Annotated in this window: 51 protein-coding genes (2 of these 51 running past the window's edge); 25 read left to right on the forward strand and 26 right to left on the reverse strand. The window is 63.6% G+C overall.

Going from position 1 to position 57,671, the window contains the following annotated elements:
- Nucleotides 1-431, forward strand: the 3' portion of a protein-coding gene (locus HPY44_06190) for a hypothetical protein (GenBank protein NSW55584.1). The gene continues 397 nt to the left of window position 1, outside the view; only the last 431 of its 828 coding nucleotides appear in the window; the start codon falls outside the window, past its left edge; it ends in the stop codon at nt 429-431.
- 14 nt (nt 432-445) lie between these two features.
- Complete coding sequence (locus tag HPY44_06195; GenBank protein ID NSW55585.1) at nt 446-799, forward strand: cupin domain-containing protein; 354 nt, start codon at nt 446-448, stop codon at nt 797-799.
- 166 nt (nt 800-965) lie between these two features.
- Here HPY44_06195 and HPY44_06200 read toward each other — a convergent pair whose 3' ends face one another.
- The 4 genes from HPY44_06200 to HPY44_06215 form a co-directional block, all read right to left on the reverse strand.
- Nucleotides 966-2,105 (reverse strand): aspartate-semialdehyde dehydrogenase, encoded by a 1,140-nt coding sequence (locus HPY44_06200; GenBank protein NSW55586.1) that lies wholly within the window; start codon nt 2,103-2,105, stop codon nt 966-968.
- 67 nt (nt 2,106-2,172) lie between these two features.
- Nucleotides 2,173-2,925 (reverse strand): 4-hydroxy-tetrahydrodipicolinate reductase, encoded by a 753-nt coding sequence (locus tag HPY44_06205; protein NSW55587.1) that lies wholly within the window; start codon nt 2,923-2,925, stop codon nt 2,173-2,175.
- Between the two features lie 177 nt (nt 2,926-3,102).
- Entirely contained in the window at nt 3,103-4,542 is a 1,440-nt protein-coding gene (locus tag HPY44_06210; GenBank protein NSW55588.1) for an aspartate aminotransferase family protein, read from the reverse strand.
- A gap of 54 nt (nt 4,543-4,596) precedes the next feature.
- On the reverse strand, nt 4,597-6,339 hold the full coding sequence (locus HPY44_06215) for an acetyl-CoA carboxylase carboxyltransferase subunit alpha (GenBank protein NSW55589.1): 1,743 nt from the start codon (nt 6,337-6,339) through the stop codon (nt 4,597-4,599).
- A 474-nt stretch (nt 6,340-6,813) separates the two neighbouring features.
- Here HPY44_06215 and pheA point away from each other — a divergent pair, with 474 nt between their 5' ends.
- A complete protein-coding gene (gene pheA, locus HPY44_06220) occupies nt 6,814-7,872 on the forward strand; it encodes a prephenate dehydratase (protein ID NSW55590.1) in 1,059 nt (352 codons plus the stop codon).
- Nucleotides 7,873-7,965: 93 nt separating this feature from the next.
- Here the strand turns inward: pheA and HPY44_06225 are convergent, their stop codons facing one another.
- The 3 genes from HPY44_06225 to HPY44_06235 are packed head-to-tail and all read right to left on the reverse strand — an operon-like array spanning nt 7,966 to nt 11,520.
- Entirely contained in the window at nt 7,966-8,928 is a 963-nt protein-coding gene (locus tag HPY44_06225; protein ID NSW55591.1) for a hypothetical protein, read from the reverse strand.
- The gene (locus HPY44_06230; protein NSW55592.1) at nt 8,929-10,209 is read right to left on the reverse strand and encodes an HlyC/CorC family transporter; all 1,281 of its coding nucleotides are present in this window, start codon (nt 10,207-10,209) and stop codon (nt 8,929-8,931) included.
- Nucleotides 10,210-10,239: 30 nt separating this feature from the next.
- Nucleotides 10,240-11,520 carry an HlyC/CorC family transporter gene (locus HPY44_06235; protein NSW55593.1) on the reverse strand — a complete coding sequence of 427 codons (1,281 nt, stop codon included), beginning with the start codon at nt 11,518-11,520 and terminating at the stop codon, nt 10,240-10,242.
- Nucleotides 11,521-11,741: 221 nt separating this feature from the next.
- Here HPY44_06235 and HPY44_06240 point away from each other — a divergent pair, with 221 nt between their 5' ends.
- The 8 genes from HPY44_06240 to HPY44_06275 all read left to right on the forward strand — a co-directional run bounded on the left by HPY44_06240 (nt 11,742) and on the right by HPY44_06275 (nt 20,723).
- Nucleotides 11,742-11,894: a type II secretion system protein gene (locus HPY44_06240; protein ID NSW55594.1), complete on the forward strand. Its 153-nt coding sequence runs from the start codon at nt 11,742-11,744 to the stop codon at nt 11,892-11,894.
- Nucleotides 11,895-12,046: 152 nt separating this feature from the next.
- A complete protein-coding gene (locus tag HPY44_06245; GenBank protein ID NSW55595.1) occupies nt 12,047-13,555 on the forward strand; it encodes an IS1182 family transposase in 1,509 nt (502 codons plus the stop codon).
- A gap of 148 nt (nt 13,556-13,703) precedes the next feature.
- On the forward strand, nt 13,704-14,318 hold the full coding sequence (locus HPY44_06250) for a DUF1559 domain-containing protein (protein NSW55596.1): 615 nt from the start codon (nt 13,704-13,706) through the stop codon (nt 14,316-14,318).
- Nucleotides 14,319-14,559: 241 nt separating this feature from the next.
- Nucleotides 14,560-15,423, forward strand: a complete 864-nt coding sequence (locus HPY44_06255) for a hypothetical protein (protein NSW55597.1) — start codon at nt 14,560-14,562, stop codon at nt 15,421-15,423.
- Nucleotides 15,424-15,442: 19 nt separating this feature from the next.
- Nucleotides 15,443-15,985: a bifunctional nuclease family protein gene (locus HPY44_06260; protein ID NSW55598.1), complete on the forward strand. Its 543-nt coding sequence runs from the start codon at nt 15,443-15,445 to the stop codon at nt 15,983-15,985.
- Nucleotides 15,982-18,939 (forward strand): UPF0182 family protein, encoded by a 2,958-nt coding sequence (locus HPY44_06265; protein ID NSW55599.1) that lies wholly within the window; start codon nt 15,982-15,984, stop codon nt 18,937-18,939. The genes HPY44_06260 and HPY44_06265 overlap by 4 nt, the downstream gene beginning before the upstream one ends.
- The gene (locus tag HPY44_06270; GenBank protein NSW55600.1) at nt 18,936-19,634 is read left to right on the forward strand and encodes an HAD-IA family hydrolase; all 699 of its coding nucleotides are present in this window, start codon (nt 18,936-18,938) and stop codon (nt 19,632-19,634) included. Before HPY44_06265 ends, HPY44_06270 begins: the two co-directional genes overlap by 4 nt.
- 105 nt (nt 19,635-19,739) lie before the next feature.
- Entirely contained in the window at nt 19,740-20,723 is a 984-nt protein-coding gene (locus HPY44_06275; protein ID NSW55601.1) for a hydrogenase expression protein, read from the forward strand.
- Between the two features lie 437 nt (nt 20,724-21,160).
- Here HPY44_06275 and HPY44_06280 read toward each other — a convergent pair whose 3' ends face one another.
- Together HPY44_06280 and HPY44_06285 are read right to left on the reverse strand one after the other, a co-directional pair.
- Entirely contained in the window at nt 21,161-21,811 is a 651-nt protein-coding gene (locus HPY44_06280) for a DUF1559 domain-containing protein (GenBank protein NSW55602.1), read from the reverse strand.
- A gap of 17 nt (nt 21,812-21,828) precedes the next feature.
- Nucleotides 21,829-22,767, reverse strand: coding sequence for a bifunctional enoyl-CoA hydratase/phosphate acetyltransferase (locus tag HPY44_06285; protein NSW55603.1), 939 nt, complete (start codon nt 22,765-22,767; stop codon nt 21,829-21,831).
- Nucleotides 22,768-24,010: 1,243 nt separating this feature from the next.
- Here HPY44_06285 and HPY44_06290 point away from each other — a divergent pair.
- Nucleotides 24,011-25,369 carry a TrpB-like pyridoxal phosphate-dependent enzyme gene (locus HPY44_06290; GenBank protein NSW55604.1) on the forward strand — a complete coding sequence of 453 codons (1,359 nt, stop codon included), beginning with the start codon at nt 24,011-24,013 and terminating at the stop codon, nt 25,367-25,369.
- Nucleotides 25,370-25,455: 86 nt separating this feature from the next.
- Here HPY44_06290 and HPY44_06295 read toward each other — a convergent pair whose 3' ends face one another.
- The 10 genes from HPY44_06295 to HPY44_06340 form a co-directional block, all read right to left on the reverse strand.
- Nucleotides 25,456-26,175 (reverse strand): rhomboid family intramembrane serine protease, encoded by a 720-nt coding sequence (locus HPY44_06295; protein ID NSW55605.1) that lies wholly within the window; start codon nt 26,173-26,175, stop codon nt 25,456-25,458.
- A 54-nt stretch (nt 26,176-26,229) separates the two neighbouring features.
- A complete protein-coding gene (gene groL, locus HPY44_06300) occupies nt 26,230-27,876 on the reverse strand; it encodes a chaperonin GroEL (protein ID NSW55606.1) in 1,647 nt (548 codons plus the stop codon).
- 85 nt (nt 27,877-27,961) lie between these two features.
- Nucleotides 27,962-28,285, reverse strand: a complete 324-nt coding sequence (locus HPY44_06305) for a co-chaperone GroES (GenBank protein NSW55607.1) — start codon at nt 28,283-28,285, stop codon at nt 27,962-27,964.
- A 426-nt stretch (nt 28,286-28,711) separates the two neighbouring features.
- A complete protein-coding gene (locus HPY44_06310) occupies nt 28,712-31,156 on the reverse strand; it encodes an AAA family ATPase (protein NSW55608.1) in 2,445 nt (814 codons plus the stop codon).
- 326 nt (nt 31,157-31,482) lie between these two features.
- Nucleotides 31,483-31,851, reverse strand: a complete 369-nt coding sequence (locus tag HPY44_06315; GenBank protein ID NSW55609.1) for a MerR family transcriptional regulator — start codon at nt 31,849-31,851, stop codon at nt 31,483-31,485.
- A gap of 25 nt (nt 31,852-31,876) precedes the next feature.
- On the reverse strand, nt 31,877-32,995 hold the full coding sequence (gene dnaJ / locus HPY44_06320) for a molecular chaperone DnaJ (GenBank protein NSW55610.1): 1,119 nt from the start codon (nt 32,993-32,995) through the stop codon (nt 31,877-31,879).
- Between the two features lie 42 nt (nt 32,996-33,037).
- Complete coding sequence (locus HPY44_06325) at nt 33,038-33,460, reverse strand: Hsp20/alpha crystallin family protein (protein ID NSW55611.1); 423 nt, start codon at nt 33,458-33,460, stop codon at nt 33,038-33,040.
- Between the two features lie 52 nt (nt 33,461-33,512).
- A complete protein-coding gene (locus HPY44_06330) occupies nt 33,513-33,893 on the reverse strand; it encodes an Hsp20/alpha crystallin family protein (protein ID NSW55612.1) in 381 nt (126 codons plus the stop codon).
- A gap of 189 nt (nt 33,894-34,082) precedes the next feature.
- On the reverse strand, nt 34,083-35,951 hold the full coding sequence (gene dnaK / locus HPY44_06335; protein ID NSW55613.1) for a molecular chaperone DnaK: 1,869 nt from the start codon (nt 35,949-35,951) through the stop codon (nt 34,083-34,085).
- Nucleotides 35,952-36,109: 158 nt separating this feature from the next.
- Entirely contained in the window at nt 36,110-37,120 is a 1,011-nt protein-coding gene (locus HPY44_06340; protein NSW55614.1) for a uroporphyrinogen decarboxylase family protein, read from the reverse strand.
- Between the two features lie 183 nt (nt 37,121-37,303).
- On the opposite strand from HPY44_06340, the gene HPY44_06345 reads away from it, so the two are divergent.
- Together HPY44_06345 and HPY44_06350 are read left to right on the forward strand one after the other, a co-directional pair.
- Nucleotides 37,304-38,773 carry a TldD/PmbA family protein gene (locus HPY44_06345; protein ID NSW55615.1) on the forward strand — a complete coding sequence of 490 codons (1,470 nt, stop codon included), beginning with the start codon at nt 37,304-37,306 and terminating at the stop codon, nt 38,771-38,773.
- Nucleotides 38,774-40,108 carry a TldD/PmbA family protein gene (locus HPY44_06350; protein NSW55616.1) on the forward strand — a complete coding sequence of 445 codons (1,335 nt, stop codon included), beginning with the start codon at nt 38,774-38,776 and terminating at the stop codon, nt 40,106-40,108.
- Nucleotides 40,109-40,343: 235 nt separating this feature from the next.
- Here HPY44_06350 and HPY44_06355 read toward each other — a convergent pair whose 3' ends face one another.
- From HPY44_06355 to HPY44_06380, 6 genes are all read right to left on the reverse strand, one after another.
- Nucleotides 40,344-41,543, reverse strand: coding sequence for a hypothetical protein (locus HPY44_06355; GenBank protein ID NSW55617.1), 1,200 nt, complete (start codon nt 41,541-41,543; stop codon nt 40,344-40,346).
- A gap of 99 nt (nt 41,544-41,642) precedes the next feature.
- A complete protein-coding gene (locus HPY44_06360; protein ID NSW55618.1) occupies nt 41,643-42,557 on the reverse strand; it encodes a DUF58 domain-containing protein in 915 nt (304 codons plus the stop codon).
- 12 nt (nt 42,558-42,569) lie between these two features.
- The gene (locus HPY44_06365) at nt 42,570-43,061 is read right to left on the reverse strand and encodes a dual specificity protein phosphatase family protein (protein NSW55619.1); all 492 of its coding nucleotides are present in this window, start codon (nt 43,059-43,061) and stop codon (nt 42,570-42,572) included.
- 310 nt (nt 43,062-43,371) lie between these two features.
- Nucleotides 43,372-43,551 carry a hypothetical protein gene (locus tag HPY44_06370; GenBank protein NSW55620.1) on the reverse strand — a complete coding sequence of 60 codons (180 nt, stop codon included), beginning with the start codon at nt 43,549-43,551 and terminating at the stop codon, nt 43,372-43,374.
- 7 nt (nt 43,552-43,558) lie between these two features.
- Entirely contained in the window at nt 43,559-43,990 is a 432-nt protein-coding gene (locus HPY44_06375) for a ribonuclease HI family protein (protein ID NSW55621.1), read from the reverse strand.
- Nucleotides 43,991-44,938 carry a glycerophosphoryl diester phosphodiesterase membrane domain-containing protein gene (locus tag HPY44_06380; protein ID NSW55622.1) on the reverse strand — a complete coding sequence of 316 codons (948 nt, stop codon included), beginning with the start codon at nt 44,936-44,938 and terminating at the stop codon, nt 43,991-43,993.
- 129 nt (nt 44,939-45,067) lie between these two features.
- Between HPY44_06380 and HPY44_06385 the strand changes: the two genes are divergently transcribed.
- Nucleotides 45,068-45,217, forward strand: a complete 150-nt coding sequence (locus HPY44_06385; GenBank protein NSW55623.1) for a hypothetical protein — start codon at nt 45,068-45,070, stop codon at nt 45,215-45,217.
- On the opposite strand, the gene HPY44_06390 is transcribed toward HPY44_06385, so the two are convergent.
- Complete coding sequence (locus HPY44_06390; GenBank protein NSW55624.1) at nt 45,218-46,276, reverse strand: NTP transferase domain-containing protein; 1,059 nt, start codon at nt 46,274-46,276, stop codon at nt 45,218-45,220. It lies immediately after the preceding gene.
- 323 nt (nt 46,277-46,599) lie between these two features.
- On the opposite strand from HPY44_06390, the gene HPY44_06395 reads away from it, so the two are divergent.
- From HPY44_06395 to HPY44_06440, 10 genes are all read left to right on the forward strand, one after another.
- Nucleotides 46,600-47,358: a 2-phosphosulfolactate phosphatase gene (locus HPY44_06395; protein ID NSW55625.1), complete on the forward strand. Its 759-nt coding sequence runs from the start codon at nt 46,600-46,602 to the stop codon at nt 47,356-47,358.
- A gap of 44 nt (nt 47,359-47,402) precedes the next feature.
- A complete protein-coding gene (locus HPY44_06400; protein ID NSW55626.1) occupies nt 47,403-49,205 on the forward strand; it encodes a hypothetical protein in 1,803 nt (600 codons plus the stop codon).
- A 13-nt stretch (nt 49,206-49,218) separates the two neighbouring features.
- Complete coding sequence (locus HPY44_06405; protein ID NSW55627.1) at nt 49,219-49,875, forward strand: hypothetical protein; 657 nt, start codon at nt 49,219-49,221, stop codon at nt 49,873-49,875.
- Between the two features lie 58 nt (nt 49,876-49,933).
- A complete protein-coding gene (locus tag HPY44_06410; GenBank protein NSW55628.1) occupies nt 49,934-51,418 on the forward strand; it encodes a hypothetical protein in 1,485 nt (494 codons plus the stop codon).
- 108 nt (nt 51,419-51,526) lie between these two features.
- A complete protein-coding gene (locus HPY44_06415; protein NSW55629.1) occupies nt 51,527-52,285 on the forward strand; it encodes a class II aldolase/adducin family protein in 759 nt (252 codons plus the stop codon).
- Between the two features lie 42 nt (nt 52,286-52,327).
- Nucleotides 52,328-54,067, forward strand: a complete 1,740-nt coding sequence (locus HPY44_06420; protein NSW55630.1) for a zinc-binding dehydrogenase — start codon at nt 52,328-52,330, stop codon at nt 54,065-54,067.
- A 76-nt stretch (nt 54,068-54,143) separates the two neighbouring features.
- Nucleotides 54,144-54,965, forward strand: a complete 822-nt coding sequence (gene srlD / locus HPY44_06425; protein NSW55631.1) for a sorbitol-6-phosphate dehydrogenase — start codon at nt 54,144-54,146, stop codon at nt 54,963-54,965.
- Between the two features lie 291 nt (nt 54,966-55,256).
- Complete coding sequence (locus HPY44_06430) at nt 55,257-55,772, forward strand: hypothetical protein (protein NSW55632.1); 516 nt, start codon at nt 55,257-55,259, stop codon at nt 55,770-55,772.
- Between the two features lie 47 nt (nt 55,773-55,819).
- Complete coding sequence (locus tag HPY44_06435) at nt 55,820-56,818, forward strand: TIM barrel protein (GenBank protein ID NSW55633.1); 999 nt, start codon at nt 55,820-55,822, stop codon at nt 56,816-56,818.
- Between the two features lie 164 nt (nt 56,819-56,982).
- A protein-coding gene (locus HPY44_06440; GenBank protein ID NSW55634.1) for a phosphatase PAP2 family protein crosses the window boundary here: on the forward strand, nt 56,983-57,671 show its 5' portion. 532 nt of this gene lie beyond the right edge of the window; only the first 689 of its 1,221 coding nucleotides appear in the window; it begins with the start codon at nt 56,983-56,985; its stop codon lies beyond the right edge, outside the window.

Below are 57,671 nucleotides of genomic sequence, written 5' to 3' on the forward strand. Positions count from 1 at the left end.
CACCCTTCGTCGAGACCCCGGTGAACCCGGACTGCTCGGTCACCGCGCTCCCGGCCACTCACGGAGTCAACATCGGCGGCGCCTTCACCTACATCCTGCGGACCCTGGATTCCGGGCGCACAGTCCTTATCGGCCATGATACGGGCTGGTATGACCAGGAGGTGTGGGACTTCCTCGCGGGCAAGAGTCTCGATGCGGTGATCATGGACACCACCTACGGCTTCCGGGCCGAGAGGAGACATCACCTCGGATGCCCGGACGTGGTAGAAGTGAAGCAGGTTCTGCAGGAGTCGGGCGCGCTAGCACCGGACTGCAGGTTCATCGCCAATCACTTCTCGCACAATGGCCTGTGGCTGTACGACCAGTTGGTCGAGTATTTCGCGCCACATGGTATCGAGGTGGGCTATGACGGAATGATCGTGACACTTTGAAGGAGGGATGAGCGATGTACCGAGTGGATGCTTACCAGCGCGAGATGTCCAAGGTTGAAGCGGAGGGGGCCGCGGGAGTGCGAATCCAGTGGCTTCTAGACGAGTCGGTGGGGGCGGACAAGTTCGCGATGCGCCGCTTCGTCATCGAGCCCGGCGGCAACACCCCCTTCCACGCCCACGACTGGGAGCATGAGGTCTACATTCTGCGGGGCAGGGGCCTGCTTGTAACTGACGAAGGCGAACGGGAGATCGGCCCGGACATGGCGATCCTGGTGGAGCCCAATGAGCGCCACCAGTTCTGCGCGCTTCCCGAAGGCTCCCTCGAGTTCCTCTGCCTGGTACCCAGCGGCCCGGCCACGGTGCACTGAGTCTCGGCGATCTGTTCCCCGCCAGGTGGGGCGATGCCGCCGTTGCCGCCAGGAGAGGCAGGCAGTCCTGGCTGGGGACCCTTGCCCCTTCCTCCCGCACCCACGAAAACGGGGACCGGCCGCTTCCCGGTCCCCGTTCCGACTACGCTTGTCCCCCAACGGCGCCCTACCCGATGAGCCCGCGCTCGGCCAGCTTCTTGCCGATCTGCACCACGTTCGTTGCGGCGCCTTTGCGCAGGTTGTCGGACACACACCAGAAGTTGATGGTGTTCGGCTGCGAGTAGTCATCCCGCGTCCGGCCCACCAGCACCAGATTCTTCCAGCCTTCCTTCAGCACGTCCGCCTGGGTCGGGTAGGCCCGCTCTTCGGCGTACCTGTGCCCCATGTAGGTATCATCCTTGGGGGCTGACGGGGTGGGCCACCCAAGGGTGTCCTTGGCCGGCTGGTCGATGACCACGATGCCGTATTCCTCTGCTTTCGCGCGCCACGTATCCAGCGCCACCGCCGCGCTCATCGGACCTTTGAACTCGGCGTTGATCGATTCCGCATGGCCGATCTCTACCGGCACCCGCACCGCCGTCGCCACAACGTCCAGGCTGTCGTCACCGAAGATCTTGCGGGTCTCGTACCGCATCTTCAGCTCTTCCTTGGTGTAACCGTTGTCCATGAAGGCGTCGATGTGCGGCAGGCAGTCCAGCGCGATCTGCCGTCGGAACACCTTCGGGTCGAACTTCAGCAGCCCACCGATGTTGTCCGGATCCATCTGTTTGAGCTGTGCCACAAGCTCCGCTTGAGCTTCGCGACCATAGCCGGAGACCGACTGGAAAGTGGACACGACCACGCGCTTCAGGGGGGAGATACTGTGCAGCGGCGCCAGCGCAACGCACATCTGGATGGTCGAGCAGTTCGGGCTGGCGATGAGTCGCGTATCACTCGTCACCGTATCCATGTTCACTTCCGGCACGACCAGCGGGATCTCCGGGTCCATGCGGAAATCTGCGCCGTTGTCGATGCAGTAGACACCAAACCTGTCAATGGCCGCCATCGCCCAGGTCTTCGCGGCGCCCTTGTCTCCCTCTCGCCCGGCGAAAAACGCCACATCCAGGCCTTCGAACAACTTGAGGCCTTCCTCGCTGAACTCCGTGCCCAGGCTGTGAACCGGCACTTCTTCGCCGTCGATGACCTCAACCCGGGCCGAAGTGGCCAGCATACGCACCTCTTCGCACTCCAGGCCCAGTTCCCGAATGCACCTGTAAATATTCTGGCCCACCGGTCCGACACCGACGACTCCAGCCTTGATGCCCATGTTCTTCACCTTTTCTGCGCGGGCGCTGTGAGCAGTCGGCTCTGGCGTCCCCGCGGGATTGTCGTGCTTACAGAAGATGCTCGAGGCCCACGGTGAGGCCGCTGAGTTGCTGAACCCGCCGCACCGCCAGGAGGACGCCGGGCATGAAACACTCTCGGTTGATGGTGACGTGGCTGATGACCAGCCGCTCGCCGAGACCGCCGAAAATGACCTCCTGGTCGGCAACGTAGCCTGGCATCCGCACCGCGTGCACCTGGATCCCGTGGACCTTGCCGCCCCGGGAACCGGGAGCCTTGTCCACTTCGGTGGGCACGGTCTCGAAATCCTCCCCGCGTGCCTGCGCCATCAACTCGGCCGTGCGCAATGCCGTTCCCGATGGCGAGTCCACTTTGTTCTCATGGTGGCGCTCGATGATTTCCGCGTAGTCGAAACTCCGCGCGGCATCGGCGGCATAGCGCATCATGAGGTTCGCGCCGATGCTGAAGTTGGGGGCAATGAAGCAGGGGGTCTCATTGCGTTCGCACATGGCGCGGATGACATTGAGGTCTGTCTCGGACAGCCCTGTGGTGCCAACCACGCAGGCGACCTTGCGGGTGATCGCGGCTTCGAGGTTGTCCATGACCACCGCGGGCACCGTGAAATCGATCATCACGTCGGGCTTGATCTCATCGAGGGTTCCCGCGAGATGCCCGCTGATGGACAAGTCGGATGCCTCCCCGAGGATCTCGGACATGGGGTGCCCTACGCCTTTGGGGTCCACGCCGCCCACCAGCTCCATGTCGCGCGCTGCGTGAACTGCCTGGGCGACCTGACGTCCCATCCGGCCGAAAGCTCCGCTCACCAGTACGCGAATTGCGCTCACAATGGTCCCTCCAGTGCTGTTGGCCAGCCTGCTGCGGCGGGTACGGAGTATAACAAAGCGATATGGTCAATGCAATATGAGGAGCAGCGTCAGCCACCCCGCAGGCCGAGCGTCTCGCTCCACGCCTTCCAGCCCCTACCCCAGCACTTCCTCCAGCGACTCGCTGACCACGCCGATGCCCTCCAGCAGCGCTTCCTCATCAATGCACAGAGGCGGGTTCAGCTTGATCGCGCAGCCGTCTACACCCACGGGCGCGAAAAGCATGAGCCCCTTCTCGATGCACTTTTGTGTCACATCCATGGCCAGGTCAGGGTCTGCGTCGGTCGTCCCGGGGTGGGTGAACTGGATGGCGGCCACCAGACCGGCACCCTGGATCATCCCGATCTGCGGGTATTTGTCTTTCAGCGGCGCAAGGGCGTCCAACATCACCTTGCCCAGCCGCGCCGCGTTCTCGACCATACCCTCTTCAATGATCGCGTCGATGCTCGCGAGGGCAGCAGCGCAGCAGACCGGGTTGCCGGTGTGGGTGCTGGTCATTGAGCCTGGCCCGTACTGGTCCATCACGTCTTTTCGCCCGATAACCGCGCCGATGGGCATTCCGTCGCCGAGGCCTTTGCCGCAGCAGACAATGTCCGGCACCATCCCAAAATGCATGAAGCCAAAGAGCTTTCCGGTGCGCCCGAACCCGGCCTGCACTTCGTCGAAGGTGATCAGAATGTTGTGCTTATCCGCCCACGTACGCATCTCTTGCCAGTATTCCGGCGGCGCGAGGCACGCATTCACTCCCTGATAGGTCTCGCAGAGCACACCGGCGATCTGTTCGGGCTTGACGTTCTTCGCCTCCAGGGACTTCAGGAAGAACTCGAAGGATGTGTCAGGGCAACGGAACCCGTCGGGGTACGGAACCTGCACCATACCCTTGTCGAGGTTGATAATCCAGGACTTTCCCGCGGGCATGCCGCCGGCCATCTGAGAACCCATGGTGCGCCCGTGGAAGGCATTATCGTAGCTGACGATAACGTGCTTCTCCCGGCCACCTTGCGCCACGCCCCAGGTGCGCATGAGCTTGATCGCGCACTCCGTGGTTTCGGCTCCGGTGGTTACGAGAAAGGCTTTCTCCAGCGGCGCAGGGGAAATCTCCACGATTTTCTGCACCAGCCTGGAGCGGATCTCCGAGGGGAAACAGTAGTTGTGCAGCAGGCCGTGGGCGACTTGATCGGAGATGGCCTGGACCACTTTCGGATGGCTATGACCGGCGTTGGTCACCAGGACGCCGGAGCTGAAGTCCAGCCACATGTTGCCCCACTTGTCGAACACGTTCACGCCGTATGCGCGGTCCCAGATCACCGGCGGCTGCCCGGTCATGGAACGGGGTTCGAACTTCTGCAGGCGGTCGAGAATCTCCAGGGACTCGGGCACCGGTATCTGCGTCTGAATGCGGCGGTATTTCGTGTCAACAGCGGGCACGTCTTGGGGTTCGCGAGGGAACGAACGGCTTGCCACAGTGAGGGCTCCTTCCGGGGCGGGCGCCAGGCGCGGTCGCGTCGACGCCCGGTCGCAAGTCGGTTCCGGCATTGGGTCCATGCCGGGTCTTCGTCACAGTGAATTGTGCGGCGAGGGCGCCGTGAATCAGACCGCGGAGCCGCCGTCGCCGGCGGTGTCTCCCTGCTGCGACTGCTGGGGGTCACCGATGCGCCGGAACCGCTGGTAGCGTCGGTCCATCAGTTCCTCTGCCGGCAGTTCGCGCAGTTCAGCCAGCGCCCGGCTGATGCTGTTCTTGAGCAGCCTCGCGGCCTGCGCAGGGTCCAGATGCGCACCACCGGGAGGCTCGGGAACAACAGCCGTCGCGACGCCCAGTTCGAGGGCATCCTGAGCGGTGAGTTTCAGCGCCGCCGCCGCCTCCTCCTTGCGCTCCGGGCTGCGCCAGAGGATGACCGCGCACGATTCGGGCGCGATCACCGAGTAGTAAGCGTTCTCCTGCATTAGCACGGCATCGCCCACTCCGATGGCGATTGCTCCGCCGCTTCCACCTTCACCGATGACCGAGCAGACCACCGGCACCGGGAGCGAGAACATATCGCGCTGGCTCACCGCGATGGCTTCAGACACCCCGCGGGCTTCCGCTTCTTCGAGGCAGTCTGCCCCCTTGGTGTCGATGAAAGTGAGAATCGGCCGTCCCAGCCGCGCCGAGAGTTTCATCACCCGAAGGGCTTTACGGTAGCCTTCGGCCTTGGCGCTGCCGAAATTGCGCGCCAGGCGCTCGGCGGACGTGCGTCCCTTCTGCTGGGCGATGACCGCCACCGCGCGACCCTCGAAGTGTCCCAATCCAGCGACGATCGCCCCGTCATCCCCGTATCGGCGATCGCCGTGGAGTTCCACGAAACCGTCGATGAACGCATCAATGTAATCAAGCGCCAGCGGACGATCCTGGTGCCGGGCGAGTTGGACCCTATCCCACGCCGATAGGGCGACTTCGGAACCCGCCGGTCGCAGGGGAATCGCTGGCGGCGGCTCAAGGGTCTCCGGCTCTGTCTCCGCATCCGCCTCCGCAACTACTTCGGGCCCCGACGCCCACCGCAGAATCCGCCCCAGCGTTTCCTTCATCCGCGGCCGGGGAACCAGCATGTCCAGCATCCCGTGCTCATACTGGAACTCCGCGGTCTGGACTCCCGGCGGCATCTTGATATTGGTCACTTCGATGACACGCGGCCCCGCAAAACCCATGGCCGCCCCGGGTTCGGCGATGATCACATCTCCCAGGAAGGCGTAACTCGCGGTCACGCCGCCGTATGTGGGGTGGGTCAGTACACTCACGTACAGCAGTCCGGCATCAGACAGACGCCCCGCGGCGCCCGAGGTCTTCGCCATCTGCATGAGCGATACCAGGGACTCCTGCATGCGCGCCCCACCGGTTGCGCAGAAAACAACCACGGGCAGGCGCTCTTCGACGGCGCGCTCCATCAGCCGCGTGATCTTCTCTCCCACACCCCATCCCATGCTGCCGCCCAGGAACTTGAGGTCCATGACACCGATGGCCACGGGAACCCCATGGATCTGGGCACGTCCGGTGACTACCGCCTCGGACATCCCGGTCTTCGCCCGGTCACGTTCCAGCTTCGACTGGTAGTCCGGGAACTTCAGCGGGTCACTGATGGGCAACTCAATGTCCCATTCCTGGAAGGAGCCTTCATCGGCGGTCAATTCCAGCCGCTGCCAGACGCTCAGCGGGAAGTGGTGATTGCAGTGGGCGCAGACCCATGCATTCCGCGCCAGCTCCTTTGAGTAAATGAGCTGGTGACAACCGGGACATTCTTCCCACAGGTCCGCGGGCGTGATGTGGCTGTCTGAACTGGAAGCCGGCTGTGCGGTCATCTGTCTTCTCCGAAATGGGATAGCTTGCCGGGGCCGCTCGCCTGCCCTCGGGAACCGGGTAAGGACGGCGACGGCAGCGCTCTTGCTGACCGTTCCGGCGGCGGGAGTGTACGGGGCTGCGATAGGAGTTTGTTGGTTGGTTCATTGCCCGCATGCCGCCCACTCAGACATTCATGGGCGGCAGCGACCGCGGCAGGGACGTCATGGTGAATGGGCAGAATCAGCACCGTGCGCGACTGGCCCGCCGCCTTGCCCACCCGCGGACAGGCAACCGGCCTCACGTACATGACATTTCCCCGCCTGGCCGCCGATTCCTGCCTTGCGCCCGGGCATCGGGGGATTGGCATCCCGCTCCGAGCCTAACCCGGAGATGGCGCCTGCAGCCAGTGCGCCGGGTTCAGCCACTTTCCCCTCGCCCCCAAGGTGTGGTACACTTCGCCCCCAAACTATGCTATAGGCGCCGGAGGGCCCCTTATGTCCCTTGATGAACTGCGCCAGGCCATCGACGAGACCGACGAACAGCTCGTCAAATTGCTGTGCCGAAGGGTTGATATAGCCCGAGAAGTGGGACGAGTCAAGTCCCAGTCCGATTCTCCGGTGTATGATCCGGCTCGCGAAGCCCGGCTGATTCGCCGTATCATCGAGCTGTCCGGCGGCGGCGTGCCCGTCGAATCGCTGCGCGCAATTTACCGCGAGATCATCTCCACCTGCCGCGCCGTGCAGACACTGCGCGTGGCCTATCTCGGCCCCCCCTACACCAATACATACCTGGCCGCGGTGCGCCATTTCGGCAGTACGGCCGAGCTCCGGCCCTGCCGGACGGTGGAAGAGATCTTTGCAATGACCGAGCGTGGCGACACCCAGGTCGGCCTTGTGCCCATCGAGAATTCCCTCAACGGGGTCGTGGGAGAGACGTGCGACGAGTTGATACGCTCCAACCTGCGCATCTGCGCCGAAACACTCCTGCCCGTGCATCACGCGCTCCTGGCCCGTTGTTCCCAGGCCGAGATCAACGTGGTCTACTCCCACCCGCAGGTATTCGTTCAGTGCCGGGAGTGGCTGCGGGAGAATCTGGCCGAGGCCGAGCAGGTCGCCATGTCCAGCACTGCGACCGCCTCCGATCGCGCGGCGCGTGAGCCCAATGCCGCCGCCCTTGCCCCGGCAATCGCAGCCGACGCGTACGGCCTCAATGTGCTGGCCGAAAACATCGAGGACCGCCCGGACAACCGCACCCGATTCTTCGTGATCGGCCCGGACGATGCAGCGCCTACCGGGCAGGACAAAACCTCCATCGTCTTCTCTCTTGCGCACCGCGCGGGCTCGCTGCATCAAGCGCTGGCGCCCCTGCATGAGCACGGGATAAATATGACCCTGATCCAGTCCCGGCCCTCCCGCGACCGCCTCTGGGAGTACGTCTTCTTCGTGGATTTCGAGGGCCACCGCACCGAGCCCAAGGTCCAGCAGGCGCTGTCGGCGCTGGAGGCCCAGGGCATCCGCATCAAGATCCTGGGCAGTTACCCCGCACTGGATTAGGCCACTGCATCCCATTCAAACATCGAGCCGGACCCTCAGCAAAGGGTCCGGCTCGCCACTTCATGCCGTCATCCGGGACCGTCGGCTGTGTCGCTATGCCGGCCGCGGAGCCTCGCCGCGAAGCTGCGCAACCTTCTCAAAGGCCCGCTTGCCCTGGTCCGACTGACGGTATTCACCGATCTGCTCGATGCGTTCCTTCAGCTGCCGCTGGCTCTCTATGAAGCTGCCCACCTTGAACTGGCGCTCCAGCTGGGCCGAATCCGCGAAAAGCCCGTCCGTGCCCTGCAAGAATGCTTCCAGGTCAGCCTGGCTGATTTCGGCCTGAGGGTCTTGTGCGATAAGCTGCTTCACCAGCGCCAGATTGACCAGGGCTTCGCTGCCCGTGGCGAGAACGGCGCCGCGGTCCGCGGTGTAGTCGGTAATGTCACTCCACGCGCCGGTGAAGATCGACAGCAGGAACACGGGCAGGCAGAGAATCTTCAGGAGCGGGTGGGCGTTGCGCACCCACGTGATCGCCAACCCAAGCCGCACGTTCTTCGCGCGCAAGCTCGCAAGCTCCCGGGCCAGGAGCGCCGAGAACTCCTCCTGTGTCAGCTCATTCACCAGCTTGCGGCTGGTCAAGACGGAACCCGGGTTCCCCGGCAGGCTGTAGATGAACACTGCGTCGTCTTCCAGCACGTAAAGCGCCGGTACCTTCTTGAACCCGAAGAAGTTGGCGTGCTGGCTAAGCACGCTGAAAAGGCCCGGGTTATTATTGGTCATGACGCGCGCGGAACGGCCCGCCTTCTTGATCTGAGCCTGCCGCTTGCGGGCCGACAGGAAGTTGGCCAGCCAGATCGAACCCATGGGCCACAGGAACAGGTAGACCCATTGCCACTGGATTGTCTGAGCCGGAGTCTTCTTGAAGAAAAGGAACATCGCCACGATCCAGACGAATAGGACCGTGATGGCGATGAACCCGCCCACATACAGGTTCGTCTCCCCCGGGAACCGGTAGTCCGAGGGAGTGATCTCGACCTTCGTTCGCTTTGGTCCGCCTTTCGACTTGCGCGCCATTTACTTGTCTCCCCCATCCGCGTGTAGTTTGACGATTCGTACCCGCTCGATGGCCTGATCGGTGCCTTGTTCGACCACAAGGCGCACCTGCCCCTGCTCGAGCACCGTGCCCGGGGCAGGGATGCAGCCCATCTCCCCCGTGATCAGCCCCCCGATGGTTTCGTACTGGCCCTCGGGAAGCTCCACGTCCAGCTTCTCGTTGATCTGCTCAATCTCACACCGGGCATCGGCGACCGCCTCATTCTCCGAGACCACCACCAGGTCCTCCACGGTGGAATCATGTTCATCGGCGATGTCGCCCACAAGCTCTTCGAGAATGTCCTCAATGGTCACCAGACCCTCGGTTCCGCCGAACTCATCGATCACTATCGCGATATGTACACTCTGGTCCCGCAGTTCGCGGAACAGCTCACTGACTCGCTTGGTTTCGGGTACAAACAGCGGCTGGCGCACAAGCTCAAGCAGAGACGCATCCCGTCTGCCGTCCCGGAACGCCATGAGCAGGTCGTTGGCATACAGCAGCCCCACCACCTTGTCAATCGTCCGCTCGTATACCGGAATGCGCGAGTACCCGTGCTCAACGATGGTCTGGACCGCGTCTGCCAGGCTTGCTGTACTGTCGATGGCGATGACGTCCACCCGCGGAACCATGATCTCGCGGGCCGTCGTCTCACCCAGTTCCAGCACGCTGTCCAACATTTCCCCTTCCTCGGGCTCCACCAACCCCTCCTCCTCCCCAATGTCCGCCGCCGCCTGAATCTCCTCCGCTGTGATGAAATGCCTGCTGTGAACAGCCGGCGTTCCTGACAGACGCAGACACTGGTTGCAGAATCCGCTGAGCAGATACATGAGGGGCCGGGTGAGCACCGTGGTCATCTGCACCGCCGGGGCCACCCTGGGCGCGACGCGCTCGGCCATGAGCGCACCCCAGGTCTTCGGGGTGATCTCGCAGAACACGAGGATGAAGGCGATCATGCCCAACTGCCACATCTCCGTCGTCAAGTGGGTCTCATCGCCGAGTTGTCTGTGGAGGATCACCGTCATCAGCGTGGAGATGACGATGATAGTCAGGTTGATCCCTACGATGACTGCGCTCAGGTAATCATTGGTCGTCCTCATCTGCTGGATGAGGAGCGCCCGCCGATCTCCTTTCTCAGCCAGGCGGCGGAGGGCGATGTCACTCACGGAGACGAGGGCGGCTTCCGACAACGACAGCAGGAAGTTGGCCCCAAGCGCGAGGACGATCACCGCGCCGCCGATGATACTCAGGGGGTCATCCAAAAATCATCCCACCCATTGAGGCGCCGGACATCAGCAACATGCATCCCCGTTCTCAGACCGCGGGCGCTCAATGACCCGGATGCGCTTGATGCGCGTGCCCTCGGTCTCCTCGATGACCAGCGTCAAACCGTCATAATCAACGGACTCTTCCACCACCGGCAGGTGACCGGCGATATCCATCACAAGTCCGCCCAGGCTCTCATACTGTTCTGTCGGCAATTCAGCGCCTGTGAGGTTATTCTCAAGTTCATGAAGGCTGACCCGGGCGTCGCACAGGAACTCCCCCGGACCCACCGGGATGATCTCCGGCTCTTCCTGATCGTCGTACTCGTCCCGGATGTCCCCGACGATTTCCTCCAGCAGATCCTCAACCGTCACAAGCCCGGCGGTCCCGCCGAACTCGTCCCGCGCAATCGCCATCGTGATCCGCTGGGCCTGTAGCCGCTTGAGGAGCTCGTCGGCCGCCAGGGTCTCCGGCACATGGTAAGCCGGCCGGCTTACGGTCCGCACCGGGTCTCCCAGGCGACCCTCCAGTGCGTAAGGGAGGAGGTCCTTGAGATTGAGAATCCCCACGATGTCATCCGGCGTGGAACGGTAGATCGGCAGCCGCGAATGCCGATGTTCGAGACCCAGTTCCAGCGCCTCCTGCAGCGTCTGGTTTTCTTCCACGCAGATCATGTCCGGCCGGGGGACCATGATCTGCGCCACCGTGTAGTCACCGAATTCCAGGACACCGCGGAGCATCCGGCGCTCGGTGGCCTCAATCGAGCCCTGTTCCTCGCCCTGCTCGATCATCGCCTTCAAATGGTCTTCGGTCACGCTGGGCAAGACCGTCCTTGCATGCACCCCGACCACGCGCAACATCAGCCGTGACAGCAGAGACATCGACAGGACCACGGGCATCAGCAGAACGGTGAAGAGAGCCACCGGTACCGAGCCGCGCAGTATCGTCTTCTCGGGGTTATGCGCGCCGTACTGGATAGGGATGACTTCGCAGAAGACGATTACCACCACCGCCATGACTATCGCTGCGACCACCGGGCCGTACGTGGGGTCGATCCGTATGGCGTACATGACCGCAAGGCGCTCAGCGGTGTAGTTTGCGGCGGTGATGACCACCAGAATGGTGGACAGGACGAGGGAGCGATTCTGTTGGAGAAGGCAAAGCAAGCGGGCGGTCCGAAGCCCCTGATCCCGCAGGTGACGCGCGCGGGTAGGCCCAACCGCCATGAACCCGACCTCCGCGGCGCTGAAGATCGGAGACAGCATCAGACAAAGGAGAAGTACACCTAGCTCGCCCTCAGGCGACACAGCAGGTACCCACCGTTTCAACGTGCCATCCGTCGATTGGAGTATAACATAGGCGGCAGAGACGAAGCAACAGACCGGGCGCCTGGTGCCAATGGTGCCCCGAGCGCGGCATGAAGCATCATCCTATCCACCCAACAAAGCCCGAACCGCGCGGCTTCAGGCAGGACCGGCGCTGCGCAATACGGCTGCGAGCAGTTATTGTGCCCATTCCAAGAAGGTCTATGGGGCCCGGAATTGGAATATACGTCTGTCACGGTCGGGTTGCCGCCGAGGGCGGGTATCACATTGGGCCCCCTGGGCCACAGAGAGAAGGTGGCTGCATGCGCAAAGGCTTCACCCTTATCGAGTTGCTCGTCGTCATTGCGATCATCTAATCGCTGAAAAAGTTGGGAGGTCTTGCGTGTTCATAGGGGAATCGTGGGTGTGAGGTGATGGCGTTGCAGCACAAAGACCTTCCCCGCACCCCTTCGCTGTATGACGACGTGATAGGGCTTCATACGTTCCTGCGGACCATCCGTTACGTCGGATCAATGCCGTTGTGGATTTTTCTTTCGTTCATGATCTTGTGGCGGACCTGTATCACGAAGATAATGGTCGTCCGGCCTACAACCCCGAAGTTCTCCTGCGCCTCATCTTTCTTCAATTGCAGTACAAGCTGTCGGACCGCGCGGTGATCGATCGAGCCCAGACGGACCATGCGTTCCGTTTGTTTTTGGGTTTGGATTGGGACGACGAATTGCCGCATCCTACCAGTCTCACGAAGTTTCGCCAGCGACTTGGGGAAGAGCGGTTCAAGGCGGTGTTCCACGGTTTTTTGCGCCAGGCTTTGGAGCGCAAGTTGGTGAGCAATAAGCGTTTGCTGATCGACAGCTTCAACGTGCAGGCGGACATCGCCGTGCCGGGTTTTCGCACTTTGCTGGACCGGATCATCAGCCGCGCTTTGAGGTCTTTGGAAGCCAGCGGCATGGATGTAACGGCGCTGCGTGAAGGGCATGCATCTTTGCGGGAAGACAAGTCGTACCAGTTGGGGACGGAGTTTCGCAAGCAACTGCTGGAAGAATGGCTGGCTTTAGCGGAGTTGGTTGCGGAAGCTTTGGAAGAGTTGGAGCGCCCAACGGTGGCGCAAGCGGAGGCTTTGGAACTGCTCAATGATGCGCTTGAGCGGTGGGAGAATCACGGCAAGCGGAACGTGAAGAAGGACGACTTGCTCAGCGATGTGGACCCGGATGCGCGGTGGGGTCGCAAGAAGCGGGGGAAACAGGTTCAGGCGGGCTATAGCGAGCAATTGGCGGTGGATGCCGAGTATGGGATTGTGACCCATGTCGAAGTGGTTCCGGGCAATACGGATGACAGTGAGATGTTGGTGGCGGTGGTGGAAGGGCACCAGGAGAGTGTGGGCGACGCGCCGCGTGAAGTGGTTGCGGATAGCAAGTACCAAAGCGGTGAGAATCGGGCGTATCTGCAGGATCGAGGGATCGAAGATCACATCGCCGCTCCGACGCCAAAGGGGAGCAAGCAGGGGAAGTTCTCGGTGTCGGATTTCGCCGTGGAGTTCGACAGTGAAGGGGTGCCGACCGTTGCGCTGTGTCCCGCGGGACAGATATCCGAATGTCCTCGCTGGCGCAAGGCGACCCATGCGTGGGTATTTCAGTTCACCAAGGCGCAATGCGAAGGCTGCCCCTTGCGCGAGCGTTGCAGTAAGCAGAAGCGGGGTCGGCAATTGTCGGTGGATCGGCATTATCCGTTGACCGAAAAAGCGCGAGTGCAACAAGCCGGGGCCGCGGGTGAGGAAGCACAGATTGCGCGCCTGGGCATCGAGCGTCAGTTCGCGTACCAGCAACGCCAAGGCGGGCGCCGCACGCGGTATCGAGGACTGACGAAGAATCGGATGTGGGGTTGGGCGTGGGGGATGTACCTGAACATCACTCGGATGGCGAAGCTACTGTGGCAACCGGTGGTGTCGGCAGCGGTCTGGGAGGGCAGTGACAAGGAAAGAACCGCCAGATACCCAGGCGGGAGTGTGGCTGTTTGCTAAAAAGCGGGGGAAAAGGGATGTAACCGCAACAGAATGGCCTTCAGAGCGCCTGTAAACGGCTCACGTTGAGAGAAAAGGGCCCGGGCCTTCAAAAAAGACGGCCAGAGCGACGCGTAACACCCCGCCAATGGGGTTGTTCAGCGATTAGATCATCGCCATTCTGGCGGCGATCCTGTTCCCCGTCTTCGCCAGGGCGCGGGAGAAAGCGCGTCAGGCCTCGTGTCTGAGCAATGTCAAGCAGCTGATGCTCGCCGTGAACATGTACCAGTCGGACTACGACGGCTTCTTTCCTTACTCGACGAACTACGCCCCCTGGGGTACCTGGTACACCTACTTCCTGGCGCCGTACATCAAGAATGACCAGATGATCCGCTGCCCATCGAACCCCACCTGGCCAACCGGCTACGCCTACAATATCCAGTTCGGGTACTTCCCCGGCCGGCAGATCAGCCCGCCGCGAACCGGAGCCATGTACGATGGCGTGCACGAAGCCAAGGTCAGTAGCCCCGCGGAACGCATTGTGATCTGCGACGGAACCCTCGGCTATTACTGGATGCGCAATGTTCTGGCGTACACCGACTCGCAGGCGGTCGGCCTGTGCTGGCGGTTCTTCCCGCAGACCACCCGGGCCACCATGGAGAGCATGTACAACTGGCCCGACGCGGGCCTTCATAACGGCGGCATCAACTGCGGCTTCGCCGACGGTCACGCAAAGTGGATGGGCCTGAGCCAGGTGCTCGAGCCCACCCTCTGGTTCCCGTAGGCGTCGCCGTCCACCCGGATCTGCACGGCCGGAGGAGCCTTCTGCGCCCGGCTCCTCCGGCCGTCATGTCTCTCCCCTTCCGCGGTCCCGCCTCGCGTTGACTTGCCCCATGCCCTGTGCTAAACTCTCAGCTGTCTGACTGGAAACGGACGCGGAGATTGCGGAATCCGTGCACGTCCTGCCCCTTGCGAGGCAGGCTTTTCTTTCAGGGGACCCGGAAGTCCGGGCCCGGACGCGAGACATGGCCAGGATCAAGTGGACCCGGGACCGCATCGTCCTCGAAATCCGCAGGCTCCACGCGCGGGGCGAGCGACTGACATCCCGCAGAATGGCAGCAATCGGGCTGGGCGGGATGGTGACCACCGCCTACAAGCTCTTCGGTTCCTGGAGCGCAGCGATTCAGGCCGCGGGGGTGCCGGCGCCGGTGTCCGAGCCACACCGGTGGACGCTGGAGAGAATCACCACCGAAATCCTCCGGCTGGCGCGAGAGGGAAGGCCCCTTTCCTACGCCCAGGTGCGCAAGACACACCGCGCTCTCGTGGACGCAGCCTACCGTAACCCGGCGCTGGGCAACTGGGAGCGGGCGCTCCAGGCCGCCGGGCTCGATCCCGATCGGCACCAGCAGCGCAACAAGCGAACCCGCCAGAGTATCATCAACGAGATTCGCGAGATCGCGGGACGGGGTGAGCCCCTGTCTTTCGCACATGTTCGCGCGCAGTATCCCAGGCTCGCGTCCGCGGCGGTGAGTGAGAGCCAGTTCGGCTCCTGGGCCGCCGCCGTTGAGGCCGCCGGGTTTGACTACGAGGAGCACCGGCAGAGGCGACGTTGGACACGGGAGCGCATCCTCGCTACCATCAAACGCCTTCACGCCTCCGGCCAGCCGCTCAACTCCGCGTGGCTGAGCAGGAACGGGTACGGTGCGCTTGTGGTTGCAGCCCGGCGACCCGGGATGTTCGGAAGCTGGCCCGACGCCGTGGAGTGCGCCGGTATCGACTATGAGCAGGCGCGCAGGGCCGGCCTCCAGGCTTCGCGCAGTCTCAACGCTGGGGCTGTCGAGCCGGATCAGACCGGCGGTCGTTGTGGGAACGATCGCGGCGGAAACTGACGCGCAGGGGTTGAGATCCATGGTTGAGATGCACGTGCATCGTGTGCTGATGAACCCGCAGGGGCAGGCCTTCGTGCTGCTGGAGGACCCCACTGGAGACCGGCTCCTGCCCATCTGGATCGGCCAGTTCGAGGCAACAGCGATCGCTTGGAAGCTTGAGGAGCAGGTTTTCGAGCGCCCCCTCACTCACGACCTGTTTATCAACGCACTGGCTGCCGTAGGGTACGAGATCGTGCGCGTTGATGTGACAAAACTGGAAAACCGAATCTTCTACGCGCTTCTGACGCTCTCTGACGGCAAGAGGGAAGTCCAGGTGGACAGCCGGCCCAGTGACGCCCTGGCTCTCGCGGTCCGGGCGCACGCGGACATATACGTGGCCGAGCAGGTGCTGGATGAAGCGCAGATCTTGCGCCACGAGATTGACGAGAAGGCCGAAGTCGAGAAATTCCGCGAGCTTATTGAGTTAGGGTTGTCCAGGGACCTTGAGGGGGCCGAAGAGGACCTGGGCGATGCTGATGAAGACGCAGAACCCGGCCAGGCAGACATGGAGGACGATCAGTGACGCTTTCTTCGCGCATTTTCAGTTGGGTCTTCGGGGTCATCTTCCTGCTGATCCTCATCGCCAAAGCCCTGACCCTGTGGACCGACTATCTCTGGTTCGGCGTCATGGGCCAGCCCGCCGTTTTCAGCACCATCCTGTGGACCCGCGTCGTTCTGGGCCTCGTGGTCGGTGTCCTGTTTTTCGCCTGGATCTGGATCAACCTGCGCATCGCCCGCAAGCCCCTGCCGGCTAACGTCACGCTGATCGGCAAGCGCCTCATGCCCGAGGAAGAGCGCGCACAGGTGGAGGAGTACGCCGACAAGGCGCTGCTCGTCTTCGCCCTCATCGCGGGGCTCATGGCGGGACTCGTGGCCAGCAGCAAGTGGCTGCCGTGGCTGCAGTTCACCCATGCCGTAGACTTCGGCGACACCGACCCACTCTTCAACCGCGACGCAGGCTTCTACGTGTTCAAGCTGTCCTTCCTGCAGTACGTCTACCGCACCGCGTTCTACGGCGTGATCATCGCCCTGGTCACCTCCACACTGGTTCATCTCTACCAGGAAGCGATCCGCATCGCCGGCAATACCATTCAGACCATCGGCCGGGCCCGCGCCCACGTCTACTCGCTGGTGGCCGTCGCTCTGCTTCTCAAGGTCTGGGGCTACCACCTGGACATGCTGGCCCTGGTCTTCTCCCGGCGCGGCGGCTCCTTCTCCGGCGCTGCGTATGCCGACGTCTACGGTCGTATGCCGGTCATGTACGCTCTCATGGCCCTTTGCGTCATCGCGGCCGTGGTGATTCTCAGCCAGATCCGCTCTCGCCGCCTCTTCTGGCCGGTAGGGGCACTTGCGGTGGTCATCCTCTTCTCCATGCTCGGCGGCAGCGTCTACCCGGCGCTGGTGCAAAAGCTCGTGGTCCTGCCCACTCAGCTCGAGAAAGAGCAGCGGTTCATTGAGTACAACATCGCGGCGACCAATAAGGCTTTCGACCTGGCGGGCATCGACAACCGTATACACGATGTGAGCGGGCAGTTGACCTGGAAGGACATCGAAGCAAACCGGGGCACCATCGACAATATCCGCCTTTGGGATCACCGCCCATTGGAGCGCACCATGGACCAGACCCAGGCGCTCCGGGCTTACTATGACTTCCCCGATGTCGACGTAGACCGCTATACGGTGGATGGCCGCTATCGCCAGGTCATGCTGGCCCCGCGACAGATCGACTCCAACAAGATCCCGCCACCGAAATCCTGGGTGAACGAGCGCCTGCAGTACACCCACGGCTACGGCGTAGCCGCCGCGCCTGTCTCGGAGATTGAGCGCGGGGAATCAGACGAGGGTCTGCCGAAATGGTGGGTCAAGGACATCCCGCCCCAGAGCGTTGAGGGCATGGAGATCGACGAGGACCGCGCGGGCATCTATTTCTACGCCAGCATCCACCCGCGGTATATCGAGTACATCCAGCGCATTGACCGCAGGGAGCGCGCCGGCACCCCCGAACCCGAAGGCGGCCAGGCGCAACAGCAGCCTGACGGCCCTGGCGGTCCGGGAGCCGCGACTGACCGCCCCGGCGCCGCGGACCAGAAACTCATGGACGAACCCCTCGCGAAGATCGAGGACTTCGTCCTGGTGAACACCGAAGAGAAGGAACTGCACTACCCGCGTCTCGCCCAGGGCGCCAGTGATGACCCCAATGCCACGGGCGCCGACAGCAACGCCTACCACAACTACTCCGGCAAGAGCGGCGTCCCCATCGGCGGCTTTTTCCGCCGCCTGGCCTTCTTCGCGCGCTTCCACGATCTGAACCTGCTGCTCACCCAGTCTCTCAACAAGGACAGCAAGGTCATCATCAACCGCACCTTGCCCGAGCGCATCCAGGCTTTGATGCCCTACTTCGCCATCTGCGATCCGGACCCGTACATCTGCATCATCGACGGGAGGCTCACCTGGATCAACGATGTCTACACCTACACCCGCATGTACCCGTACTCCACCCCACACAGGGTGGTGCCGGTCAACTATCTGCGCAACTCCATCAAGGTCACCGTGGATGCCTACGACGGCATCCCCGAGTTCTACGTGGTGGACGACGCGGACCCGATGGTGAAGTGCTACCAGAAGATCTTCCCGACGCTCTTCAAGACCGAGCCTGCCCCGGCGAAGGTGCGCGAACATTTCCGCTACCCGCAGCTTCTGTTCATGGTGCAGGCCGAAATGTACGCCGACTACCACATGCGCGACGCGAAGACCTTCTACCAGCGCGAGGACAGCTGGTCCATCGCCACCGAGCTCTACGCAGCCGAACCGCGCATGGTGGAGGCCTACTACGTGATCATGAAGCTCCCCGGCGAGGACCGCGAGGAGTTCCTGCTCATGATCCCCTTCACCCTCCGTGGCCGCGAGGACCGCAATATGGTGGCCTGGATGGCCGCCCGGTGCGATGGCGACAGGTATGGCGAACTCGTCTGCTTCAAGATGCCCAAGAGCGTCCTGGTTGAGGGCCCGATGCAGGTTGAGACACGGGTCAGCCAGAACCGCGGGTTCTCCGAGCGCCAGACCCTCTGGAGCCAGAAGGGCTCGACCATCATCCGCGGCAATATGCTGGTGATCCCGGTCGAGGACTCCCTGCTCTACGCCGAACCGATCTACATCGCGGGCTCGGTCAGCGCCATTCCTGAGCTCAAGCTCGTGGTCCTGGTCCACAACAAGAGGGTCGCGCTTGGTGATGACCTCGAAGACGCCCTGCGCAAGCTCTTCGGCGAACCCGGCGCCAATGCCCCGGCCGCAAAACCGACCACGGAGATCGACGCCCCGCGTCCGCCCGCGGGCAATGTGCTGCAACTGCTCGACAAAGCCCTGCAACTGGACGGGCAGGCCCAGCAGGCCCTGTCATCCGGAGATCTCGGCGAATACCAGCGCCTGCACCGTGAGATCAGCGATATCCTGCGCGAGGCCAAGGGCCGCGCGGAGTGAGTGATGCCCGCAGGATGACCGCCGGACAGTTGGAGCAGATCCGCGCCGTGGTGTTCGACTTCGACGGCACGCTGGCGGAGACGGAGATCGACTTCGCCGAAATGCGCCGCCGGACCGTGGAGCACATCAAGTCCTGGGGTCTGTGGGAAGAGGGCATGGACCGGGACCGCTATGTTTTGGAGCTCATCGACCACGCGGCGGCCAAACTTGCGTCCGGCAACGGCGCGGTGGATGAATACCGGCGCGAGGCGGCGCAGATTCTGGAAGACGTGGAAATGCTGACCTGCCCAGGCGCGCGACCGTACCCGGGCATCCAGGAGATGCTGAACGCCCTGCGCACACGGGGGCTGCGGGTGGGAATTGTGACCCGCAACTGCCGCCGAGGGGTGCGGGCCGTCACGGAGAACCATCACCTGCACCACGACGTCCTGCTGACCCGGGACGACGTGGCGCGGGTCAAGCCCGACCCGGAACACCTGCTGCTGGCACTGGCGCGGCTTGAGGTCGAGCCCTCCGGCGCGCTCATGGTCGGCGATCACATCACCGACATCCAGGTGGGCAAGGCCGCGCGGACATTCACCTGCGGCGTGCTTACCGCCAGGACCGAGCGCGAGGCCTTCGTCACCGCTGGAGCCGATCTGATCCTGGATAGCGCCGCCGACCTGGTCCACATCATCTGCATCGCCGACAATTGACGCACCGCGCCGCGCATCCACTCTCCGGACAGGCCCCGCGCCTGTCCGGTTGCGCATGGGGTGAAACCCGTGGACGACCGCACCCTCCCCGTGGGGAAGCTCGACATGCACCTGCTCGCCGAGCTCATCGGTGACCTGCCCCGGGACCCCGGCGTCGTCGTGGGCTCGGGAATCGGCTGCGATGTCGCTGTGCTGGACATCGGCGCACCGTACTACCTGCTCCTGAAGAGCGACCCCATCACCTTCGCCACCGACGAGATTGGGCACTACGCGGTGACCGTGAACGTGAATGACATCGCCTGCGCGGGCGGCCTGCCCCGCTGGCTCGTGGCCACCCTCCTGCTGCCCGAAACCACCACCACCGAGGCGCTCGTCCGCGACATCTTCAGACAACTGCGCCAGGCCTGCGCGCGCCACGGCGTGCTGCTGGTCGGCGGGCACACCGAAGTCACCCACGGTCTGGACCGGCCCATCATCGTCTGCGGGATGGTCGGGGACGTGCCCGTGGATCGCCTGGTCACCAGTGGGGGCGCGAAGCCCGGCGATGCGCTCCTGCTCACCAAGGGCATCGCCGTGGAGGGAACGTCGCTCATCGCCCGGGAGAAGCGCGCGGAACTGCTATCTGCCGGCTTCGAGGGGCCGTTCATCAATCGGTGCGCGGGGATGCTGCACGAGCCGGGGATCTGTGTTCTGGACGAGGCGCGTGCCGCAAGTCTCGCCGCGCCGGTTCACGCCATGCACGACCCGACAGAGGGGGGAGTGGCCACGGGGATTTGGGAACTTGCGGACGCCGCCGGTGTGGGGATGCGGGTGGATGGGGACGCGCTGCCGGTCTTCCCCGAGACCCGCGCGCTTTGCGCTCATTTCGGACTGGACCCGCTGGGCCTGATCGCCTCCGGGGCGCTACTCATCGCCGCGGCGCCAGGAGACGCCTCGACCATCATCGAAGCCTGCGCGCGCCGGCAGATTCCCTGCGCCGTCATCGGCGCGGTCACGGAGCCAGGAACCGGCTGCATACTCGTGACGGATGGCGCCGAAACCCGCCTCCCCCGCTTCGACCAGGACGAGATCGGCAAGCTGTTCGGGTAACGGACCCGCTCGAACACATTGTTGCGGCGCCGTTTGTCGCCACCCGACCCAACACATTGTAGGAGCGGGCTTGCCCGCGACGCCGTCCTTTTTCAGATGCCACACCACAGACTGTCACGGGTCCCGTGCTCTGGACGGCGAGCACACCCGTGACCTGACCTGCCGCCGTGAACCGGAAGACGCGCCCCGACGCGGGGTGCTTCGTCGGTGGAGCACTGTCGTTCAGTGCCACCCGACCCAACACATTGTAGGAGCGGGCTTGCCCGCGACGCCGTCCTTTTTCAGATGCCACACCACAGACTGTCACGGGTCGCGTGCTCTTGACGGCGAGCACACCCGTGACCTGACCTGCCGCCGTGAACCGGAAGACGCGCCCCGGCGCGTGGTGCTTCTTCGGTGGAGCACTGCTTTTCGTAGCAGCGCCACCCGCCGCCCTCCTACTTGAACACCTGCCGTACCTCGCCACCCTGGAACTTGACATGACCGTCGAGGTAACAGATGTTGATCGAGCCATTATGGGAGTCGTGCAGCGTGACCCCGTGCTGTTCCCGGGTCAGCTTGCACCAGCCATCCGAGAACAGCCACGACTGGCTGTCCCACGACTCGGTCATCACCCGCGGGAAATTGCCGTAGTTTGAGCTCAGAAAGCCCCAGCAGACCCAGGTGCTCCAGTTGGGCTTTGCGGGCGCAACGGTCCCCGGCGCCTGGTCATAGCTGAAGCAGTAGTAGCTGATGTTCCCCGCCGCGATGTTCGCGTCCGTCGCCACGAAGTCCGGCATCCAGGTTGCGATCTTGCTGGCCGACGGGCAGTACATAATCTGCCGATTCTTGATGTACGGCAGTATCTGCGCCACCAATCGCGAATGTGTGGTGCTGCTGTTGCAGGCGTGGTAGTCGCAGGGCATCATCTCGTCGAAATCCTGGGCGTACATGTGGGCCGCGAGCCCAAGCTGCCGCAGGTTCGAGACACATGATGTACGCCGCGCCGCTTCCCGCGCTCGGGCGAATACCGGGAACAGGATCGCAGCCAGGATCGCGATGATCGCGATCACCACGAGCAACTCAATCAGTGTGAACCCTCTGCGCATCGGTTCGCTCCTGTTTTCTAGAAATGAACTCGTCCTATCTTCAGCCTGCCGGTTCTCTGCAGGCCGGCCATGAGCACCGCCGCGGCGATGGAGTACATCTTCGCCTCGGCCGAATCGGCCCTGGAGGTCAGGACCACCGGGGCAGCCGCACCCACAAGCACCCCCGCCAATCTCCCACCACCAAGGAAGACAAAGGACTTCGCCAGAATGTTCCCGGCTTCGATGTTCGGGCAGACCAGTATATCGCAGTCGCCCGCCACGTCACCGGGTATCTTCTTCTCCCTCGCCGCCTCAACGCTCACCGCATTGTCCAGCGCCAGCGGACCGTCAACCCGGCAAGTCGGGAACTGGTTCCGGTGCTCCATGGCGTGCAGCGCCGCCGCGTCGAGAGTGGCCTGCATCTTCGGGTTGACCTGCTCCGTTGCCGCGAGCACGCCTACCTTCGGGTCGTCGATCCCAAGGCAGTTGGCAAGATACACCGCGTTCAGGATGATTTCCGCCTTGCCCTCCAAATCCGGCGCAATATTCATCGCCGCATCCGTCACCAGTGTCAGTTTTCCCCGGCGAGTGGTTTCCAGGATGAACACGTGGGACATGATGGTGTCCGTGCGCAACCCGGTCTCTCGAGATAACAGCGCCCGCAGGAAGTCGTCCGTGTGGATATGCCCCTTCATCAGGATATCCGCTCGGCCCTCGCGCACCGTGAGACAGGCCGTCCGGGCGGCCTTCAGATCGTCCGGCTCATCCACGATTTCCACGCCGTCGCCGCTCAGTCCTGCCTCTTCGCAGAGCCGCTCAATCTCGGCGCGGTTTCCGACCAGCACCGCCCCCACGATGTCCCGGTCTCGAGCGGTCTTGACCGCTTCGACTACGCTGGCCTGGGCTGCCACCGCCACGGCCACGGTCTGCCTTGGATGCTCGCGGATTGCGTCGAGGATTCCGTCCAGGCTGGTGATCATGCGGAGATTCCTCCTCGGTAATTGTCGGCGCGCCTTCGGGCTTCTCCAGGCGGGTGTTGGTGCGCAGTTGACCACAGGCGGCATCGCTCTCCGCGCCCTTGCTTCGGCGCAGGCTTACATTGAGCCGGTACCTGCGGCACTGGTGGATGAACGCCCAGGCGCGGTCACGATCCGGAGCCTTCATGGTCGTGTGGGCCACCGGGTTGAGCGGGATCACATTCAGATGGTGCGGCTGCCCGGTGAGCAGTTCCCCCAGCGCCTTCGCATGATCCAGATCGTCGTTCACGCCGTCGATCAGCACATACGCGAAGGTCACCGGCTGCCCCCCATGGGCCTTGCTGAACTCCGCGCAGGCGCTCAGTATGTCAGCGATGGGCCAGCGCGCGACTCCCGGCATCAGCCGGCGCCGCAGGGTATCGTCCGGTGCATTGAGGGATACAGCAAGCTCCGTTGCCAGACCCTCCTGCGCGTACCTGTGGATCATCGGAGCTACGCCCGCCGTGGATATGGTGATGCGGGAGGGCGACATGCCGAAAGCCTGCGGATCCACGAGCCTGCGCACAGCAGCCACCGTATTCGCGTAGTTGTGGAAGGGCTCGCCCATCCCCATGAAGACCACGTTCGAAATGGGCTCGCCCAGGCCGCGCAAGGTCACGAACTGCTGGATCATTTCCGCCGAGTCCAGGCTGCGCTCGCACCGCATCTGCCCGGTTGCGCAGAAAGCGCAGCCTACCGCGCATCCCACCTGCGAGGACAGGCAGGCCGTGTATGTCCCGCCCATGTGGATGCGCACGCATTCCACTTCGCCGCCGCCGGGCATGGGCAGCAGCAGCTTGGTGGCGTCGCGTCCAGTCGAAATCGCCGCCGGCTCGATTGGGCCGATACTGAAGGCCTCACTCAGCGTCTCCCGCAGCGCGGCAGGCAGGTTCGTCATCACCGAGAAACTCGGCGCGTTCTTGCCGTAGGCCCACTCAAATATCTGCTTCGCGCGAAAAGGCTTCTCACCGCGCTCACGCAGCCAGGCCGACAGCTCATCAATATTCAGATCGTACAGGCACTGCTTCATCAGGTTTCGCGGTCCTGGATGCACCATGGTGGCATCAGCGCCAAATTGCGCGCAGTAATCCTCTCAGATGATGTATAATCTGTCAATTCGCCAGGTTGGAGAGCTTGAGCGGATCTGCCGGAGAGCAGGCTTCTGGAGAGCCCGACCCAAACCACCGAACAGGAGGACGTACCGGTGAGCGAACGCAGGATTGACTTGCCCGTCAGCGAGTTGCCCGACAAGTGGTACAACATCCAGGCAGACCTGCCCAGGCCCTTGGACCCGCCGTTGCACCCGGGAACCGGCCAGCCGATCGGCCCCGAAGATATGGCGCCGCTGTTCCCCATGGCATTGCTCGAGCAGGAGATGAGCCCTCAGAAATGGTTCGAGATCCCCGACGAAGTCGCGGAGATCTACAAGCTCTGGCGGCCGTCCCCTGTCTACCGGGCTTACGCGCTGGAGAAGGCTCTGGACACCCCGGCACACATCTACTACAAGCTCGAGGGAGTCAGCCCGGCGGGAAGCCACAAGCCGAATACCGCCGTGGCGCAGGCCTACTATAACAAGCAGGAAGGCATCACCCGAATCACTACCGAGACCGGCGCCGGTCAGTGGGGCTGCGCTCTTTCCATGGCCTGCCAGATGTTCGGCATCGAGTGCGTCGTCTACATGGTGCGCATCAGCTACGAGCAGAAGCCCTACCGTCGCTTGATGATGAACACCTGGGGTGCGACCTGCTATCCCAGCCCCAGCGACCGCACCGCTTTCGGGCGCAAGATCCTCGCCGAGACCCCGGACTCCCCGGGTTCGCTGGGCATCGCCATCTCGGAGGCCATCGAGGACGCCGTGGCCCGGGAGGACACCCACTACTCTCTGGGCAGCGTGCTCAACCATGTCATGCTGCACCAGACCGTCATCGGCCTGGAAGCCAAGAAACAGATGGAAATCGCAGGAGAGTACCCGGACGTGGTGATCGGCTGCCACGGCGGCGGCTCCAATTTCGCCGGCCTCAGCTTCCCCTTCGCCCATGACAAGCTGGTGGACGGCAAGCCGGTACGCATCATCGCATCCGAACCCACCGCATCACCCACCCTCACCCGCGCGCCCTACGCCTATGACTTTGGCGACACCGCAGGCATGACCCCGCTCCTGCGCATGTACACCCTGGGCCACGGGTTCGTGCCCGCGCCCATCCACGCCGGCGGTCTGCGCTATCACGGCGCTGCCCCGCTGGTGTCCTTGCTGGTGAACGAGGGCGTCATCGAGGCCCAGGCATATCACCAACTCGAGTGCTACGAGGCCGCGGTCTTGTTCGCGCGGACCGAGGGCTGGATTTCGGCACCCGAAACATCTCACGCCATCCGGGCGGCTATCGTGGAGGCCGAGAAGGCAAAGGAAGCCGGCGAAGAGCGAGTCATTCTCTTCAACTGGAGCGGCCACGGGCTGCTGGATCTGGCGGGCTACGATGCCTACTTCTCCGGAAAGTTGACCGACTATGTCCTGCCGCAGGAGGACATCGACGCATCCGTCGCCGAACTGCCGGGACCGAAGTAGCCCCGCCTCCCACCCGGTCAGCATAACCACGAAGGGCGAGGGGTCACTCCCTCGCCCTCATCGTATCTGCCGCTTCGGGGTTTGTCCTACAGGTCCCGCACGTCCATCTCAATGATCCGGGGCAAGGGGCGCTTGCGCGGCCTGTTCATCCCCCGCGCGATGATATACCCCGTCACGAACCCGCCAATGTGCGCCCAGTAGGCCACCGCCGCACCTGGCCCGAGTATACTCCCCAGGCCGGCGAACAACTGAAGCACAAACCACAGGAAGATGAAGAAGCCCGACGGGATCTCCAGGATCGTGATGAAGATCACCAGCACCACCAGCGTCCGGATTGACGCCCCGGGCACCAGCACGAAATAAGCGCCCATCACCCCGGCGATCGCACCGCTGGCGCCCACCAGGCCCCGGTCAAGCAGCATCGGGTTCACCAGGAGCCCGAACACCGCCGACAGGCTGTGCGCCAGCGTGGCAACGATCCCGCAGAACAGGTAGAAGATCAGGTAGCGGATATGCCCCATACGGTCCTCGACGTTGTCGCCGAAGACCCACAGAGCCAGCATGTTCGAACCGATGTGCAGAAGACCGCCGTGCAGGAAGATGGAGACGAGAAGCGTCTGGAACGCGAAGGCAGGCCCGACCGCCAGTAGCTCTCGCGAAAACAGGTAGGCAGGCTTGAAGGCCATGCGTTCCGCGAAGCCCCGGTCCACCCACTCGTACACGAACAGGGCGATACAGACGAGTATGATCGCAACATTGACGTAGGGGACGCTGCGCGAACGGATGTTGTCGGATAGGGGTATCATTGAGGTGAGGGGGGAGGGGACGGGTTAGCCGTCCCCTCCTGTGCAGATGGAACGCTACATCATGCCGCCCATGCCACCCATGCCACCCATGCCACCCATATCGGGGGATGGTGTCGGCGGCTCTTCCTTCTCGATCTCTGCGAGAATGCTCTCGGTGGTCAGCACCATGCTGGCGATGCTTGCGGCATTCTCAAGCGCCGAGCGGGTGACCTTCAACGGGTCGGTAATCCCGGCCTTGATCATGTCTTCGAACTCGCCGGTGACTGCGTTGAACCCTGTCTTCGCGCCCTTCTTCAATGCCTGGGCGACGATGACCGAACCCTCGAAGCCGCCGTTCTCGGCGATCATGCGCATCGGCTGCGCCAGGGCGCTGCGGATAATCTCCACACCGATCTTCTCGTCCTCGTCGGTGACTTCCAGCTCATCCAGCGCCGCCGCCGAATGCAGGAGAGCTGCGCCGCCGCCGGCGATGATACCCTCCTCCACCGCTGCGCGGGTAGCCGACAGCGCGTCCTCGAACCGGTGCTTCTTCTCCTTCAGTTCCGTCTCTGTGGCTGCGCCGACCTCGATAACCGCAACGCCGCCCGACAGCTTGGCCAGGCGCTCCTCGAGTTTCTCGCGGTCGTAGTCGGAATCCGTCTCGGCGATCTGTCGGCGAATCTGCTCGATGCGGCCCTTGATGGACGCGGGGCTTCCCGCACCCTCGACGATGGTGGTATCGTCGGCGGTCACGGTAACGCGGCCCGCCCGGCCGAGCTGATCCAGCCGGATGCTGTCAAGCTTCAGGCCGAGGTCCTCGGTGATGAAGGTCCCGCCAGTGAGGATCGCGATGTCCTCGAGCATGGCCTTCCGGCGGTCGCCGAAACCGGGGGCTTTGACTGCTACGGCGTTCAGCGCACCGCGCAGCTTGTTCACGACCAGGGTCGCCAGTGCCTCGCCCTCCACGTCTTCGCAGATGATCAGCAGTGGACGCCCGGCCTGAAGCACCTGCTCAAGCAGCGGGATGATGTCCATCGCGACGCTGATCTTCTTCTCATACAGGAGGATGTAGGGCTCCTCGAGCACCGCCGAGAGACTTTCGCGGTTGGTCATCATATACGGGGACAGGTAGCCCTTATCAAACTGCATCCCCTCGACAAGTTCCAGCCGGTCCTCGATACTCTTGGACTCCTCGACGGTGATGACCCCGTCCTTGCCCACTTCGGTCATCGCGTCGGCAACCATCGCGCCAATCAGCTCGGAGTTCCCCGCGATCGATGCCACATTGCGCATTTGGTCCGGGGTCTTGACCTCAACGGCCATGCTCCGCATCTTCTCGATAGTCGCGGCTACTGCCTTGTCCATCCCGCGCTTCACGAACATTGGATTGGCTCCGGCGGCAATGGCCTTCAGGCCCGCCCGGAGCATGGACTGCGCGAGAACCGTGGCGGTGGTGGTTCCGTCGCCTGCCACGTCGTTGGTCTTCGACGCCACTTCCTTGAGAAGCTGGGCGCCCATGTTCTCGAACCGGTCCTTCAGCTCGATCTCCTTGGCCACCGTCACACCGTCCTTGGTGATGGTGGGGGACCCGAACTTCTTCTGCACCAGGACATTGCGGCCGGCTGGTCCAAGCGTCACCTTGACCGCATCGGCAACGATGTTCGCACCGCGCTCCAGCGCCCGGCGCGCACTCTCGTCGTACAGTATCTCCTTGGGTGGCATAACTTCACCGTCTCCTTGTGGTCATCTCTTCTGCACACCACTCACTCGGCCACGCGCGAGATCCGCCGGCCATTACGGGGGCAGATTACTCGTCGTCTTCGAGCGTGGCGTAGATCATGTCGGCGTCGATGATGATGAGTTCCTCACCATCCGACTTGATCTCGGTTCCACCGTACTTCGCGAACATCACGTGGTCGCCTTCCTTCACGTCAGGCGCCACTAGGCTGCCGTTGTCCAGACGGCGACCTTCTCCCACTGCAACGACGATCCCGAACTGCGGCTTCTTCTTCGCGCTTTCGGGCAAGTAGATCCCGCCCTGGGTGGACTCTGCCTCGTCAGGGCGCACAAGAACGCGGTTGCCTAGAACTTTGAGAGCCGTAATGCGCACCTCCCTTCGTTTTTTCTGCAGCCCCTATTGCAGCAATTGAGAGCGGGCGGCAAGCGCCCGCGTCGAGCCTCATGCCGGCCGGCAGCACTCACGCCGGGTGCGTAATCATACCCGTTTTGGCATCCGCATGCAAGCTCTTAGCACTCCCATGCGGCCAGTGCTAACACGCCCCAACCCGCCCCATCTCGCGATGCCTTTTGTCAGGTCACTTCCCGCTTCCTTCGCCCCCGCCGAGGGCGAACAGCACACCGATTGCGGCGCCCATCAGGACGGCCACCACCGGATTGCTGGTCATCGGTCACCCGCCTCCTGCACACGCCGAGGCTCTGTGCAGACCGTAGCCCACCGCAGCACCGATTATCCCCGCAAGCACAACCTTCATCCAGAGCAAGCTACCACATGCCTTTCATTCGGTCTCTTTCTTGCGTGCGACACTGACAGGGGGCCTCAGCCCTCCTGCCCCTCCGCTACCACCAGGCGTAGCTTGATGGCGCCCTCCTGAGCATCCACCTGGATGGTGTCGCCTTCGGCAAACTCGCCCCGCAGGATCGCGCTGGAAATCGGATTCTCCACCTGTTTCTGGATCACCCGCCGCAAGGGTCTCGCACCGTATGCCGGGTCGTACCCCTCGCTCGCCAGCAGCCGCCTCGCCGCATCCGTCAGCTGCAGCGACATTCCCCTCTGCTCCAGGGCCTTCCTCACCCGCTCCACCATCAGGTCCACGATCTCCAGTATCTCGGCTTCAGTGAGTGCGTGGAAGACCACGATCTCGTCGATCCGGTTCAGCAACTCCGGCCGGAACACGTCCCGCAGCGCGGCCACCACTTCGTCGCGCATTTGCTCATAGTGCTCCTGGCGTCTCTCCGCGTCCCAGTCAGGCTGGGGCGGGCTGATAAACTGGCTGCCCACGTTCGAGGTCATGATCAGAACCGTGTTGTTGAAGTTCACAACACGCCCGGTGTTGTCAGTGAGCCGCCCGTCCTCAAGAATCTGCAACAGTATGTTGAAGACATCCGGGTGCGCCTTCTCAATCTCATCCAGCAGGATCACCCGGTACGGCCTGCGCCGCACCGCTTCTGTGAGCTGCCCGCCTTCCTCATAGCCCACATACCCCGGGGGCGCGCCGATGAGCCGCGACACTGCGTGCCGCTCCATGTACTCGCTCATGTCGATGCGAACCATGGCATCCTCGTCGTCGAACAGGAACTCGGCAAGCGCCTTGGCAAGCTCGGTCTTCCCGACCCCGGTCGGCCCCAGGAAGATGAAGGAGCCGATCGGCCGCCGCGGATCGCTCAGACCGGCGCGCGAACGCCGGATCGCTTCGGAGATCGCCACCACCGCCTCATCCTGTCCCTTCACCCGGCGATGCAGCCGCTCTTCCATGCGCAGCAGCTTCTGCGCTTCTTCTTCAAACATCCGCGTGACCGGGATACCGGTCCATTCCGAGACGATCTGCGCAATGTCTTCGGCATCCACCACATCGTCCAGTTGCTCCACCCCGGCCCACTTCTCTTCCGCGACAGGTAGCCGCGCCGTAAGGTCGTCGATCTGCGCCTTGATCCGGTGTGCTTCCTCATACCGCCCCTGCGCAGCGGCATCCTGGCCCTGTTGGGTGAGTCGCTGGATTTCCTCCCGGATCGCTTCGGGCTTCGGTGGCAAGTCGTAGGTCTCGATGCGCAGCTTGCTCGCCGCCTCGTCCACAAGGTCGATGGCCTTGTCCGGCATCTTGCGGTCGGAAATGTACCGGTCCGACAGTTGTGCCGCGGCCAGCAGGGCCTCGTCGGATATGCGCACCCCGTGGTGCTCCTCGTACCGCGACCGCAACCCTTCCAGGATCTTCACCGTGTCCTCGACACTGGGCTCGTCGACGAACACCGGTTGGAACCGTCGCTCCAGCGCCGGGTCCTTTTCGATGTTCTCCCGGTATTCATCCAGCGTGGTCGCGCCGATGCACCGCATCTCGCCCCTTGCCAGGGCCGGCTTGAGCATATTCGAAGCATCCATCGCGCCTTCGGCAGCCCCGGCGCCAACCACCGTGTGTATCTCGTCGATGAAGACGATGATCTCGCCCTGCGCGGCGCGGATTTCGTCGATAACGCCCTTCAGCCGCTCCTCAAACTCGCCTCGGTACTTGCTCCCCGCCACCATGCTCGCCAGGTCCAGCGCAACCAGCTTCCGGTTCTGCAGCATCTCCGGCACGTTGCCGCTGACGATTTCCTGTGCCAGCCCCTCCACCACCGCGGTCTTGCCAACCCCCGCGTCCCCGATAAGCACCGGGTTGTTCTTGGTGCGTCGCGACAGCACCTGGATGAGCCGCTTGATCTCCTTCTCGCGCCCGATCACCGGGTCCAGCTTGCCCTCTCGCGCCAGGGCCGTCAGGTCCCGCGAGAATCGCTTCAAGGCTTCGTACTTGGACTCGGCGCCCGCGTCTGTCACTGAGTGGCTCCCCCGCAGGCCCTGCAGGGCCTTGAGGGTAGTCTCGATGGTGACTCCCGCCGAGGTGAGTATTCGCGCTGCCGGGGTCTGCCCGTCCTCGAGGATCGCCAGAAACAAGTGCTCGGTGGCGATGAACTGGTCGCCAAAACGCTGGCACACTTCCCACGCCTTGTCGAAGATCCGGCTGGTGTGCGGGGTTATGTAGATCTGCTGGGTGTCTCCGCCGCCCACCTGCACCTGGGGCCGGCTGCCCAGCTCGCGCTCAACCTGGTGCGTCAACCGGTCGACATCCACGCCCTGTTCCGCGAGAATCCGCGGAACCGTGCCTTTCTCTTGCTCCAGCATCGCCAGCAGGATATGCTCGGCGTCCAGTTGGTTGTGCTTATACCGCTGCAGCAGTTGCTGGCTGTGTGCAACGACTTCCTTCGCTGCGTTGGTCAATCGCTCGAAATCCATGGGTTCTCACTTCGCTTCGAAGCCCTCGCTCGCCACCGCGGGGCATGTGTCATGGGTCGCTGTTACCGATCGCGTCTTCGTTCTCGCGCAGCAGTGCCGGCGCCTCGTGCGCCCGGTCCTCTGGAACCATCACACGCATCGGAGCAATCCTCGCTCCGCTCACGTACGCCCCGAGGGTGAACGTCGGAATGCTGTGCACGGGGATTCCGCTCGCGCGCAGCTTGGCCGCTGCAGGATCCGCGTTCGTGTCGCCGAAGCCCGGGCTGAAACCAGCCTCCTGTACCCAGCCCACCGGCCCGGCCGCTTTTTCCTGCTCCCCTGGGGGCTCAGAATTGCCTCGGCTGCTCCTCAGTCTGAATCTCAACGCGGACTCCACGGCTTGCCGGCAGGCTCTTCGGGCCATGCTCGATCAGATCCCGCAGACGTTCGATCTCCATCTGCTGCTGCTCGATCTGATCCAGCAGCTTGAGCACGATTTCCACCCCGGCCAGATTCACCCCGAGTTCCTGGGTGAGCCGCTGGATCTGCCCGAGTCGCTCGATATCGCGTTGGGAGTACAGGCGCACATTGCTCCGGGTGCGCCTGGGGTTCACCAGGCCCAGCCGCTCGTACGTCCGCAAGGTCTGGGGGTGGCACTGAACCAGCCGCGCGGCCACACTGATGTAGTACACCGGCTCGTCATTGGCGTGCGTCATATGTTACCTCCACATCCAGGTCGTCTCACTTCAAAGTCGTCGGCAGGTCCGCCCGCGGATCCTCATCCGTCACCCGCTCCAGTTCCTCCAGAAGCTCCCGCTGCTCCTTGCTCAGGCGCCGCGGAGGGACGATGGCCACGCGGACGAACTGGTCGGCGCGATTGCGGCTTCCAGGTATCTGGGGTCCCTGTCCGCGCAGCCGGAACTTCTGACCGCTCTTGGTCCCGGGTGGGATCTTCAGACTCACCTGGCCGTCAACCGTGGGCACACTGATCTTGGCACCCAGGGCCGCCTCCGTGAAGGATATCGGGACCTCGACCTCCACATCATCCCCCACGCGTTGGAAGAACGGGTGTTCCTGCACCTTGATTTGGAGGATCAGGTCGCCATTTGGGCCGCCATTGATGCCGCGGCCACCCTCGCCGGCCAGCCGGATCTTGCTCCCGGTCTTGACCCCGGGCGGCACCTTCACCTTGATCTGCCGCTCCCGCAGGACCTCACCGCCGCCCCGACATTTCGGGCACTGAGATACGACCATTTCTCCGGTTCCCTGGCAGTGCGGGCAGGCCCCCGCCATGCCGAAGATCCCGCTGCGCGCGCTCTGCCCCGTGCCGCCACAGGTGGGGCAGGTCTGGGTCTTCCCGCCGACACCGCCGCACTCGGGGCAGACGTCCGCGATGCTCAGGTTGAGCTCTTTCTGGGTTCCGCGTACGGCTTCGGCGAAGGTCAGCGTCAGCTCGTGCGCAATGTTCGCGCCACGTTGCGGCTGGGGCTGCACCCGCGCTCTTTGCCTTCCCGACGACCGCCCGAAATCCCCGAAAATACTGCCGAAAATCTCCTCGAATGTCCCCGCTCCGAAGTTGGTGTACACAAAGTCCCGGACGTCGCCGCCCTGCCACTGCCCGCTTTGCTGGGCCTGTTGCCAGGCGGTCCCGAACTGATCATACTTCCTCCGCTTTTCCGGGTCGTTGAGCACCTCGAAGGCCTGGCTGATCTGCTTGTACTTTTCTTCAGCCGCCTTGTCCCCCGGGTTCACGTCGGGGTGATACTTGCGCGCGAGCTTGCGGTACGCCTTCTTGATTTCATCCGGAGACGCATCTCGCCGCACGCCAAGCAATTCGTAGAAATCTACTGTCGCGTCCATAGGATCTCGCCGCTGTATTTCGTTGTTTCGCGCTCCATCCGTCTACCCGTTCTCGACCCGGATTGGAACCTCCACCGGCCCCTTCGGCCTTGCCTCCAGACGCCCCACCTTCACCGTGAGCACGCCCTGTTTCAGACTCGCGGACACCTTCGACACATCCGCATCCGAGGGCAGCGGAATGACCCTCGCGAAGGACCCGGCCTTCCGCTCTGACCTGAGCAGCCTGCCCACAGGCGGTTGCCTCTTACCCGCCACCCTCAGCACGCCCTCGTCAGCCACCACGCGCACGCTCTCCGCGGTCACTCCGGGGACGTCGCACCGGACGATATACTCGTCAGCCGTCCGCGTGACGTCGGTCGGCGGCGCGAATGACGGGGCCGCCGGCCGCGACTTGCCTGCCGCGATAGCGTCCCGGAAAACCCGGTCGAATTGCTCCTGCAATTCCAGCACATCACCGAAGCGCATGTCTCACCGCCTGCCATCTCTTCCTGGCCGATTCATGCTCCGCAGGTCCGCCTCACCGCCGCGCCACCACTGTCAGCACGCCCGCCTCCAGGGCCGCATTGACCTCTGAAGGCTCGAAGGCCAGGCTGAAGGACCTGGAAAACCTCCCCGCCGGCCGCTCAGCCACCAGAAACTGCTCGCCCTCACCGTCGCGTTCCCGCATGCCGTCAATCGTCAACACGTTGCCGTCGAGCACCACATTGATGCTCTCCCGGGTCATTCCGCAGACCTCAAGCTCCACCACGATGCCATCTTCGGTGGCGCGGATGTCCGCTGGCGGCGTCCACCGCCGGCCAACCGGAGCAGGCTGGACCGGGAAGGCCTCGTCCAGTAGGGATCGCAGCCGAACTCGCAGCCGGGCAATGTCCTCATATCGCCGATCCAGATAGGCCACGTCGCATCACCTGCTACCCCTGACTTGGGGGACTGGCATCCCAGCTCGCGCCGTGTGCGAACTTGATGCCAGTGCCCCATGCACAGCGACTCGTTGCTTCATCGTGCCCACCCACGCCGTCTATTGCAGAGCGGGCCCCGGCATCCAGGTCCGAGCCTCACCCGGACCTGGTGCCTGTACCCAATGCGGCTACTTGTCTTCCGCCTCGAACTCGCCCTCGATCACGTCGTCACCCACTGAAGACGCATGAGGCGCCCCTGTTGCCGCAGGTCCCGGCTCAGGCGCGGGTCCGGCGCTGCTGGCCTGCTCATACATCCGCTGGGACACTTGCGAGAACTCCTGGTTCACCGCATCGATAGCCGCCCGGATCGCCGCCGCGTCCTCACCTTTCACACTCTCGCGCAGGGCCTCGATCTTCTCCTTGATCGCGGTCCGGTCGGACTCGGCAACCTTGTCCCCAAGCTCATTCAGCGTCTTCTCCAGCTGGTAGGCAACCTGGTCGCCCTGGTTGCGGGCGTCTGCCAGTTCTTTGAACTTCTTGTCCTCAGCCGCGTGGGCCTCGGCCTCCTGCACCATCCTCTTCACTTCTTCGTCTGACAGCTGGCCCGAGCCGGTAATGGTGATCGACTGCTGCTTGCCTGTGGCCTTGTCCTGGGCCGACACGTTCAGGATGCCGTTGGCGTCGATGTCGAAGGTGACCTCGATCTTCGGCATGCCCCGCGGAGCGGGTGGGATGCCCGTGAGGTGGAACCGACCCAGAGACTTGTTCTGGCTGGCCCGCGGACGCTCGCCTTGCAGCACGTGCACCTCAACCGTGGTCTGCATGTCGCTTGCGGTACTGTAGGTGCGGGTCTCCCGGGTCGGAATATTGGTGTTGCGCTGGATCACCGGGTCCATGACGTCGCCCAGCGTCTCCACTCCCAGCGTCAGCGGGGTAACGTCCATCAGAACGATGTCCTGGGTCTCGTCACCCGAAAGCACTGCCGCCTGGATCGCAGCGCCAACCGCCACAACCTCGTCCGGATTGATGCCCTTCTTCGGCTCCTTTCCGGTGAGCTTGCGGACCATCTCCTGCACCATCGGGATGCGGGTCGATCCGCCCACGAGAATGACCTCATCCACCTCGCCGTACTTCAAGCCCGCTTCCTTCATGGCGTCCTCAACCGACACCTGGGTCTTCTGCACCAGGTCGCCGATCAACTCCTCGAGCTTCGCCCGAGTCAGGGTCATCTCCAGGTGCTTCGGGCCCTCACCATCCACAGAAGTGATGAAGGGCAGGCTGATGGAGGTGGTCACCTGCGAGGACAACTCGCACTTGGCCTTCTCCGCCGCTTCCTTCAGCCGCTGGAGCGCCTGCCGGTCCTTGCGCAGGTCAACGCCGTTCTCCTTCTTGAACTCCTCCGCCACGTAATCGATGATCCGCTGGTCGAAATCATCCCCGCCCAGGTGGGTGTCCCCCGACGTGGCAAGCACCTGGTACGCATCGCGCTCATCAGTGCCAACTTCGATGTCCAGGATTGAGACGTCGAAAGTCCCGCCACCCAGGTCATAGACCATAATCGTGGCTTCCTTCTTCTCCGTGGTCTTCCAGCCGTATGCCAACGCCGCCGCCGTCGGCTCGTTGATGATGCGCAGTACTTCGAGCCCGGCGATCTCCCCCGCTTGTTTGGTGGCGGTGCGCTGAGTATCGTTGAAATATGCGGGCACCGTAATGACCGCTTGCTTTACCGGCTCGCCCAGGTACGCCTCGGCGTCTGCCTTGATCTTGGACAGGATCATCGCCGAAATCTGCTCGGGCGTATAATCCTTGCCGTCAATCGTGGTCGTGTGACGGGTGCCCATCACGCGCTTGATCGAGCTGATGGTGCGCTCCGGGTTGAGGATCGCCTGACGCTTGGCCGTCTGGCCAACAAGGCGCTCCCCGGTCTTCGAGAACGAAACCACCGACGGGGTGGTGCGGCCGCCATCGGAGTTCACGATGACAGTGGGCTCCCCCGCTTCCACAACCGCGACACAGGAGTTCGTCGTGCCTAGGTCAATTCCCACCGCTTTTGCCATGGATGAACACACCTTTCCGGACTGACAGAAAGTGAGGGCACGCGCCACAGCGATACTTGGTCGCGATGCCCGGCGTCAGGCGAGTCAACGCTCGCTCCATATCATGCCCGGATTATAAATGTTGAGTGTATTACTGTCAAGGTTATTGATAAGGCTTTTTAGTCCCGCCTCCCCCAGCGCGCATACTCAAACATCGCCTCGATATTCTCTCTCGGTGTACCAGGCGGAACCTCACATCCTGCCGCCAGAATGTACGGGTCTCCAAGCACTCGGTGGCTCTCCGCGCACGCCTCCAGCACCTTCTCCGGCGTTGACCGGTACAATTCCCTCACCGGGTCGAAGTTACCCATCAGCACCACATCCGGTCCGATCAGCTCCCGCGCGTGGGTTATATCCGTAGGCGCGTCAAGCTCCACAATCTCCGCCCCCGTTGCTGCGAAATGGGGCAGCAGTTGGGTCGTCCGACCGCAGATGTGCAACCGCGTCACCGCCCCCGCATCCCGGATCGCCTGTATGATCCGCTGCTCCCGCGGCAGGATGTACTCGGCGTACAGGTCCGCCGACACCAGCGACGCCGCGGCGTCTCCCAGCCCGATGAAGTCCGCGCCCGCATCAATCTGGGCCAGCGCGAACTCGATCTCCATCTCCGTAATCCAGTCGAACAGGTCCTCCACGAAGCCCGGGTCATCATAGAAGTCCATCATCAGCGCCGACATGTCCCGCAAGTCCGCCGCTTCCGCCATCGGTCCTTCGATCCACCCCAGAACCGGCACCTCGCCGCCCACCTTTTCCCGGAACAGTTCACAGGCTTTCACGCGGTCGTGCATTCGTCCCCCACCCAGCGGATTCGGGCGCTTCAGGTGGGCGAGGGTCGCCTTGTCCTCCAGCACGTAGCTCACCGCACGCGGCGGCCCGTCGTCCAGGTAGAGCAGTTCCGCGCCGCAATCCGCCGTTTCCCGTACCGGGTCGGAGCAGCAGGACACGCAGTCGATCCCGAACTCCTCCACCAGGCGCAACTGGCACCGCACGAGGACACGGTAGTCCTGCACGTAGTCCGCGTAGCTTTCGCCCTCGAGCTGAGCCGCGTAGATCATGAAAATGGGCATGGCAAGCAGGCGCGGGGTCTTCTCGCCCCGCAGTGTGGCGTGGAACATCTCCAGGGGTTTCACGGGGGCACCTCCGTCAGTCTCGCGCAGTCGCGCGGAATGTTCAGACGGTTCTTCGTGAGCAGGCGGGTGGCCTTCAAGGCGGGGCTCTGCCCCTGCACACCTGACCGGCGGAGGTCCCCCGCCCTCACGCGTGGAATGTTGGTCTTCGCCGCCCCTGCGTGGCGGTCCTGGAGGTGACGCCGCATGGACAAGCTCTGCCGCATTGCGGTGGATGCCGCGATCAACGCCGGCGCGTCGTATGCCGACGCCCGGTTTGTATTCCGGCGCGAGGAATCCGTCGAGACGAAGAACGGTTCGGTGGACGGGGTCACTTCCTCCACTGACCGAGGGATCGGCGTCCGGGTTATCGCCGGTGGCGCCTGGGGTTTCGCCGCCACCAGCGAACTGACCGAAAGCGCTCTGGCCGACACCGCTCGCAAAGCCGTGGAAATCGGCAAGGCCGGCGCACCAACTCTCGACGAGCCGGTGGTCCTGTCCTGCCTGAATCCGGTGATCGATCATGTTCCCCACACCGCGAAGCAAGATCCCTTCGAGGTGCCAATGGCGAAACGAGTGGAGCTCCTGTTGGACTGCGACAGGCGCATGGCCGAGGCAGCGGATGTAGTCCTGCGCCAGGGCCTGCTGCTCATTTCGCGACAGGAGCAGTTTTTCGCGAGTTCTGAGGGCAGCGAGATCTACCAGGAGCGCATCGAGACAGGCGCGGGCATCGAGGCAACCGCCGCGGATGGCTCCGAGACCCAGCGGCGCTCATATCCGGCATCACACGGCGGACAGATGGCCTGCCGGGGCTGGGAGCTTGTGGAGGAGCTTGACCTGCCTGGCCATGCCGCCGATATTGCCCGGGAGGCCAATGCGCTCCTGTCCGCGCCCCACTTCCCCGAGGGATGCTTCGACATCATCCTCGACGGACCCCAGCTCGCCCTGCAGGTCCATGAATCCTGCGGTCATCCCATCGAACTCGACCGCGTCCTCGGTACGGAAGCGGGGTTTGCCGGGACCAGCTTTCTGACACTGGACAAGCTGAACAGCGGCTTCAGGTACGGCTCGGAGATCGTCAACATCACTGCGGACGCCACCCTCGACGGCGGACTGGGGAGCTTTGCCTATGATGACGAGGGCGTGCCCGGCCAGCGCACCATGATCGTGGAAAAAGGGATTTTCACAGGCTACCTGACCTCGCGCGAGACAGCGCCGATTATCGGCCAGGCCAGCCAGGGCTCCATGCGCGCCGACGGTTGGGCCCGCATCCCGCTGATCCGTATGACCAATATCAACCTGCTGCCCGGCGACTGGACCCTCGAGGAGATCATCGCCGACACCGACCACGGCTTCCTCCTGTGCACGAACACCTCGTGGAGTATCGACGATCGTCGCCTCAACTTCCAGTTCGGCACCGAGGTCGCCTTCGAGATCGTGAACGGCGAACTGGGACAGATGTACCGAAATCCCACCTACAACGGGATCACCCCGGAGTTTTGGGCCTCGTGCGACGCCATCTCGGGGAGAGCCCCCAATGAATGGCGCATCTGGGGAGTGCCCAACTGTGGCAAAGGCGAACCCATGCAAACGGCGCGAGTAGGGCATGGCGTCGCCCCTGCCAGATTCCGGTCGGTCCAGTGTGGCGCGATGACGCAGCGCGGAGGCGATCAGTAGATGATGCGCCGAGAGCAGATTCAGGACATCGCCGAACAGGTGCTGGCGGCATCCACAGCCGACCAGACCGAGGTACTCATCTTCGCCGGCGACGAAGCATTGACGCGTTTCGCCAACAACACGATCCACCAGAATGTGGCCGAAACCGATACCGGCGTCCGTGTCCGCGCCGTGGTGGGGAAGCGCGTGGGAGTGGTGTCGGGCAACGACACCTCGCCGCAGGCGCTCAAAGATCTGGCCGCGAAGGCTCTCGAAGTCGCCCGCAACTCCGAACCCAACGAGGAGTTCGTCTCTCTTCCTGCGCCATCGGGGGATCACCGCGAGTCCGATGTTCAGCCAGTCCAGGCAACCATAGACTGCGACCCGGCCCAGCGCGCCGAAGCCGTGCGCACCATGCTGGACATCGCCCGCGCCAATGACCTGCGGGCCGCCGGCCGGTTCTCCACCGGGCACACCGCGGTCTGTGTCGCCAATTCCCTGGGCATCCGCAGCTACTTCGAACGCAGCGGGGCCGGCGCAACGGTGCTCATGCAGGCCGCTGATTCCAGCGGCTTCGCCCAGGCCGAAAGCGAGGACGTGACGCGAATAAACCCGCGGGAGATTGCCGAGGTCGCCGCACGCAAGGCCCTGGAGTCTGCCGGCCCACGAGACCTCGAACCCGGCGCGTATACAGTGATTCTCGAACCCCTCGCTGTCTGCGACATGCTCTACATGCTGGGGATCTACGACCTACACTCACTCGCGCACCAGGAGCAGCGGTCATTCACCTCCGGGCATATGGGCGAGAAGGTCTGTGGGGAGAACATCAGCATCTGGGACGATGGCTGGGACCCGCGCGGCAACCGGATGCCCTTCGACTATGAGGGCGTCACCCGGCAGCGAGTGGACATCATCACCAACGGGATCCTCACCGCCCTCCCCTATGATTCCTTCACCGCGGCGCGCGAAGAGGGCGCAGTGAACACCGGGCACGCTTTGCCCGCGCCGAACTCCTGGGGACCCGTGCCTTCGCACCTGTTCATGAACACCGGCGAGTATTCGCTTCAGGAGATGATCGCCGCCACGGAACGCGGCGTCCTCGTCACTCGCTTCCATTACACGAACATGGTGCATCCCGTGCGCACGGTATTCACAGGGATGACACGTGACGGCACATTCCTGATTGAAGACGGCCAGATCGTGGGCGGGCTGAAGAACATGCGGTTCACCCAGAGCATCCTGGAAGCCCTTAGCAACGTGGACATGATCGGGAGCGAGGGGGTGCTCGACGGCCACGCATGGGCGCCGGCGTTGCGGGTAAACGGCTTCAACTTCAGCAGCGCGACCCACTTCTGAGGAGAAGGCCAGGGAGAACGGCCGCTTCTTGCGGTGGTTGTGGAGTGCGCGGCCTCCTATCGATCCGCGTGGGGCGGGCCTCTCGCCCGCCAGCTGTTATCGTCCAGCCCCGGAGGGGCGTGAGCCCTGTACCACCAGCGTAAGCTGGTAGAATCGGGGCCTTCCCTTCATCTCATAGCAGCCCCTGAAAGGGGCGGCAGAGCCAACGGCCGGCGCAGGCAATAACTGCCCTGCCTCACCGTCTATTGCCGATCGCCGCGCTGATATCCCGGTGAAGCGCCACCGATCCGCCCATCACCATGAACGCCACGCACCACCGGGCGAGCACGGTCAGCGCGCCGGGCAGCATCCCTGTAGCCGGCGCGAGCAGACCCAGGAACTCCAACGCTACCAACACGGGGAACAGTACCGCTGCGCTGCGGAGCATCAGCACCACCAGGCCGCCGGGAACCGCGTTCAAGAGCCGCGGGAGTTCGGCCAGCCCGCGTCTCGCCGGGCCTCCGTGCACTGCCACCCGCAATACCCCGGGAAGCGCTATCAGCCACGCCAGCCGGGTGAATAGCCACAATCCCGCTGCAAGTCCCGGCGAGTTAGGGTGCGGCGCCTGTTGCCAGTCCGGCAGGAACCACCCTGCGAGAGCAACCGCACCCGCGGGCAACACACACAACGTTGCGAAACGTGGCAGCCTTTGCAGCCACTGTGCGAACAGGCGATCGGCATCAATCGGCTGCGCCAGCACAATTTTCGCCGTCAGCAATGCCAACAGCCCCACGACCGCCCCGCTGATCACGGGAGCCGCGAACAGGCCGAAGAGCAGGCCAACTCCGCGGGTCGTTGCTTCATCCAGATCGAACTGCCGAATGTTGACAGCGGCCTGCGCCAGATACGCCGCCAGACCCGTCCAAAGGAGCCACATTGAGACTGCAAAGCGAGCTCGACCTCCCCTTCTGTCCCCGGCACCGGGGGACAGCTTCCGCCGCTGAACCCACCACGTCACGCCCAACAGAAGCATGATCGATCCCGGCTCCAGCGCCGGACGGAAAGCGGGGTACGCAATCGCGGCATCCAGAAGCTCACGCCAGCGGCAGGCCCAGTATTCGCCAGAGCGGAAGGCGGCAATGAACCCGGAGGGATCGAAATCTACGAAGGCCTGTAGGCAGGGCGCGGACAGGTCCTGCGGCCATCCCGACACCCCACAGGCCCAGATGCCCCGGGCAACGCAGGTAACCGTATGCGCCGAGAGCAGCGCGGCTATGAATGCCCACGCGATCCACGCCGTATCCCAAAGGGCGCGCCACGAATCCCGGGCGGCTCGTGCGGGATTGCGCCAGCTCTGGGCATTCACCGCGCGGCCCTTGACGACTAGCAGCCGCTCGAGGACGTACCACAGTACCAGAGCAGCCCAGATTGCCTGCAGCAAGTGGAGCGGACTCAAGCACGTCCTCCGTCAGTGTACTGGTCGGGGCCCGGAACCCCGGCCGGGTCGCCTATTCTCCCGGCGGGGCCGGCTTACCTGCCGGCGGCCACGGCGCACCTACCTCACCCTCGCGCGCCGGCCAAGGTATGCCGTCAGCGCGGCGTCGAAGGGTCTCGCGGTGTCCAGCAGTTCGTGGTCAATGGTTCGGCGCCGACAGCCCTCGCGCACCCCGGCGAGAAACTCGTTGAGTGCCTCCAGGTACTCCCTCCGCATCGCCCGCGGATCGGTGACCAGGCGCTCCCCGGTCTCCAGATCGCGGAACTCGGTGAGTCCCCGGAAGTCGAAGACAAGCTCGGCATGGTCCATCACCTGAAGCACCATCACATCGTGCCCGCGGTGACGGAAGTAGCTCAGGGCGCGGAGCGTCGGGTCTACATCATCCAGCAGGTCGGAGAGCAGGACCACCAGTCCCCGGCGCTTGATCGCACCCGCCGCGAGCTCCAGGGCGCGGCTTACCCGGGTCTCGCCGCCCGGTGTCACCGCGTCAAGAGTGTCGAATACAGCCTTCAGGTGCGCCGGGCGCGTTTGTGCGGGAAGATGAGTGCGCACCTCGGAATCGAACACCGTCAGCGACACCGCGTCGCGCTGCCGGATAGCCAGATAGGCGAGACCGGCGGCCAGATATGCCGCATAGTCCACCTTACGCACGCCTCCGCCGTAGGCCATGGAACCGCTGGCATCCAGGAGCAGATGCACATCGAGATTGGTCTCGGCGTCGAATTGCTTGACCACGAGCCGCTCTCGCCGCCCGTATACCTTCCAGTCGATATGCCGCGTCTCGTCGCCAGGGTTGTATTCGCGGTGATCGGCGAACTCCACACTGGCGCCGCGGAAGTGGCTCCGGTGACGGCCCGAGAAATGTCCTTCCACCATGGCCCGCGCCCGCAGTTCCATGGAACCGAGCTTCTGGACGGCATCAGGCGTCAGGGCTGTCTGAACTTGGGGCATGGTGGGTGAGAAGGTGGACGACAAGCCGCGGCCCGCCTACCTCCGCTCCTGCTTTTGCTCCCACAGATGCCGCGCGTATTCGATCACCGCGCGCTCCTGGGACAGCGTCTCGATAGAACCCGGGCGCCGCTTGCGCACTTCTTCGATGGCCGGCCAGGCCGCCATCCCCTTGCTCACCAGATAACAGGCGATCATCGTCCCCGTGCGGCCGACCCCGCCCATGCAGTGGACCATCACGGGCATCTCGCGGGACAGGTAGCGGTCCACGGTCTGCACGAAGACCACGATGTCCTCCATCGTGGGCGCTGCTCCGTCTTCAAGCGGCAGATGTGCACCCTTCAGGCCAACCGCAGCGGCCATCTGCGTTGGTCCGGGCTTCTCCGTGAGATTGATGACCAGAGCGAACCCGAGCTCACGCAGCTGCACCAGTTCCTCCCGGGTGGGCATGCACATTGCCGCGAGACGGCCATCGATGATCCAGTCGGCGCAATCGGGAAGCGCCTGCGGCCTGCGTCCGAGTAGACCCATCCGGACCACCTGCCTTGATTGGGCTCCGTCGCCGACAGGAGGGGCCACATGGGATAGGCGTTGGCACGACGCGCAAGCCCCATCCGGCCCTTGGCCTTCAGTCGCGTGGGGCGTTGTCTCGCTCGACGAGCCGTTTGCCGTCGGTGCCCCGGGTTGAAACCCGAGGCTGGGGGCCTTCGGCCGGGCGTCCCGAGGGACGAGAAGGCCTAGGAGATTGCCGACCGGGACGGTCGGCCTGCGCGAGAACCGCACTTGCCTTCAGTCGCGTGGGGCGGGCATCTCGCCCGCCGGCCATCCCGCGCATGTGCAGTCAGCAAGACTCCGAGCCGCCTGGCTGCGGGCAGCTTTCGCCGTCCTTAGCCACGACCTCCCGCGCCACCGCCTGCTCCATCAGCCGGCGTTCCTCCTCAAAGGGCACCGCCTGGCGCGCGGTGGGATGGTGGCGCAAGGCCCCGTAGTGTTTACCGACAGGCTTCACTGACTGATCCATGGTACCCTCATCCCCCTGCCGCTTTCTTCCGCGACTTCTCCACGCCCTGCCGTGCCAGGGCATCCGCCCGCTCGTTCTTCTCCCGCGCCACGTGCTCGAACTTCACCGAGTCGAACCCTTCCATCGCCCGCCGCAACTGCACATGGAGCTTCGCGATGCCCGGATTCTTGATGCGGTATTGCCCCCAGACCTGCTTGCACATGAGTTCGCTATCGGAACGCACAGTCACGTTGCGCAGCCCCAGCTCCCGCGCCCGCTCCAGCGCCGCGATGGCGCCGCTGTACTCGGCGATGTTGTTGGTGCCGTGGCCGACGGCAACCGCGTCTTCGGCCAGGATTTCCCCGTCAGGTGCGGCGATGACGTATCCTGCGCCGGCCGGCCCCGGATTTCCGCTGCATGCTCCGTCGGTGTAGATCACGGCCTCGTCACACGTTGCCATTTACCGCTCCCAGTCTCCAGGCTTCTTCTTCTCGGGGTCGAACAGCGGGCCGGGCAGGTCAGCCGACGGTTTCTGCTGCTGCAGGCCGATCCAGTCCGCCGGTGCCGGCCGCCCCAGGGATTCGGCCATCATCATCAGGTCGAAGCCTTCCTTGCGAATGCGCAGATCGTAGTACACCAGCACCACGCCGATCATCCACAGGGGCTGCAGCAGCAGTGACACCAGGGAACTGACCACCTGGTTCAATATCTGGGCCGCCATCGCAAGCTGGCTCTCCTGCGCCATCATCACCGTCGCGAGAATCTGGGTGGGCAGGCTCACGCCGTAGGTGACCACTGCCGCCAGCAGCATGAGAATCGACAGGGCGCCGAAGATCCGCCAGAAATGTCCCGCGGTCAGCGACCAACTCCGCGCAAGAGCGTCCCAGCCGGACCGGTTTTCCAGCACGTTGATGACCGCCGGCCCCAGCATGTACCGAACCATGAGCCAGATCATCAGGACAAAGCCGGCGATCAGCAGCCCGCCGATGAACACCCCGTAGCCGATGAGCCAGTACAGGATCGTCGTCCACAGCACCTGACCCCAGCGCGGGAGTGCCGCTTCATACGCATCGCGCACACTGATCGGCCTGCCCAGGTAACGTTCGGAAATGCCGATGGCCAGCGCAGCCTGGCCCAGCGGGTACAGCAAGCTCATCAGGAAAAGCAGGACTACCGGCCCGATGGCGCTGGACATCTGCTCCAGCGAGACCTCGGAGCCCGACTGCCCGGAGGCCATCAGGATCGGCATGAGGCTCACCTGAACGGCGATGCCCACCACCATGATGGGTATCTGGACCACCGCCGCAATGCCCAGGATCGGCGCGAAATTGCGGCGGTAGATCCAGATCGACGCGTCGATGATGTCCGAGATCGTCAGTGGCCGCAGGTACAGCTTGTCCGCGCTCATGGTCTCGCCCCCTGTTGTCTTGCCCGTCTCGCGTTGCAACCCGACACAGAGCCTTTACTGCGCGTCAATCAACCTGCCTTCGGCCTCGCCGATAGTAACGCCGAGACTGCAGAATGAGAGGTTCGCGACATGATCTTCGCCTTCGCCATCACCGCATGGTTCATCCTGGGACTGCTCGCTCTCGGCGCCTGCTGCGTCGGAGCCCGCAGGACCGAGCCCGAGCCCCAGCCCGAACCGGTGCCCGCGAGCGCCGCCCAGGTGGAGCGCATGGCAGCCTGATCACCGGTCCACGGCCTGCTCCACCTGGCCGTCGGGCCGCACGATCATCGGTCGCGCCCGGTCGCCCCGCAGTTCCGTGCCTTCCGGCACCACGGCATTCTCCTCCACGATGCAGCGGGTCAGTATCGACCCCGCGCCGATGGTCGCCCCGGTGAACACCGCCACATTGCGAAGCTGGGCATTGTCCTCTACCCGGCAGCCATCCATAAGCACCGTGTTTGGCCCGACGCGGCAGTTCGTCAGCCTGCATCCCGCGCCGATATGTATGGTGGGCTTCACCACGCAGCCGTCATCCACGTCGGCGGACGGATCGATGAACATCCCGTGCTGGTCTCGGTAGCGGTGCTCCATCATGCGCGCATTCAGGTCCAGCACCGCCGCCGGCCGGGCTACGTCGGACCAGTAGCCTTCCAGTTTCACCGCACGGATGCGCCGCCCCTCGCGGATCATGGCCTGCACTGCGTCGGGCAGTTCAATCTCCCCCCGGACCGAGGGCCTCAGCGTCCGCAAGCGGTCGAAGAACTCGGGGCGGTAGACGAAGACCCCGGCATTGTTCCAGGTGGTGGTGCTGGTGCCCTTGGGCGGCTTCTCCTGGATGCGCGTGACGTACCCCTCCTCCTCATACACCGCCGCGCCCTCGAAGGGATCTTCCACATAGTTGAGGCTCAGAACCGCGTCGGGATCGTCCTCCCGGAAGGCTCGGACCACCGCCTGATAGTTCTCCGGCGGCACGAGAATATCGCCCCAGGACATGAAAAAGGGCTCACCCGCCACGAAATCCTCGGCCATGAGCGCCGCGTGACCCGTGCCTTTCGGCTCGCCCTGCCAGATATACTCGATGCGCACCCCGAGACGGCTGCCGTCGCCGAAATGATCGATGACCGTCTCACCAAGATGCTGGATGATCAGCGCGATCTCGTCCACCCCGGCATCCCGCGCGCCAATGACGATATGTTCGAGAATAGGCCGGTCGAGCACCGGTACGAGGGGCTTGGGGCGGCGCTCGGTGAGAGGCAGCATGCGAGTGCCTTTACCGGCGGCGAGAATGACGCCCTTCACGCGCGGTTCACCTCCGAAGAGTTGTCCGTCAAGAGGGTGCCCAGAGCGGCACCGGTGCTCATACCCGCCGACGGTCTCGGACCGGGGGACTCGGAAACGGAACACAGGCACCCTCTTCGCAGGAGGCCGCGAAACGTGATGCCAGTCCCCCGGTTCCGCCGCGCCTTCCAGCCCCTTCCCGGTGGAAACAGGTCCCGGTTTGTGATAACCTGTAGCCGCTGGGCATTGGCGGCTGCATGCCGCTACGCCCCCGGCTGTTGCACGCTATCTTACACGAAGGTTCTGCGTCGGGCAAAGCGTCGCGCGCACCGAAGGAGTCTGCCTTGCTCGTCTTTGTGGAAAACGGTCTGGCCGGTTGCGCGCTGGCTCTGGAGCGCCAGGCCGTGGCCGTCATCGTCGATGCACTGCGCGCCAGCGCCAACATCACCTCCATGTTCCACTACGGGACTGCCGAACTGCTGGTGGTACGCGAGGTGGAGCAGGCATTCCGGCAGCGCGAACTGTGGCCCGGCGCAATCCTTTCGGGCGAGCGCGGTGGCCTACCCGTGCCCGGTTTCGACCGGGGCAACAGCCCGTTGCAGGCGCCGCCCGACCTGGATATCCGGCGGGTGGTGTTCAGCTCATCCAACTGCTCGCGCTGCTGCGTGGGCGTCGCCGGTGCGCCCTGGGTCTTCCTGGGAACAACGGTCAACGCCTCCGCCGTGGCGGGGAAAATTCTCGAGACCGCCTGCCGGGAACTGGTCTGCATCACCGCCGGCGCCTTCGAGGACGAGGTGCGCCTGACTATCGAAGATCACCTGGCCGCGGGCGCGATCCTGTCAGCCATCGAGGCGACAGGCGAACCCGTGGAACCGGGCAATGACCGGGCGCGCTTGTGCCGCATGGTGTACGAGCCAATGAACCAGCCCGAACTGACCCGCGCATTCCAGGAATCCGATAATGGCCGGGGCCTGGCGCGCATCGGCCTGGGCGACGACGTGCAATTTGCCTCGTTGCTGGACGTGTTCACTGAAGTCCCGCGCGTGGCCGAGATGGTGCCCCTGCCGGGTGGCGAGACAGGGGCGCTTGTACTGCCTGACTGACCCGCAGGATATGCTCCTGTTGGATTCGTTTCCTGGAGGCTCACATGAAAGCCCTCCTTGCCTTTGCCCTTGCTGCTGTGCTCTGCGCCGTCGCAGGCGCCGAGATCATGTTCCAAGATTCCTTCGAAGGCCCCAGCCCTGTGAACTGGCAGCAGTCGTGGGGCCCTGCGGAACGATCCCGGGACATGGCCCAGGACGGCGAGTGGGCCATCAAGGAGTCGCTCGAGGACAAGTACGGGCTTTCGGTGTGGTACACCGAGTTCCCAGCCCATCCGCGGGCGATCTACAAGGCTACCGCATGGGTCTTCATCCCGCCCACCGAAAAGAAGGTGTCCGCCGCCCTGCGCTTCACACGTCGCGACTGGTCCGGGCTTGCCGGCGCGGAGACCGTTGAACAGGGCAAGTGGGTGAAGCTCGAGGCGACCTACGAGAACAAGTCGGAGCGCACGGTGCGCCTGCAGATGTTCCAGGGCGGCGCCCACCAGGCTGGCCTGGGCGGTACCCTGATGTATTGGGACAATGTGACGCTAGAACGCGAATTGGGGGAGATCAAACTGGATGAGGGCATTATGATCAACCCGTATGTCATCGAGGGTCTGGAGGTCACGCCCGCGGGCGGCATGAGCGTGAGAGTGGCCCCCGGTAAGATCGACGTGGACGGCAAGGTCGTCGAAGTGACGCAAGAGACGGTGCTTACTCTGGAGCCCGCGCGAATCATCCGGGTCCGCGACGAGCAGGCGAGGCTCACCGACGAGGAGCCCCGCAGCTACAACAGAGGGACCCCGCTCCAGCTCTGCCTGGGGCCGGGGGTCACCATCGCGGGCTGTCTGGATCCCAACTCGCTAGTTATCAAGCAGGCCGCCGGCCCCGATGCGCCGCGCTATGAAGAGGGCAAGGACTGGCGCGCCGACAAGCTCTGGGCGCGAGTCGGCAGGCTGGACGGGGCAATCGGTGCGGATACCACCGTTTTCATCGATTACGACGTAAGCCTCATGCGGTTGGATACCATCTTTGTCCGCTCTGACGGCACCCTTGGCGTGCGGCAGGGGGCCGAGCACAAGATGATCCCCGAGCCGCCGAAGGCCGACGCCTTTGCCCGGCCCCTGTGCAATGTGTGGCTGCGCTACAATTGCCGGGAGATCACCGAGGACCTGATCTACCCCATCGGCCCGCCGTACCCCTCCGCAACCCAGGCCCAGATCGCGGCCAATGCCGCGCTTCTGCCGAAGACCATCGAAAAGCTCAACCAGGGCGGGGACTTCACCATTGTCTTCTGGGGCGACTCCGTCACCTGCGGCGGAGACGCATCCAGCCAGGATAAAGCCTTCCCGCTGGCCTTCACTAACTGGCTGCGCACCAAGTATCCGCAGGCCAATATCAAGTATGTGAACGCCGGCACCGGCGGATGGAACAGCGACGGCAAGCTGCCCCTCTTCGAGGAGCAGGTCATGGTCCACGAGCCGGACCTGATGGTCATCGAGTTCGTCAACGACATGGGTATGAGCCGCGAGAAGATCTTCGCCAACTACACGAAGGCCGTCGGGCGGGTGCGGGAAATCGGTGGCGAGGTCATCATCGTGACGCCCCATTTCGTGCGCCCCGACTGGATGGGCTCCGGCGATAACATGCGCACTCCGGAAACCCGTGCAGCAGTCACCTACCTGCGGGAGTTCGCCGCCGAGAACAAGGTTGCCCTTGCGGATGCATCGAAGCGTTGGGAGCACCTGTGGGTCGAAGGCCTGCCATACATCACGCTGCTTTACAACTCGATCAACCACCCGGAAGATCGGGGGCACTGGCTGTTCGTGGAGGAACTGCAGAAATGCTTCCCGGTGGCTGCACAGTGAGGGAGTGAGAGTGATGCTCAGACTTCGAGGAATGCTGATCTGCCTTGCCATGACCACCATCTGCAGCGCAGTCACCGCCGCCGACCTGCTCCACTTTGACCTCAGCCAGTGGCCCATCGCGGGCTGGGCGGATGCGCGCGAAGAGCGTTTCCCGGCTTTCGGCCAATGGGCGGTCTCCCAGCAGGGCATCACAAATGTGATCCCTTCCGGGGTCGAGGAGAAGGACATCGTCGCCATGAAAAACGGCGTGGGCATGGCCAGTTCGGTTCTGGTCGGCCGGCCGGCGCGGAATGTCACCGCGACCGCAACCACGTCCTTCGAACGCAAGGGAGCCCCGTCAATCCTCCTGCGCGCCGAAGCCCGGCCTGACGGCCGCGGCTATGTGACCGGACAGATGCTCTCGCTGGTCCTGTACGAGTCTGGCGTGAACCTGTGGCGGTTTGACGGCGCGAAATGGCACAAGGCGGCCGCCGAGAAGTTCGAGGTGGAGCCCTGCGTCTTCCATACACTGAAGGTACGGCTGGAAGGCCCTCGCGCCAGGGTCTGGTTGGACGGCAAGGCCGTCATGGAGACCGAGGACGTGGGCCTGGACGTCCCCGGCCTCGTGGGCTTGTGGGCGGGGGAAGGGCCCTGCCATTTCCGCAGCCTGCGCCTGCGGCTGGCTGATTGAGCATTCCGGGAGCGGTTCGCGCAACGCTCCAGACTGTCTTGGGGAGAGAGCAACCACGATGCACCGGCTGATGCTTGTCCCGGCGCTCATTGTTGCGTGTGTCTGTGCATGGGCAGAACCGGCCCTGCAGATCGGTATTTCCAAGCGCATCCCGGCCCAGGGCGACACCGTGAGGCTGTCGGCATATCTCGAGGGCTGGCAAGCGCCCGCGGATAGTTCCGGCGTAGTCTTCACCGCCCAGCGTGGGGGCATCGAGCGCACCCTCGGCAAATGCGCACTCGCGACCAACCCCGCGAAACCCTTTGAGCCCAGTGTGGAATGGGCGCCCGGCGCGTCCGGGCTGTATCGTATCACCGCGCGGCTGGAGTCCACCGGCGAAGAGACCCGGCTGCTTGCGCCGGTGGTCACCCAGAACGTCTACTTCTGCTTCTACGGCGCAACCCGGCCTGAAACAACCTGGATGACCCACCACCTTACCGCGAGCGCGTCCGAGATCGACGGCCTTCATGCCCGCGGGGTCGTGGCGCTGAAGCCTGTGGGTGGAGTCTCGTATCTTGGTGGCCCGCGACCCGAGGACATCCGTCAGGACATCGATTTCGAGCAACTGGCGCAGAGGGTGGTCGCGGACTACACCCAGGTCGATCCGTGGGACGGGATCGCCATCGACGAACTGGGCATGTGGGACGACCACCCCGAGCAGGAGCAACTCGCCCTGGGCTTCTGGCAGATCATGAAAAAGGCCCGCGCGGCGGCGCCCGGCAAGTTCATCGCGGCCTGGCAGTTCGCGTCTCTTAGTCCCTTGGTCTGCAATATGTTGCGGGACACCACCGATCTTGTCATGTGCGAGGTCTACCAGAACTACTTCCGGGCCTGGTATGACCAGCACCGCTTCTATGACTACCTGCAGCAGCGCATCGATATGGCCCGGGACATGATGATCAGCAAGAAGACGGTCATCGGCCTGAGCATCTCCTCGGACTACGGCTCGATCACCCCTGAGGAGCTTGAGGACCAGATCCGGTACATCCGCGCGCACGGGCCGGAAATCCGCGGCCTGGCGTTTTTCACCACAAGCCGATGCGACCCCGAAGTCCTCAAGCGGGCCAATGACTGCTGCTATCGGTACTGGGTGAAGCCTGCGGTGGGGATCTTCAGCGAAGCCGACCTGACCTTCTCGGACTACCAGCCCCGGAATCACGGCGTTGTGCGGATCAACGCGACGGTGCATAATGTGGGCGGCAGCACCGCGGCGCCGGTGGCAGTGCGCTTCTGGGAAGGCGACCCGGCCAACGGTGGGAAGCTCATCGGCCAGCGCAGCATCGCCTCGATCCCCGCGGCCCGCTGGGTGGATCCCCTGGCTCGCGACGCGGCAAGCATCGAACCTGCGGAAGCCATGCGCAAGGAAGGTTTCGGCATGGTCACCGTGTCTATGGACTGGAAAGCAACTTCCAGCGGACCGGTCGAGATCTGGGCGGAGATCGTGCCGGATGACGGCTACACCATCATCCGCGGTTTCCAGTCGAAGAGAATCAGCGTCAAGTAGGGACGGGAATGATTGGTCGCGCGCAGGCCGACCGTCCCGGTCGGCATGAACGACTGGAACATCGCACCCACACCAACCCTTCACATAACTGAAAGGCCGTGAATCGTCATGTCTCAGGATGTCATGACCAATCTCGTCTACCTGTCTCATGTCCTCGGGGATCCCGCCAATGACTTCGCGATCCTCGGCGAGGGCAACACTTCCGCCCGCGCCGATGCCGAGACCTTCTGGGTCAAGGCCAGCGGCACCGAACTGCGCACCATGCAGCCCGATGGTTTCGTCCGGGTGCGGTTCGACAAGATCATGGAGCTTCTCCAGTTCGAGGACGTCTCCGATGATCTGTGCAAGGAATACTTCGACGCCGCCTCCGTAGACGCCGCCGGCAAGCGGCCCTCCACGGAAGCGCTCATGCACGCGATCCTGCTCTCCATGCCCGATGTCAATTATGTCGGGCATACCCACCCCACCGCCATCAATATGTTCACCTGCGCCAATGAGGGCAAGCAGGCCTGGCAGGGCCGGCTGTTTCCCGATGAGATCGTCTGCTGCGGCGTCGCCCCGGTCTGGGTGGACTACACCGACCCCGGCATCCCCCTGGCCCGGGAGGTCAAGACCCGGATTGAGGCGTATATTCAGGAGTACGGCGTGCGCCCCAAGGTGCTTCTGGTGCAGAATCACGGCTTGATCGCCATCGGCGCCACGCCGTCGGAAGTGATCAATGCGACGATGATGATGTGCAAGACCGCGCGGGTCCTGTGGGGAACTTTCGCCCTGGGCGGGCCGCACTATCTCACACCGAAACAGGTGGAGCGCATCTTCACTTGGCCGTCCGAGAAGTACCGCATGCAGCTACTCGAGAACCGCTGAGTTACCGCGGGGATCATACTGAGCCTGAAAGGACAATCTGATATGACTTTCGAAGAATACAAAGCCGGCGTGGGCGCCATCCCCGAGAAGATGCTAGCCTGGCAGGTGTTCGGCAGCGGCCTCGAAAACGTGGGCATCAACGGCAAGCCGGTTGAGATCGACACCTACCAGGTGGGGCCCGACCAACTCCTCGCCCGTGTCGACGCAGCAGGCCTGTGCTTCTCCGACGTGAAGATCCTCAACCTGGGCGGAGAGCACCCTCGATTGTTCGGGCGCGACCTCAAGAACGACCCCATCGTCATGGGGCACGAAGCATCTATCACAGTGGTCAAGGTTGGCGAGAAGTACCAGGGCAAGTACAAAGTGGGCGACAAGTTCGTCGTCCAGGCGGAAGCTTACTACAAGGGCAAGAACCTGGCCTTCGGGTACATGCTCCCCGGCGCACTGCAGGAATACACCATTATCGGCCCGGAACTGCTTGAGGGCGATGACGGCTGCTATCTACTTCCCGTAAAGCCGGAGACCGGATATTCCGAAGCCGCACTGTCCGAACCCTGGGCCTGCGTGGTCTGCGCCTACCGGGTCAAGCCCCGCACCAGCCTGAAGTCCGGCGGAACGGTGTGGATCGTGGGCACGCCCGGCAGCGAGAACATGAGTTTCAACTTGGGCGCTTTCGAGTACTCCGGCGTCTACCCTGCCCGCGTGTTCCTCACCGACGTGCCCGCTCCTTTGGCAAGCCAGATTACCGACCTGTGCGCCAGCGCCGGCATCTCCGTGATCACGACCGCCCCGCTGGCCGGACTGGACCCGGCCGCGGTCTTCCCCGAAGCCGGCGTGGATGACGTCTTCGTCCTGGGCTCCGGCAGCGCGGAAGTGGTCGAGACTGCCGACAGGGTCCTGGCAAAACACGGAATCCTGAATCTTCTCGCCAATAGCCCCCTCCCCCGTCCCGTGAGCGTCGACGTGGGCCGCGTGCATTATGACGGCACCTTCTACCAGGGCGGTAAAGGACCTGACGCTTCCGCCGGGTATACCCGCAAGCGTGGCCCTGCCCTGACCAAAGGCGGCAAGGCATGGATGCTCGGTGGCGCAGGGCCCATGGGCCAGATGCACGTCCAGCTTGCTATCGAGATGAAGGACGGGCCGTCAGTCATTGTCGCCAGCGATATTGATCCCGAACGCCTGGCTACCGTGCCCGAGCGCTTCGGTCAGAATGCCAGGGACAAGGGTATTGAGCTCATCTGCCTCAATCCCAAAGAGATGGGCGATGAGGCTTTCGATGCGAAGCTGCGCGAGATCGCCCCGGATGGCTTCGATGATGTCGTCGTTCTCGTGCCTGCACCGCCGCTTGTCACCCAAGGCTCGAAGTACGTGGCCCAGGACGGCTGGCTCAATATCTTCGCAGGTGTTGCACGGGGGACTCTCGCGACACTGGATGTGAGCGACGTCGCCCTGCGCGGCGTGCGCTACACCGGCACCAGCGGCTCATCCATCGACGACCTGCGCAAGACCCTGAGTCTCACCGAGGGTGGGGAGCTCTCGCCCAATCGTTCGGTGGCCGCAATCGGTGGGATCTACGCGGCTTACGAGGGTCTCGACGGCGTCAAGAACGCGCGCTTCCCCGGCAAGGTTGTGATCTATCCCCAGATCAGGGATCTGCCGCTCACGCCGCTGGAGGATCTCGCTGACGTGCTGCCCGAAGTCGCGGCGAAACTCTCGCCCCAGGGCGCATGGACCCGTGAGGCCGAGATCGAGCTGATCAAGCATTTCTTGCCCGAGTAGCTGCTGCACCGGGTGTGGAATGCCCGTGTCTTCCAGCGCACGGGCCCCGCACATCAATACGCGAGGTTGGATTCAAATGGCATTGCCGGATACATACCCAGACAAGTCCGTTTGCGCCCGTGTCGAAAACAAGGTCGCATTTGTCACCGGTGGCGCGCAGGGCCTCGGTGAGGCCATCTGCGCCCATCTTGCCGCCAATGGTGCCCAGGTGATGGTGGCCGACCTCAACGCAGAGGGTGCGCAACAAGTTGCCGCCGAAATCGCCGCCAAGTACGGCACGAAGTCTCTTGGCATCGGCTGCGACATCACCGATGAGGCCGACGTTGAGAAGAGCTTCGCCACCCTCAAGGCCGAACTGGGTCCCGTCGACATTGTGGTGAGCAACGCGGGGATCCTGATCTCCGGCCCCATCACTGAGTTTGATGTGAGCAAGTGGCGCAAAGTGGTGGACGTCAACCTTGTGGGTTATATGGTGGTGGCCAAGCACGCCGCTCTGCAGATGATTGGCCGCGGTGGCAGCATCATCCAGATCAACAGCAAGTCCGGGAAGACCGGAAGCAGCAAGAACAGCGCGTACGCCGCCAGTAAGTTCGGCGGCATCGGACTCACCCAGAGCCTTGCGCTTGAGCTTGCCGAATACGGCATCCGTGTAAACTCCATCTGCCCGGGTAATCTGCTGGACTCCCCCCTGTGGGTGGACAGCCTTTACGAGCAGTATGCGAAGCGCTGGAACAAGACGGTGGAAGAAGTCCGCGCCATGTACGTGGATAAGGTCCCGATGAAGCGCGGCTGCACCTATGCGGACGTCTGTGGGCTGCTGGTGTACCTGGCCTCCGACGAATCCAGTTATGTCACAGGCCAAGCTCTCAACGTGGACGGCGGCCAGACCATGCACTGATCGGTGACCCCGAACCCTCGGGGTCCTTTGGAGGTAGCGCGGATGAACCAGACCCGATTGCTTCTGCTGCCGGTATTGGCACTGATCGCGGCCGCGACCATGTCTGGATGCGGAGTGCCCGCGGCGGTGCAGGATATCCCGCCTGCGCCTGCGGTCAGTCTGGCCGAGCCCGAGACCGGTGCCGCCGCGAACGCCGAAGCCCCGACGGCCGCGCCCAAAGCTGCGGCCCCAGAAACACCTTCACCCGGACCCGAAGGCGCGCCGGCAATGGGAGCCCCGAGTCCCGGGGGCATGCCGATGATGGGACCGGAAGGTGCGGCTGCAGTGGGTGGTGCCGCGGTAGCCGAACCGCCGATCTCCGCCGCCGAGAAGCCGGCGAAGAAGACCGAACCCGCCGAGCCGAAGTCCAAGAAGAAGGCGGAGCCGGAAGAGAAGACTGAAACGAAGAAGAAAGCATCTCCAAAGTCCGACGACCAGGCGGAAGAAAAGCCCTCGACGAAGAAGACCGCCAAGAAGTCTGACGACGAGCCCGAGAAGAAGCCCGAAACGACGACAAAGAAAACAGCTGTCAAGTCTGACGACGAGCCGGAAAAGAAGTCCGCAACGAAGGAAACCGCCAGGAAGTCTGACGACGAGACCGAGAAGAAGACCACGACAGCGACAAAGAAGCCGGCCGCGAAGAAGACGACCACCAAGGCCCCGGCCCCTTCTCCCACTACTGATCCCGAAGGCGCCGCGGCCACCGGGGGTGTCCCATCCGGAGCGTCGCCTGGAGGAGCCGAGCCTCCTTTGTCCCGCAACGGATAGCAGCGTCGAGATAAACACAGCAGCTCTCAATGCACGGAAGGAGTTCCATGTCTCGCAATCTCAAGTTGCGCCTGGGTATCAATGGAGCATTCTGCGCCCGCCGCTGGGAGCGTCCGGAGAACTGGATGCAAATCACCCGCGAGTTGGGCTTCACCTGCCACGAATTCTGCGCCGATCTCATCGACCCGTTCTTCACTGGTGACCGCGAGTACCAGCTGGAGCTTGCCCGCGAAGTCAAAGAGGCCGCGCAACGGCACGGCGTGACCATCCCCTCGGTGTATAGCGGCCTTGCGATACACCGATTTCACGGCCTTGCTCACAGCCACCCGCTGCCCAGGCAGCGCATGGTGGAGTGGATCGTCGGCATCATGGACATCGCCCGCGAAATGGGCGCGCAGCGAGTCGGGGGGCATTTCGACACCATCCCGACAGAGGTACTGGAAGCAGGCGAGGAAGCGTACGCCGAAGCGATCAAGCGCCAGCATGAGATTTTCCGCGACCTCGCGAAGATCGGCCGCGACAAGGGCCTCGAAGCACTCCACCAGGGACAGATGTACACCCCCGCCGAGCCTCCCTGGACCATCAAGCAGGCCGAAGAGTTCCTGATCCAGGTCAACCGGAACAGCAAAGGCTGCCCGGTCTACCTGGTCGTCGATGTGGGTCACATGGCCGGGGAGCACCACGGGCTGCAGGGGCGCGATGTGGACTACCTCGAATGGCTGCGGGCATTGGCGCCATACTGCGAGGTTATTCACCTGCAGCAGACCGTTCCCGGCGCCAGCCACCACTGGCCTTTCACCGAGGAGTACAACCGCAAGGGGCATATCGACATCGATAAGATGCTCGAAGCCATCGTGCAGGGACACGAACACCACGAGCAGAACTGGATCGCGGAAGTGCTGGACCCGGTGGAAGAGTGCTGGCTGATCCTTGAGGTCCTGCCCTCATCCACGAAGACCCAGGATCGGCTCATCGCCGACCTGCGCGAGAGCGCCGACTACCTCAAGCAATGGATGGCTGATGGGGAACTGGAGATGGTTGTGTAAACCGTCCCGAACCGCGCGAAATCTGGGCCCGCAGGCTTCGCATTGAGCCTGCGGGCCTCTCCATTTCCGGCGAGCCGGAACAAAACCACGGCTTGTCTGGTCAAAGAAGCATCCCCAAGCGGGCAATGCTGGTCATATCCCCGCCGTGAGCTGGAGACGAGACAATGGGTCGCGTCTTGAGGAAGGCGCATGATGCTATGCGCTGGTGCGTTTCGGCGCCCGGGGTGGTCCCGGGAGCGTTCCTGCTCCTCGTAGGAGCGTTGATGGTCCCCTCCGACCCGCCGATGGAGGAGGTCTGGGACCGCTTGCATGAGCCCCTGCGTGGCATTGACCAGGTCGCTTTCGTGCTCACGCGTTCCGCCGACCTGTGGTCAAACCTGCTGGTTGCCGGGCTCCTTCTGGCTTTTGCAGGGAAAGGCCGCTTCCGCCTGCTGGCGGCCTTCGCGGCGGCAAGCATCGGAGGAACGGTCCTGTGCGAGGGGATCAAGGAGCTCGTGGGTCGCGCCCGGCCCGACGCTCTGGGTGAGATCAACTTCTTCGCACCCATCTCTGCTTCCGGCGGCTTCCACTCCTTCCCATCAGGCCACGCGACCAACGTGGTCGTCATGGCGGTATTCCTGTCGCGCCTGTTCCCAGGCGCGCGCATTGCCTTTACCACCTGGAGCTTTCTTGTCTGCTGCGCGCGGGTCACTCTCGACCGCCACTTCTTCGGCGACGTCTTCGCAGGAGCCGGCCTTGGCATGCTGGCAAGCGGAGTCTCCCTGCGTGGCCTGAAGCTGGCTGATCGGGATGACCTGCTGGAGTTCCTGCTGTCCAAGCGCGCCCGCCTGCACGTCGCCGTGGCTGCCTCCTT

This window comes from Armatimonadota bacterium (genome assembly GCA_013314775.1).
Taxonomy (GTDB): Bacteria; Armatimonadota; Zipacnadia; order Zipacnadales; family JABUFB01; genus JABUFB01.

Coding starts and splice junctions, on each gene's coding strand:
- HPY44_06420 (NSW55630.1), top strand. CDS start 52,328: ATGACTTTCGAAGAATACAAAGCCGGCGTGGGCGCCATCCCCGAGAAG.
- groL (NSW55606.1), bottom strand. CDS start 27,876: ATGCCACCCAAGGAGATACTGTACGACGAGAGTGCGCGCCGGGCGCTG.
- HPY44_06210 (NSW55588.1), bottom strand. CDS start 4,542: ATGCCGGAACCGACTTGCGACCGGGCGTCGACGCGACCGCGCCTGGCG.
- srlD (NSW55631.1), top strand. CDS start 54,144: ATGGCATTGCCGGATACATACCCAGACAAGTCCGTTTGCGCCCGTGTC.
- HPY44_06345 (NSW55615.1), top strand. CDS start 37,304: ATGGACAAGCTCTGCCGCATTGCGGTGGATGCCGCGATCAACGCCGGC.
- HPY44_06410 (NSW55628.1), top strand. CDS start 49,934: ATGCACCGGCTGATGCTTGTCCCGGCGCTCATTGTTGCGTGTGTCTGT.
- HPY44_06315 (NSW55609.1), bottom strand. CDS start 31,851: ATGACGCACGCCAATGACGAGCCGGTGTACTACATCAGTGTGGCCGCG.
- dnaJ (NSW55610.1), bottom strand. CDS start 32,995: ATGGACGCGACAGTAGATTTCTACGAATTGCTTGGCGTGCGGCGAGAT.
- HPY44_06370 (NSW55620.1), bottom strand. CDS start 43,551: ATGGATCAGTCAGTGAAGCCTGTCGGTAAACACTACGGGGCCTTGCGC.
- HPY44_06385 (NSW55623.1), top strand. CDS start 45,068: ATGATCTTCGCCTTCGCCATCACCGCATGGTTCATCCTGGGACTGCTC.
- HPY44_06380 (NSW55622.1), bottom strand. CDS start 44,938: ATGAGCGCGGACAAGCTGTACCTGCGGCCACTGACGATCTCGGACATC.
- HPY44_06400 (NSW55626.1), top strand. CDS start 47,403: ATGAAAGCCCTCCTTGCCTTTGCCCTTGCTGCTGTGCTCTGCGCCGTC.
- HPY44_06365 (NSW55619.1), bottom strand. CDS start 43,061: ATGGGTCTACTCGGACGCAGGCCGCAGGCGCTTCCCGATTGCGCCGAC.
- pheA (NSW55590.1), top strand. CDS start 6,814: ATGTCCCTTGATGAACTGCGCCAGGCCATCGACGAGACCGACGAACAG.
- HPY44_06415 (NSW55629.1), top strand. CDS start 51,527: ATGTCTCAGGATGTCATGACCAATCTCGTCTACCTGTCTCATGTCCTC.
- HPY44_06405 (NSW55627.1), top strand. CDS start 49,219: ATGCTCAGACTTCGAGGAATGCTGATCTGCCTTGCCATGACCACCATC.
- HPY44_06240 (NSW55594.1), top strand. CDS start 11,742: ATGGGGCCCGGAATTGGAATATACGTCTGTCACGGTCGGGTTGCCGCC.
- HPY44_06430 (NSW55632.1), top strand. CDS start 55,257: ATGCCGATGATGGGACCGGAAGGTGCGGCTGCAGTGGGTGGTGCCGCG.
- HPY44_06260 (NSW55598.1), top strand. CDS start 15,443: ATGGTTGAGATGCACGTGCATCGTGTGCTGATGAACCCGCAGGGGCAG.
- HPY44_06215 (NSW55589.1), bottom strand. CDS start 6,339: ATGACCGCACAGCCGGCTTCCAGTTCAGACAGCCACATCACGCCCGCG.
- HPY44_06255 (NSW55597.1), top strand. CDS start 14,560: ATGGCCAGGATCAAGTGGACCCGGGACCGCATCGTCCTCGAAATCCGC.
- HPY44_06200 (NSW55586.1), bottom strand. CDS start 2,105: ATGGGCATCAAGGCTGGAGTCGTCGGTGTCGGACCGGTGGGCCAGAAT.
- dnaK (NSW55613.1), bottom strand. CDS start 35,951: ATGGCAAAAGCGGTGGGAATTGACCTAGGCACGACGAACTCCTGTGTC.
- HPY44_06195 (NSW55585.1), top strand. CDS start 446: ATGTACCGAGTGGATGCTTACCAGCGCGAGATGTCCAAGGTTGAAGCG.
- HPY44_06325 (NSW55611.1), bottom strand. CDS start 33,460: ATGCGCTTCGGTGATGTGCTGGAATTGCAGGAGCAATTCGACCGGGTT.
- HPY44_06435 (NSW55633.1), top strand. CDS start 55,820: ATGTCTCGCAATCTCAAGTTGCGCCTGGGTATCAATGGAGCATTCTGC.
- HPY44_06295 (NSW55605.1), bottom strand. CDS start 26,175: ATGATACCCCTATCCGACAACATCCGTTCGCGCAGCGTCCCCTACGTC.
- HPY44_06280 (NSW55602.1), bottom strand. CDS start 21,811: ATGCGCAGAGGGTTCACACTGATTGAGTTGCTCGTGGTGATCGCGATC.
- HPY44_06205 (NSW55587.1), bottom strand. CDS start 2,925: ATGGGACGTCAGGTCGCCCAGGCAGTTCACGCAGCGCGCGACATGGAG.
- HPY44_06350 (NSW55616.1), top strand. CDS start 38,774: ATGATGCGCCGAGAGCAGATTCAGGACATCGCCGAACAGGTGCTGGCG.
- HPY44_06275 (NSW55601.1), top strand. CDS start 19,740: ATGCACCTGCTCGCCGAGCTCATCGGTGACCTGCCCCGGGACCCCGGC.
- HPY44_06225 (NSW55591.1), bottom strand. CDS start 8,928: ATGGCGCGCAAGTCGAAAGGCGGACCAAAGCGAACGAAGGTCGAGATC.
- HPY44_06310 (NSW55608.1), bottom strand. CDS start 31,156: ATGGATTTCGAGCGATTGACCAACGCAGCGAAGGAAGTCGTTGCACAC.
- HPY44_06375 (NSW55621.1), bottom strand. CDS start 43,990: ATGGCAACGTGTGACGAGGCCGTGATCTACACCGACGGAGCATGCAGC.